This is a genomic window from Streptomyces sp. MUM 203J (assembly GCF_022414595.1).
In the GTDB taxonomy this organism is placed as follows: Bacteria; Actinomycetota; Actinomycetes; order Streptomycetales; family Streptomycetaceae; genus Streptomyces.
In genome coordinates this window covers 1-56,174 of the sequence record NZ_JADWYO010000006.1, presented here as the reverse complement: position 1 = coordinate 56,174, position 56,174 = coordinate 1, and the positions used below count along the sequence as shown (strand labels likewise).

Annotated in this window: 52 protein-coding genes, 1 other RNA gene and 1 pseudogene (1 of these 54 running past the window's edge); 28 read left to right on the top strand and 26 right to left on the bottom strand. The window is 74.3% G+C overall.

What is annotated here, in order from left to right:
• On the top strand, positions 1-383 hold the end of the coding sequence (locus I3F58_RS05735; protein ID WP_240107110.1) for a PhzF family phenazine biosynthesis protein. The gene continues 568 nt to the left of window position 1, outside the view; the window shows 383 of its 951 coding nt (coding positions 569-951); its start codon lies off the left edge, out of view; the stop codon is at positions 381-383.
• 47 nt (positions 384-430) lie between these two features.
• Here the strand turns inward: I3F58_RS05735 and I3F58_RS05730 are convergent, their stop codons facing one another.
• The 7 genes and pseudogenes from I3F58_RS05730 to I3F58_RS05700 all read right to left on the bottom strand — a co-directional run bounded on the left by I3F58_RS05730 (position 431) and on the right by I3F58_RS05700 (position 6,740).
• Positions 431-754, bottom strand: a complete 324-nt coding sequence (locus I3F58_RS05730) for a nuclear transport factor 2 family protein (RefSeq protein WP_240107210.1) — start codon at positions 752-754, stop codon at positions 431-433.
• A 222-nt stretch (positions 755-976) separates the two neighbouring features.
• The gene (locus tag I3F58_RS05725; protein WP_275678179.1) at positions 977-2,176 is read right to left on the bottom strand and encodes a cytochrome P450; all 1,200 of its coding nucleotides are present in this window, start codon (positions 2,174-2,176) and stop codon (positions 977-979) included.
• Positions 2,173-2,556, bottom strand: a complete 384-nt coding sequence (locus I3F58_RS05720) for a tRNA-dependent cyclodipeptide synthase (protein ID WP_240107109.1) — start codon at positions 2,554-2,556, stop codon at positions 2,173-2,175. Before I3F58_RS05720 ends, I3F58_RS05725 begins: the two co-directional genes overlap by 4 nt.
• A complete protein-coding gene (locus I3F58_RS05715; protein ID WP_240107107.1) occupies positions 2,531-3,169 on the bottom strand; it encodes a flavin reductase family protein in 639 nt (212 codons plus the stop codon). The genes I3F58_RS05720 and I3F58_RS05715 overlap by 26 nt, the downstream gene beginning before the upstream one ends.
• Before the next feature lie 313 nt (positions 3,170-3,482).
• Positions 3,483-3,928 (bottom strand): annotated as a pseudogene (locus I3F58_RS05710) (MBL fold metallo-hydrolase); the annotation flags it as partial.
• 453 nt (positions 3,929-4,381) lie between these two features.
• An RNA gene (gene rnpB, locus I3F58_RS05705) (RNase P RNA component class A) lies at positions 4,382-4,784 on the bottom strand.
• Between the two features lie 507 nt (positions 4,785-5,291).
• Positions 5,292-6,740 (bottom strand): RNB domain-containing ribonuclease, encoded by a 1,449-nt coding sequence (locus I3F58_RS05700; protein ID WP_240107106.1) that lies wholly within the window; start codon positions 6,738-6,740, stop codon positions 5,292-5,294.
• 167 nt (positions 6,741-6,907) lie between these two features.
• Between I3F58_RS05700 and yaaA the strand changes: the two genes are divergently transcribed.
• A complete protein-coding gene (gene yaaA, locus I3F58_RS05695) occupies positions 6,908-7,690 on the top strand; it encodes a peroxide stress protein YaaA (RefSeq protein WP_240107104.1) in 783 nt (260 codons plus the stop codon).
• Positions 7,691-7,707: 17 nt separating this feature from the next.
• Here yaaA and I3F58_RS05690 read toward each other — a convergent pair whose 3' ends face one another.
• Genes I3F58_RS05690 through I3F58_RS05675 form a run of 4 tightly spaced genes read right to left on the bottom strand, consistent with a single transcriptional unit; the run spans position 7,708 to position 11,523 of the window.
• On the bottom strand, positions 7,708-8,574 hold the full coding sequence (locus I3F58_RS05690) for a GNAT family N-acetyltransferase (protein ID WP_240107102.1): 867 nt from the start codon (positions 8,572-8,574) through the stop codon (positions 7,708-7,710).
• Positions 8,571-9,953, bottom strand: coding sequence for a bifunctional RNase H/acid phosphatase (locus I3F58_RS05685; protein ID WP_240107100.1), 1,383 nt, complete (start codon positions 9,951-9,953; stop codon positions 8,571-8,573). The genes I3F58_RS05690 and I3F58_RS05685 overlap by 4 nt, the downstream gene beginning before the upstream one ends.
• Entirely contained in the window at positions 9,953-10,696 is a 744-nt protein-coding gene (locus I3F58_RS05680; RefSeq protein ID WP_240107209.1) for a zinc ribbon domain-containing protein, read from the bottom strand. Before I3F58_RS05680 ends, I3F58_RS05685 begins: the two co-directional genes overlap by 1 nt.
• Positions 10,693-11,523, bottom strand: coding sequence for a Nif3-like dinuclear metal center hexameric protein (locus tag I3F58_RS05675; protein WP_240107099.1), 831 nt, complete (start codon positions 11,521-11,523; stop codon positions 10,693-10,695). The genes I3F58_RS05680 and I3F58_RS05675 overlap by 4 nt, the downstream gene beginning before the upstream one ends.
• Before the next feature lie 741 nt (positions 11,524-12,264).
• Between I3F58_RS05675 and I3F58_RS05670 the strand changes: the two genes are divergently transcribed.
• Complete coding sequence (locus tag I3F58_RS05670) at positions 12,265-13,437, top strand: hypothetical protein (RefSeq protein ID WP_240107097.1); 1,173 nt, start codon at positions 12,265-12,267, stop codon at positions 13,435-13,437.
• Between the two features lie 302 nt (positions 13,438-13,739).
• On the opposite strand, the gene I3F58_RS05665 is transcribed toward I3F58_RS05670, so the two are convergent.
• The gene (locus I3F58_RS05665) at positions 13,740-14,381 is read right to left on the bottom strand and encodes a MerR family transcriptional regulator (RefSeq protein WP_240107096.1); all 642 of its coding nucleotides are present in this window, start codon (positions 14,379-14,381) and stop codon (positions 13,740-13,742) included.
• Positions 14,382-14,501: 120 nt separating this feature from the next.
• On the opposite strand from I3F58_RS05665, the gene I3F58_RS05660 reads away from it, so the two are divergent.
• Positions 14,502-15,023, top strand: a complete 522-nt coding sequence (locus tag I3F58_RS05660) for a DUF4188 domain-containing protein (RefSeq protein WP_240107095.1) — start codon at positions 14,502-14,504, stop codon at positions 15,021-15,023.
• A gap of 21 nt (positions 15,024-15,044) precedes the next feature.
• Here the strand turns inward: I3F58_RS05660 and I3F58_RS05655 are convergent, their stop codons facing one another.
• Positions 15,045-16,490: an MFS transporter gene (locus tag I3F58_RS05655; RefSeq protein ID WP_374207910.1), complete on the bottom strand. Its 1,446-nt coding sequence runs from the start codon at positions 16,488-16,490 to the stop codon at positions 15,045-15,047.
• Between the two features lie 224 nt (positions 16,491-16,714).
• On the opposite strand from I3F58_RS05655, the gene I3F58_RS05650 reads away from it, so the two are divergent.
• The 7 genes from I3F58_RS05650 (at position 16,715) to I3F58_RS05620 (ending at position 25,517) form a co-directional block, all read left to right on the top strand.
• A complete protein-coding gene (locus I3F58_RS05650; RefSeq protein WP_240107092.1) occupies positions 16,715-18,034 on the top strand; it encodes an MFS transporter in 1,320 nt (439 codons plus the stop codon).
• Entirely contained in the window at positions 18,031-20,082 is a 2,052-nt protein-coding gene (locus tag I3F58_RS05645) for a S9 family peptidase (RefSeq protein WP_240107091.1), read from the top strand. The genes I3F58_RS05650 and I3F58_RS05645 overlap by 4 nt, the downstream gene beginning before the upstream one ends.
• Before the next feature lie 173 nt (positions 20,083-20,255).
• Positions 20,256-22,205, top strand: coding sequence for a RiPP maturation radical SAM C-methyltransferase (locus tag I3F58_RS05640; RefSeq protein WP_240107090.1), 1,950 nt, complete (start codon positions 20,256-20,258; stop codon positions 22,203-22,205).
• 31 nt (positions 22,206-22,236) lie between these two features.
• Entirely contained in the window at positions 22,237-22,887 is a 651-nt protein-coding gene (locus I3F58_RS05635) for a DUF5825 family protein (RefSeq protein ID WP_240107089.1), read from the top strand.
• Positions 22,888-22,968: 81 nt separating this feature from the next.
• Complete coding sequence (locus I3F58_RS05630; protein ID WP_240107088.1) at positions 22,969-23,634, top strand: class I SAM-dependent methyltransferase; 666 nt, start codon at positions 22,969-22,971, stop codon at positions 23,632-23,634.
• Positions 23,635-23,700: 66 nt separating this feature from the next.
• Positions 23,701-24,561 carry an N-acetylmuramoyl-L-alanine amidase gene (locus I3F58_RS05625; RefSeq protein WP_240107208.1) on the top strand — a complete coding sequence of 287 codons (861 nt, stop codon included), beginning with the start codon at positions 23,701-23,703 and terminating at the stop codon, positions 24,559-24,561.
• Between the two features lie 98 nt (positions 24,562-24,659).
• Positions 24,660-25,517, top strand: a complete 858-nt coding sequence (locus I3F58_RS05620; protein ID WP_240107087.1) for a hypothetical protein — start codon at positions 24,660-24,662, stop codon at positions 25,515-25,517.
• Between the two features lie 206 nt (positions 25,518-25,723).
• Here the strand turns inward: I3F58_RS05620 and I3F58_RS05615 are convergent, their stop codons facing one another.
• The 3 genes from I3F58_RS05615 to I3F58_RS05605 are packed head-to-tail and all read right to left on the bottom strand — an operon-like array spanning position 25,724 to position 28,990.
• Complete coding sequence (locus tag I3F58_RS05615; RefSeq protein ID WP_240107086.1) at positions 25,724-26,797, bottom strand: prenyltransferase; 1,074 nt, start codon at positions 26,795-26,797, stop codon at positions 25,724-25,726.
• Positions 26,794-27,540 (bottom strand): class I SAM-dependent methyltransferase, encoded by a 747-nt coding sequence (locus I3F58_RS05610; RefSeq protein WP_240107085.1) that lies wholly within the window; start codon positions 27,538-27,540, stop codon positions 26,794-26,796. The genes I3F58_RS05615 and I3F58_RS05610 overlap by 4 nt, the downstream gene beginning before the upstream one ends.
• 31 nt (positions 27,541-27,571) lie before the next feature.
• Positions 27,572-28,990, bottom strand: coding sequence for a glycosyltransferase family 4 protein (locus tag I3F58_RS05605; protein WP_240107084.1), 1,419 nt, complete (start codon positions 28,988-28,990; stop codon positions 27,572-27,574).
• A gap of 195 nt (positions 28,991-29,185) precedes the next feature.
• Between I3F58_RS05605 and I3F58_RS05600 the strand changes: the two genes are divergently transcribed.
• The 7 genes from I3F58_RS05600 to I3F58_RS05570 all read left to right on the top strand — a co-directional run bounded on the left by I3F58_RS05600 (position 29,186) and on the right by I3F58_RS05570 (position 36,553).
• Positions 29,186-29,776 carry a TetR family transcriptional regulator gene (locus tag I3F58_RS05600; RefSeq protein WP_240107082.1) on the top strand — a complete coding sequence of 197 codons (591 nt, stop codon included), beginning with the start codon at positions 29,186-29,188 and terminating at the stop codon, positions 29,774-29,776.
• A gap of 177 nt (positions 29,777-29,953) precedes the next feature.
• Positions 29,954-31,225, top strand: coding sequence for a prenyltransferase/squalene oxidase repeat-containing protein (locus tag I3F58_RS05595; RefSeq protein ID WP_240107080.1), 1,272 nt, complete (start codon positions 29,954-29,956; stop codon positions 31,223-31,225).
• A gap of 28 nt (positions 31,226-31,253) precedes the next feature.
• Positions 31,254-31,940: an SCO2322 family protein gene (locus I3F58_RS05590; RefSeq protein WP_240107078.1), complete on the top strand. Its 687-nt coding sequence runs from the start codon at positions 31,254-31,256 to the stop codon at positions 31,938-31,940.
• Complete coding sequence (locus tag I3F58_RS05585; protein WP_240107077.1) at positions 31,937-33,052, top strand: energy-coupling factor transporter transmembrane protein EcfT; 1,116 nt, start codon at positions 31,937-31,939, stop codon at positions 33,050-33,052. Before I3F58_RS05590 ends, I3F58_RS05585 begins: the two co-directional genes overlap by 4 nt.
• Positions 33,049-34,914, top strand: coding sequence for an ABC transporter ATP-binding protein (locus tag I3F58_RS05580; RefSeq protein WP_240107076.1), 1,866 nt, complete (start codon positions 33,049-33,051; stop codon positions 34,912-34,914). The genes I3F58_RS05585 and I3F58_RS05580 overlap by 4 nt, the downstream gene beginning before the upstream one ends.
• 11 nt (positions 34,915-34,925) lie before the next feature.
• Entirely contained in the window at positions 34,926-35,786 is an 861-nt protein-coding gene (locus I3F58_RS05575; protein WP_240107207.1) for an ECF transporter S component, read from the top strand.
• Between the two features lie 356 nt (positions 35,787-36,142).
• Positions 36,143-36,553, top strand: a complete 411-nt coding sequence (locus tag I3F58_RS05570; protein ID WP_240107074.1) for a transglycosylase SLT domain-containing protein — start codon at positions 36,143-36,145, stop codon at positions 36,551-36,553.
• 107 nt (positions 36,554-36,660) lie between these two features.
• Here I3F58_RS05570 and I3F58_RS05565 read toward each other — a convergent pair whose 3' ends face one another.
• The gene (locus I3F58_RS05565; protein ID WP_240107072.1) at positions 36,661-37,815 is read right to left on the bottom strand and encodes a steroid 3-ketoacyl-CoA thiolase; all 1,155 of its coding nucleotides are present in this window, start codon (positions 37,813-37,815) and stop codon (positions 36,661-36,663) included.
• A 37-nt stretch (positions 37,816-37,852) separates the two neighbouring features.
• Positions 37,853-38,809 (bottom strand): LysR family transcriptional regulator, encoded by a 957-nt coding sequence (locus tag I3F58_RS05560; protein ID WP_240107071.1) that lies wholly within the window; start codon positions 38,807-38,809, stop codon positions 37,853-37,855.
• 109 nt (positions 38,810-38,918) lie between these two features.
• Between I3F58_RS05560 and I3F58_RS05555 the strand changes: the two genes are divergently transcribed.
• Positions 38,919-40,130, top strand: coding sequence for an MFS transporter (locus I3F58_RS05555; RefSeq protein WP_240107070.1), 1,212 nt, complete (start codon positions 38,919-38,921; stop codon positions 40,128-40,130).
• A gap of 639 nt (positions 40,131-40,769) precedes the next feature.
• Here I3F58_RS05555 and I3F58_RS05550 read toward each other — a convergent pair.
• Positions 40,770-41,261: a VOC family protein gene (locus I3F58_RS05550; protein ID WP_240107069.1), complete on the bottom strand. Its 492-nt coding sequence runs from the start codon at positions 41,259-41,261 to the stop codon at positions 40,770-40,772.
• A 442-nt stretch (positions 41,262-41,703) separates the two neighbouring features.
• On the opposite strand from I3F58_RS05550, the gene I3F58_RS05545 reads away from it, so the two are divergent.
• Both I3F58_RS05545 and I3F58_RS05540 read left to right on the top strand, forming a co-directional pair.
• Positions 41,704-42,327 carry an O-methyltransferase gene (locus I3F58_RS05545; protein ID WP_374207913.1) on the top strand — a complete coding sequence of 208 codons (624 nt, stop codon included), beginning with the start codon at positions 41,704-41,706 and terminating at the stop codon, positions 42,325-42,327.
• A 4-nt stretch (positions 42,328-42,331) separates the two neighbouring features.
• The gene (locus I3F58_RS05540; RefSeq protein ID WP_240107066.1) at positions 42,332-42,832 is read left to right on the top strand and encodes a GNAT family N-acetyltransferase; all 501 of its coding nucleotides are present in this window, start codon (positions 42,332-42,334) and stop codon (positions 42,830-42,832) included.
• Between the two features lie 6 nt (positions 42,833-42,838).
• Here the strand turns inward: I3F58_RS05540 and I3F58_RS05535 are convergent, their stop codons facing one another.
• Positions 42,839-44,884, bottom strand: coding sequence for an MFS transporter (locus I3F58_RS05535; RefSeq protein ID WP_240107065.1), 2,046 nt, complete (start codon positions 44,882-44,884; stop codon positions 42,839-42,841).
• A 590-nt stretch (positions 44,885-45,474) separates the two neighbouring features.
• On the opposite strand from I3F58_RS05535, the gene I3F58_RS05530 reads away from it, so the two are divergent.
• Together I3F58_RS05530 and I3F58_RS05525 are read left to right on the top strand one after the other, a co-directional pair.
• Positions 45,475-46,359 (top strand): peptidoglycan-binding protein, encoded by an 885-nt coding sequence (locus I3F58_RS05530; RefSeq protein ID WP_240107064.1) that lies wholly within the window; start codon positions 45,475-45,477, stop codon positions 46,357-46,359.
• 173 nt (positions 46,360-46,532) lie between these two features.
• Positions 46,533-47,186: an HAD-IA family hydrolase gene (locus I3F58_RS05525; RefSeq protein WP_374207909.1), complete on the top strand. Its 654-nt coding sequence runs from the start codon at positions 46,533-46,535 to the stop codon at positions 47,184-47,186.
• Between the two features lie 30 nt (positions 47,187-47,216).
• On the opposite strand, the gene I3F58_RS05520 is transcribed toward I3F58_RS05525, so the two are convergent.
• From I3F58_RS05520 to I3F58_RS05510, 3 genes are all read right to left on the bottom strand, one after another.
• The gene (locus I3F58_RS05520; protein ID WP_240107063.1) at positions 47,217-47,804 is read right to left on the bottom strand and encodes a TMEM165/GDT1 family protein; all 588 of its coding nucleotides are present in this window, start codon (positions 47,802-47,804) and stop codon (positions 47,217-47,219) included.
• Between the two features lie 244 nt (positions 47,805-48,048).
• Complete coding sequence (locus tag I3F58_RS05515) at positions 48,049-48,804, bottom strand: ABC transporter permease (protein ID WP_240107062.1); 756 nt, start codon at positions 48,802-48,804, stop codon at positions 48,049-48,051.
• 18 nt (positions 48,805-48,822) lie between these two features.
• Complete coding sequence (locus I3F58_RS05510) at positions 48,823-49,596, bottom strand: hypothetical protein (RefSeq protein WP_240107061.1); 774 nt, start codon at positions 49,594-49,596, stop codon at positions 48,823-48,825.
• A gap of 399 nt (positions 49,597-49,995) precedes the next feature.
• Here I3F58_RS05510 and I3F58_RS05505 point away from each other — a divergent pair, with 399 nt between their 5' ends.
• The 4 genes from I3F58_RS05505 (at position 49,996) to I3F58_RS05490 (ending at position 53,844) form a co-directional block, all read left to right on the top strand.
• Entirely contained in the window at positions 49,996-50,664 is a 669-nt protein-coding gene (locus I3F58_RS05505; protein WP_240107060.1) for an HNH endonuclease family protein, read from the top strand.
• A gap of 124 nt (positions 50,665-50,788) precedes the next feature.
• Positions 50,789-52,549, top strand: coding sequence for an alkaline phosphatase D family protein (locus I3F58_RS05500; RefSeq protein ID WP_240107059.1), 1,761 nt, complete (start codon positions 50,789-50,791; stop codon positions 52,547-52,549).
• A gap of 76 nt (positions 52,550-52,625) precedes the next feature.
• A complete protein-coding gene (locus I3F58_RS05495; RefSeq protein WP_240107058.1) occupies positions 52,626-53,078 on the top strand; it encodes a DoxX family protein in 453 nt (150 codons plus the stop codon).
• Positions 53,079-53,208: 130 nt separating this feature from the next.
• Entirely contained in the window at positions 53,209-53,844 is a 636-nt protein-coding gene (locus I3F58_RS05490) for a DedA family protein (protein ID WP_240107057.1), read from the top strand.
• 24 nt (positions 53,845-53,868) lie between these two features.
• Here the strand turns inward: I3F58_RS05490 and I3F58_RS05485 are convergent, their stop codons facing one another.
• The 3 genes from I3F58_RS05485 to I3F58_RS05475 form a co-directional block, all read right to left on the bottom strand.
• The gene (locus I3F58_RS05485; RefSeq protein WP_240107055.1) at positions 53,869-54,096 is read right to left on the bottom strand and encodes a DUF2277 domain-containing protein; all 228 of its coding nucleotides are present in this window, start codon (positions 54,094-54,096) and stop codon (positions 53,869-53,871) included.
• A gap of 22 nt (positions 54,097-54,118) precedes the next feature.
• On the bottom strand, positions 54,119-54,484 hold the full coding sequence (locus I3F58_RS05480) for a hypothetical protein (protein WP_240107054.1): 366 nt from the start codon (positions 54,482-54,484) through the stop codon (positions 54,119-54,121).
• Between the two features lie 137 nt (positions 54,485-54,621).
• A complete protein-coding gene (locus I3F58_RS05475; protein ID WP_240107053.1) occupies positions 54,622-55,332 on the bottom strand; it encodes a hypothetical protein in 711 nt (236 codons plus the stop codon).
• Positions 55,333-55,561: 229 nt separating this feature from the next.
• On the opposite strand from I3F58_RS05475, the gene I3F58_RS05470 reads away from it, so the two are divergent.
• A partial coding sequence (locus I3F58_RS05470) for a helix-turn-helix transcriptional regulator (RefSeq protein ID WP_240107052.1) occupies positions 55,562-56,174 on the top strand: 613 nt, incomplete at its 3' end.

The following is a 56,174-nucleotide window of genomic DNA, read 5'->3' as shown; positions in this document are numbered from 1 at the left end:
GGGTCGCCTTCGCGGGCGCCCGCCATCTGGTGCTGGCGGCGGCCACCCGCGAGCGACTGGCGGACCTGTCGTACGACTTCGAGCGGCTCAGGGCCCTGATGCTCCGGTTGGACCTGACGACCGTCCAGCTGGTGTGGCGGGAGTCGGAGACCGTCTTCCACGTCCGCGACCCCTTCCCTGTCGGCGGGGTCGTGGAGGACCCGGCGACGGGTGCCGCAGCCGCCGCCTTCGGGGCGTACGCCCGTGAACTGGGCCTGGTCGGGGACGAAGCGGTCCTCACTCTCCACCAGGGCGTGGACATGGGCCGCCCGGGCGAACTGACGGTGGAGCTGCGGGCGGGCGACCGGCGGGTGCGGGTGACAGGTACGGGCAGGCGGATATGAGCGCCCGGTGAGGGCAGGCCCCTGAGGACCCGGTACCGCAGGGTTCCCTAGGCCTGGCCCGTCTCGAAGCGCGTGACCTTGCCGTCCTCCACGACGAAGTGCCACTGCGTCCGCATCTCGCCCCACATGTCGTTGCGGTAGCGCGCGACGAGGTCCCGGCCGCCGCCCTTCTCGGTCTCCACGTCCATGTGGCCCCGGGAGGCGAAGATCTCGTTCTCGGTCCACTGGGCGAGGTCGCGGTCGGACCCGTCGTCCGCCATGGTGGCGTCGGGCGCGAGGGCCGCGTGGAACGCCGCGCGGTCATGGGAGTTGAGGGCGGCGACGAAGGCGCGTACGGCGGGGTCGCTGAGCTTGTCGACGGGAATGGGCACGGGACCTCCGGTGATGACGGCGGTGGCGTTCACCGCAGCGACGGAATCAGACGTTCCACCCCACCGGATACACCGCGCCCGGGGCGTCCGCGCGGCTGCCACGGGCGAGGCTCACCCCCATGGACGACACGACCGGGACATCGCACCCGCGGCGGGCCGGGCGCCCGAGGGGACACCCGGCCCGCGCAGGGACCGTCGCTCGGCGGCCCGGCCGCCCGCGGGCTACCAGAGCACGGGCAGCTGCTCCGGGAGCCGCTTCATGTAGCGGGTGCGCCAGACGAGCTGGTCGGCGGGGACCGCGAGCCGCAGCCCGGGGAGCCGCTCCACGAGGACCCGCAGGGCGATCTCGGCGTGCCTGCGGCCGAGGGCGGTCGCCGGGCAGTAGTGCCGGCCGCCGCCGAACGACAGGTGGGCCGCGGCGTTGGGCCGCCCGACGACGAACCGGTCGGGTTCGGGGAAGGCCGCCGGGTCGGTGTTGGCCCCCTCCACGAGGACGAGCACCAGCTCGCCCTTCCTGACCAGGGTGTCCCCCAGGGTCACGTCCTCCAGCGCCAGCCGGGGCAGCCCGTCGCCGATGGACAGGTCGACCCGCAGCAGCGCCTCCACGGCCCCGGGGATCCGCTCCGGGGCTCGCGCAGCCCGGCCCACACCTCGGGCCGCTGGAAGAGCGAGAAGACCGCCATGGTCAGGGAACCCGGCTGTGGAGACGACGCCGGCGCCGAACAGGGTGACCCCGACCGTGGCGTGCATCTCGTCGGTGAGGTGGGCGTAGTCGGGATCGTCGCGCAGCGCGGCTAGTTCGGCCATGAGCCCGGTGGTGGCCGGGTCGTCGAGCCGCCGGGTCATATGGGCGATGTCGCGGTCCCAGTTGACCCGGGCGCCGTCGATGGGGCACGCGGAGTTCATGAACGCGATGTCCAGGCTCCGCGCGAGGAAGGGGGCGTCCCGCTGAGGGATGCCGAGGATGCGGCAGTGCATGCCCTCGGAGTACGGGTTCGTGAACTCGGCCCGCAGGTCGGCGGTGGGGCCGGGCTCGACGAGCCGGTCCACGAGCCGTGCGGCGTGCCCGCGCATCCAGTCCACCAGGCCGGGCGCCATCGGATTGAGGGCCTTGAGCACGGCCTTGCGCAGCCCGGCGCCGGTGATGTTGCCCATGTCGTTGACGACTTCGGGCGGGATGGTGAGGGCGTACTGGCGGGGTACGCCGGGCACGGAGGTGTCCTTCAGCGAGAACCTGTCGTCCTCCAGGACGAGTCTGGCCAGCTCGTACGAGGACACCAGCCAGGCCTCGTCCCCGGCGATGGTCCGTACGCGGGTGACGGGCCGTTCCCGCCGCAGGTCCTCCACCTGGGGCGGGAGCCGGTCGCCGCGCGCGTCGAAGGGGAAGTCGAGCAGGGTGCGTTCAGGGGTGGTGGTGCTCATCGCTGGGTGTCTCCTTCGGCGGCGCGGGGCGTGACGACGGCGTGCCCCTGGTTGCGGGAGGCGCGCAGGCCCGCGCCGCGGGAGTAGAGCAGCTCGGCCATCGGGAGCAACTGGTGGTAGCCGTTCAGCGAGGACGGGACGCCGAGGATGGCGGGGGTGTCCAGGAACAGCGGGATCTCGGCGCACACGTAGTCGAGGCAGACCCGTTTGCGCTCCTCGGTGACCGGGCCCTTCGTGGCGAGGAAACCGGCCGTGAGCGCGTCGCACGCGGCCCGGGAGTCGGCGTCCGCAGCGAGGCGTCGGCGGATTGAATGTTCCCGAACCACGCGCGGGTTGCCGGCGCACAGTGCCGGCTCAGCCGACCGCCGGCTGGAGGTCATGCGGCATGTTCCAGCCTTCGGCGAGCCTCGACGGATGGATGTTGCCTCCGCCGCCGAAGAACTCGCAGAACTTCATGATGAGCGGGTCCCATCCGAGCGGGTCGACATAGCGCGTCCCCGGGATCACCAGGTCCTCCTCGACGTGGGCACGAAGGACCTCGACCTGGAAGGCGGTGGCAGCAGGAGTGGGACTGCCGAAGGGGTGTGCCGAGACGACCCTGCACTCCAGCTGGACCGGACATTCCGCGACCCGCGGCGCCCGGACCAGCTCCGATGCCTGCTCGGACAGCTGCGCGGCCGAGAACTTGTCCGGCTCGTACCGGTAGCCCTGCTTCACCTTGTGGTCCGGCACGGCCGGCTTCCCGGTGGTCAGCGCGATCCGGTCGACGGTGTCGACCATCGCCGATGAGGGCAGGTTGAGCACGCATTCGCGTTCGCGCAACAGGTTCGCCGCCGTCTGGCTGCTGTTGCCGAGGCCGAGCATGCAGGACTGGCCCAGCCACCAGGCCGAGGACATCGGCGCGAGGTTCGCGGTGCCGTCCTCGTTGCGTGAGCTGATCAGCACCACCGGAGTCCCGAAGTACAGCACCTTGAGACCGGGGACCACGTGCATTCGTTCGCCTTTCGCAGGAGGTGAGCTGAAGAGGCTCGCCGTGCGGTGCACGAGCCGTCACCAACTGTCCGCGAACCGGGCGAAGGGTGCTGGCGGCAATCCGACGTTACGTTCTCGGCAGGTCGGATCGGCCACCCCGACCACGGACCCTCAACCGGTCGCCGATTACCGGGACACGCTCCTGGCCGGCCCACGGGCGGATGCAGGGCCCACGTCTCCACGCGCGATGCCGGCTCAGGATGCGCACCGAACGGGCACATCGGAGATCCGGTGCGCCATGGTCGCGGTCCATGACTGCCATGACTGACGCGACCTACTCCGTACCGTAGGCCGCCCACCGTCCGAGGGTGAACCCGCCGCCCTCTTGCCTGACTTCCACGCCCCCGCTCCGCCGAAGTGTGCAGGGAGGACCAACTCCTTTTCGAGGGCGGCTCGTTCGAGCATCCGGTGGCGGCTGGCCACTGCTTGTGCCGCATCCAGACAGAAGCAGCTGTTGCAGGAGGGCGCGAGGATCTGCACCGGGCTGTGCAGAAGATCGCCGACAAAGACCGCCCGGTCGCTCCCGGATGCGAGCCGCAGTACGGATGAGCCGGGCGTGTGGCCCGGCGCGGACTCCAGGGTGAGGTGTTCATCGATGCGGTGGGTGCCGTTCCACAGGACGGTCTGTCCGGCCCGGTGGACGGGCGCGATGCTGTCCTCGTAGATCAGCCGGTCATCCTCTCGGCGGCCGTTTCCGTACGCGTTGTCCGGGCCGAAGTGGACTCGGCGCCTCCGGGCGGCGCGGTTCGGGCGTCGAGGCGCGGTACTCCCGGATGTGCCCGCAAGCCGGGTGGATCACGGTCATCCCGTACGACAGAGCCTCGTCGGCCCGCCTCCTCGCCGGGCGATCCTTGTGCCCGCGCCCCCAACGCAGGCGGTTCCCGCACCACATCCTTCAGCCCAAGGAGTTCTCATGACCGCCTCCGTCATGCCGCCACAGCAGCACCGGCCTGACCGAGCAGAGAGTGCGCCAGACGAGGTGGGGCCCTTCATGCAGCCCGCTCACGATCGGCTCATCGGGGCGTCGTCACCGCCACAGGATCGCCACACAGCACCGAGAAACACCCGGAAACAGTTACAAAGAGTGAGCAACGGTCACTCGGCTGCGGAGGTATGAAAGCGACCCCTGACCAGGCAAAACACCTGATCAGGGGCCTGCCCCCGAAGGGGCGGCAGACGAGTCGGGCTGTACGCCGGGTTCTGTTCCGTGGGGTCCTCGCGGGCACCCACGGCGACGGCCATCCATCTAGGACCGGCGTTGCCGCCGGTCTCGTGCGGTCTACCCGCGGACTCGGGCGGGCAGCCCTCGAACGTCCGCGCAGGACCGTCTTGCGACGGTCCCTCTTGACCTTGCTCCGGGTGGGGTTTACCGAGCCGCCTGAGTCACCTCAGGCGCTGGTGGTCTCTTACACCACCGTTTCACCCTTACCGAGGGCCGAGGCCCCCGGCGGTCTGCTTTCTGTGGCACTGTCCCGCGGGTCACCCCGGGTGGCCGTTAGCCACCACCCTGCCCTGTGGAGCCCGGACGTTCCTCGGGAAGCCCCTGGGGGCTCCACGCGGCCGTCCGCCCGGCTCGTCTGCCGTGCGGACCATGGTACCCGGCCGCGCGGGGACACCGGGCCTGAGAGGAGGTCGGCGGTCTCCAGGTCGAAGCCGAAGGGGGCCTGCCCTCCAGCGGTGCGAAGGTGCCGTCGGGGATCACACGGTTCGGGGTGCGACCTCCCGCACTCGGGATCTTGGGACTCTGGCGGCCGCAGAAATCCGCCTCAGTCCGCGAACGCTTCAGAACCTTCCTGAGGATCTGGCTGACGTCGTCCGCATGGTCCCGTCCGGCGGTGGTGTCACGACGATCTCCGCCTCGACGAGCTCCGCTCGGAAGCCCTCCGGCGTGTCCAGTGCCAGGAAGCCCTCAGCAGGACGTCGTCCGCCTGCGCGAGCGAAGAATGTGCCGTGGCAGCCATGTCCCGCTCCTTCCTTGGTCGCTGCTCGGACTGGGACATCGCCGCACCCACCGTCCGTGAGAACGGAGCCTTTCCCATCTCCCGCCCGCTCTCCCCCTGCCCCCGAACCCGGCGGGCCGCGGTCACGCCGGGACGAAGCGGGCCTTCTCGCGGCCCGGGAAGGCCGCGGTGAGGCGGACCTCCAGGCGTTCGGCCAGGGGCAGGGGTTCGGAGGCGGACCGGCTGTCGACGCGGGCGATGACCGCCGGGTCCGATAGGTGGACCGTGCCGGTCGTCGGGTCGTCGTCGCGGACGTCCACGACGACGCCCGCGAAGACCTCGCCCACCCGGTCCATCAGGAGGGCCGCCTCCACGAGGTCGAGGCATTCACGCTCCACGCGGTTGGCGCGGCGGGTGCCCTCGGCCATCCGGCGGGGCAGGCCGGGGAGCGCGGTCCGCACCCACTCGGGCGGTTCGGCGCCCGCGGCGGCCGCGACGCACAGTTCGCCCGCGTAGCGGTCGACGAGGCGGCGCAGCGGGGCCGTGCAGTGGGTGTACTCGTCGGCGACGGCGGCGTGCAGGGCGGGGACGGGCAGGTTGCCGTCCGTGAAGACCGTGTAGCCGGCGCCGCGCAGCAGGGCCGTGCAGTCCTGGAGGAACGCGGCGTTCCGGGGCTCGTCCGGGTCCAGGGAGCGCAGCAGGGCCGCGTACGAGACGTGATGCGGCCAGTCGACGCCCAGTGCCTGCGCGGAGCGCCGCAGCCGGGCCACGGCGCCGGACGGGGCCGTGGGGAGGGTGCGGAGGATGCCGGTGCCCGCGGCCGTCATGAGGTCCGCCGCGGCCATGCCGGTGAGCAGGCTGATCTGTGCGTTCCAGGCGTCCGCGGGGCGGGGTGGGCGGAATGCCAGGTGGTAGCCGCCGTCGCGCTCGGTGATCTCCTGCTCGGGCACGCGCAGGGAGATGCCGCCACGCTCGGCCTCCAGCCCCTCCCGCAGCCTGCCGATGTCGCGGAGCAGCGCCACCGGTTCCTCGGCCGTACCCGTGTCGGTCTGCTGCTGCACCGTCGCGTAGTCGAGGCGGGCGCGCGAGCGGACCAGTGCGCGGTGCACCTCGGTCGCGACCCGGCGCCCGTACGCGTCCAGGTCGATGCGCCACAGCAGCGCGGGCACGCTCTGCGACGGCAGCAGGCTGGCCGCGCCCTCGGACAGGACCGGCGGGTGCAGCGGGACGCGGCCGTCGGGGAAGTACAGGGTCGTGACCCTGCGGTGCGCCTCCGCGTCGACCGCGCCGCCGGGCGTGACGAACGCGGCGACATCCGCGATCGCGTAGTGCACCCGGTAACCGCCGTCCGCGCGGCGGGCCAGGTGCATGGCCTGGTCGAGGTCCCGGGAGCCGGGCGGGTCGACGGTGAACAGCGGCAGGTCCGTGGCGTCCCGCGCGGGCAGCCGCGGGGCCTTCGCGGCTGCCTCCGCCTCGGCCAGGACGGTCTCGGGGAAACCGCGCGGCACGTCGAGCTCGGCGCGCAGGCCGCGCAGGGCGACCCCCAGGGGTGCCTCGGCGGCGCCGGTCACATGGAGGTGGCGACGGGGCATAACGCGAGCGTAGGCCCGGGGTGGGGGTACGGCATGTCGGGCTGCCCTCCGTGTGGTGCGTGGTCGTCGTGCGGGGTTTGTACGCTGGCGGGCGGCGCCCCTGCCGGGAGGCTCGGGGCGCCGTGGGGGCCGCACCCCCGCCCGCGTACGTACGAAGGAGACACACCGTGCTTGTCCTGTTGCCGCCCTCGGAAGGCAAGGCCGCCTCCGGGCGGGGTGCGCCGCTCGCACCGGAGGGACTGTCGCTGCCGGGGCTCGCGGAGGCGCGGGCGGCCGTGCTGGCCGAGCTGGTCGAGCTGTGCGCGGGCGACGAGGAGAAGGCACGCGAGGTGCTGGGCCTGAGCGAGGGGCTGCGCGGGGAGGTCGCCAAGAACGCCAGGCTGCTCGGCGCCGGGGCGCGGCCCGCCGGGGAGATCTACACCGGGGTGCTGTACGACGCGCTGGGCCTCGCCACGCTCGACGCGGCGGCCCGGAAGCGCGCCCGGGAGTCGCTGCTGGTGTTCTCGGGGCTGTGGGGCGCGGTGCGGGTCGACGACCGGATCCCGTCGTACCGCTGTTCCATGGGCGTGAGGCTGCCCGGGCTGGGGGCGCTCGGCGCGTACTGGCGCGGGCCCATGGCGGCGGCCATGCCGGAGGCCGCCGGGGACGGTCTGGTGCTGGACCTGCGCTCGTCGGCGTACGCGGCGGCGTGGCGGCCGAAGGGCGAGGTGGCCGGGCGGACGGCGACCGTCCGCGTGCTGCACGCGCCGACGCGGAAGGTGGTCAGCCACTTCAACAAGGCCACCAAGGGGCGGATCGTGCGGAGTCTGCTGGAGGCCGGGGCCGCGCCGTCCGAGCCCGGCGAGCTGGTCGAGGTGCTGCGCGGGCTGGGGTACGTCGTCGAGGCCGAGGCGCCCGCCCGGGGCGGGAAGCCCTGGTCGCTGGACGTGCTGGTGGAACAGGTGCACTGACTGCCGGACGGTGTGCCTCAGGCGAAGTCGATGTCCACGTGGTGGCCCAGCAGGCGGTAGCCGAGGCGTTCGTACAGGGCGTTGCTCGTGGGGTTCGCCGCGTCCGCGAACAGCAGTACCTGCCGGGCGCCCGCGGTGAGGGCCGACCTGGTGGCCGCGGCGGTGGCGGCGGCGCCGTAGCCGCGCCCGCGGCACTCACGCGGGGTGTAGACGGGGCCGACACGGGACTGGCCGGCCACCACGAGTGAGTGTGCCGCCATCGACACGGGACGACCGTCCGCCTCCCACAGGTACAGGCCCCCGTTCGCGATGCGGCGGGTTACGTGGGCCGTGAAGTCCGTGTCCGGGCCGGTCTCCTGGCCCGTGTCGGCGATGAAGGCGCGCATCCATGCGGCCGCCATCGGCACGTCCCCGGGCGTGGCGCGGCGCCCGGTGCCGGGCGGCGCGGGCCGGGGCGGGGCGAGCTCGGCCAGTCTCAGGAGCCGGAGGCGGAAGGCCACGGCCCAGGTGCGGGGCGCGTCGTCCGTCCAGGTCTCCGCGAACGCCTGGGCCGAGCCGTCGACACCCTTGACGCCCGTCAGGTCCGCGCCAGTGAGCCGCAGCGCGACCGCGAGTTCCCGCGCGGCGCGGTCCGGCATGGGGCCGAGCAGCGGCGGGGACGGCGGCGTGTACACGAACGCGGCCTCGACCGGGCCGCCATCCGTCGCCCGCCACCATCCGAAGCGCGGGTCCCCGCCCCCGTACGACCGCGGGCCGTGGACGCGCAGGTTCTCGGCGGTGGTGAGCAGGGCGGTGCAGCGGGCCGGGTGGCTCTCCAGGTAGGCGGCGGCCTGCCGCTGGAACGCCGTGACGTCGTAGGAGAGTTCCCAGCCGGCTGTCGTCATGTGCGCCGCTCCCCCGCTCGCAGGTGGGACGTGTCGTTCAGGAGCCGTACGGAGGTGTTGCCGTCCCGGTAGTACGCGATGACCGAGATCGACGCGGCCGACAGCTCCATGCGGAACAGTGCCTCCGGCGGGGCACCGAGGGCCAGCCGCACCAGGGTCTTGATCGGCGTGACATGGGTGACCAGCAGGACCGTGCGGCCCGCGTAGCGCTCCGTCAGGCGGTCGCGGGCGGCGGCGACCCGGCGGGACACGGCCGCGAACGACTCGCCGCCGGGGGGTGCGGCCTTCGGGGACGCCAGCCAGGCGTCCAGTTCCTCGGGGTGGCGTTCGCGGGCCTCGGCGAAGGTCAGGCCCTCCCAGGCGCCGAAATCGGCCTCGCGCAGACCCTCCTCGATCCGTACGTCCAGGCCGAGGCGGGCGGCGACGGTCTGGGCGGTCTGGCGGCAGCGGAGGAGGGGCGAGGCGACGATGTCCTGGACGGTGCCGCGCGCGGCGAGCATCTCGGCGGCGGCCTCGGCCTGGTGGCGGCCGGCCTCGGACAGCTCCGGGTCCGTGCCGCCGCTGCCGGAGAACCGCTTCTGCGGGGTGAGGAGGGTCTCGCCGTGGCGGAGCAGGACGAAGGTGGCGGGTTCGCCGAGGTCGGGGGCGGCGGCCCATCCGACGGTGGGCCGCCGCCGGGGCTCGTCGCGGCTGAGGGGCGGGCCGGGTTCGGCCCCCTCGGGGGTGCCGCCGTGCCCGCCCTCTCCCGCGTTCTCGGCCTCGACCGGCCAGGGGGAACCCCCGTCGCGCACGGCGGCGGGAGTACCCGTGGCGGCGGCAGCGGCGGACCCGGCCGCGCCTGCGGCCGTGGCCAGGGCCGCACGGGCCTTCGCCGCGCCTGCCGTGGCGTCGCCGACCACCCGGGCCGCCGCCGCGTCCAGGGCCGCGCGGGAGGTGGACGGGGTCCACTGGGCGCCCCGGCGGCCCGCGTCCATGGCCTCGTTCGCGAGGCGGTCGGCGTGCTTGTTCCGGGCGCGGGGGATCCACTCGTACGAGACCCGGTCCGCCGGGAAGACCCGCGCCGCCTCCGCCGCCAGCGGCTTCATGTCCGGGTGCTTGATCTTCCAGCGGCCGGACATCTGCTCGACGACCAGCTTGGAGTCCATGCGGACCCGGACCGTCGCCTCCGGCGCCAGTTCGCGGGCAGCGCGCAGGCCGGCGAGGAGGCCCTTGTACTCGGCCACGTTGTTGGTGGCGACGCCGATGTACTCGGCCGTCTCCACCAGGGCCTCCCCCGAGACCGGGTCCAGGACCACCGCGCCGTAACCGGCGGGGCCCGGGTTGCCCCGGGAGCCGCCGTCGGCCTCGACGATCAGCTCACGCGGCGCGAGCCCGTCCATCAGAGGCCAGAGTCCGGGGTGCGGACCAGGATGCGGCGGCAGTTCTCACACCGGACGACGGTGTCGGCCGCGGCCGCGCGGACCTCGTTCAGCTCCGTGATGTTGAGCTCGATGTGGCAGCCCTCGCAGCGGCGCTGGTACAGGCGGGCCGCACCCACCCCACCCTGCTGCTCGCGGATCTTCTCGTACAGCTTCATCAGGTCCGCCGGGACCGAATCCGCCACGAGCGCGCGCTCCTTGGCGACCGAGGCCGCCTCGCCGTCCAGCTCCTCCTGCGCCTTGTCGCGGCGGCCCGTCGCGTCGTCGGCCTTCGCCTGCACGGAGGCGACGCGCTCGGTCAGCTCGTTCACCCGCTCCTGCGCGGACTCCCGGCGCTCCATGACCTCCAGGACGACGTCCTCAAGGTCCGCCTGGCGCTTGGAAAGCGACACGATCTCCTTCTGGAGGCTCTCCAGGTCCTTCGGGGAGGTGATCGCGCCCGAGTCCAGCCGCTGCTGGTCGCGGGCGGCGCGCTGACGGACCTGGTCGACGTCCTGCTCGGCCTTGGTCTGCTCGCGGGCGCAGTCGCTCTCCTCCGTCTGCGCGGCGACCAGCAGGTCGCGGAGCTGGGTGAGGTCCTTGGTCAGCGACTCGATCTCGGCGTGCTCCGGCAGCGTGCGGCGCTTGTGGGCCAGCTGGGACAGACGGGTGTCCAGGGCCTGGACGTCGAGGAGGCGGATCTGGTCGGCGGGCGCGGCGTTCAGTTGGGGGCTCCAGAGGTGGTTGAAGGTGACGTGTGGTGGGCGGCCCACGGGTCGGTGACCGTCGTGGAGACGTGCACCCGCAGGTTCCAGCCGTTGCGGTCGGAGATCGCGTCGAGCTGCGCGGCGGCGAGTTCGCACCAGGGCCACTCGGTGGCCCAGTGGGCGGCGTCGACGAGGCCGAGCGGGGAGTGCTGGGTGGCCTCGGAGGCCGGGTGGTGGCGCAGGTCGGCGGTGAGGAACGCGTCGACACCCGCCGCGCGGACCGCGTCGAAGAGGCTGTCGCCGGAGCCGCCGCTGACGGCGACGCGGTGCACGGTCGCGTCCAGGTCGCCGGCGACGCGGATGCCCTGTGCGGTCGCGGGGAGCCGGCTCGCCGCCCGGGCGGCGAACTCGCGGAGGGTCACCGGGTGGTCCAGCTCGCAGACGCGGCCGAGGCCGTTCTCCGGCACGAGCGGGCCCGTCACGCGCAGGTCCAGTGCGCCCGCGAGGGCGTCGGAGACTCCGGGGTCGGCGGTGTCGGCGTTGGTGTGCGCGACGTGGAGCGCGATGTCGTGCTTGATGAGGGTGTGCACGACGCGGCCCTTGAACGTGGCCGCCGAGACCGTGGTCGTGCCGCGCAGGTAGAGGGGGTGGTGGGTGACGATCAGCTCGGCGCCGAGCCTGACCGCCTCCTCCGCGATCTCCTGGACCGGGTCCACGGCGAACAGGACGCGGGTCACTTCGGCGTCGGGCTCGCCGCAGACGGTGCCCACGGCGTCCCACTGTTCGGCCCGCTCGGGGGGCCAGAGGGCGTCGAGCTCGGCAAGGACTTCAGACAGACGTGGCACGCGACAAGGCTACCTGGGGGGAACGCCGCGCTGTTCTGGCGGGCGCACACCCTGCGCCCGGCCCCGCGCCCCCGGGCAGGGCCGCGTCCACGGGGCGCGGGCGGGGTCCGCGAGGAGGTGCGCGGCGCGCACGGGGCCGTGGGTCAGGCCACGGTGCCCGGGCGCCCTGACCCGCGCCCAGGTTGTCGGCCTCGTTCGGGCGGGGCACCCGTCGCCCCGTCGGAACGGCTGCCCGCAGCGAGGCGCCGTCACGGCGCCGGGCGCGGGCTGTCACGCTGCCGCGCGGGACGGCCACGGCCCGAACCGCCCCGGCTCGGCGTCCGTGCCCTTGGTCGCGGTCTTCTCGCGGGCCTGACCGGAGTCCGCACCGGCCCCGGGCCGTGGACTGCTCGCCGCCCGAGGCGGCGCAGGCGGGCGTCGACGGCCCCTTTCCTCCGCGCACGCGCCGCGGGCGGGGAGAGGCAGCACGGACGGCGGGGGCGGCGACGCCACCGCGGCACCGGGAAGGTGGCCGCACGGACACGGGCGGGCCTCTGGCAGGGCACGGAAGCGGGCAGCACCCGGACGGTCGAGTTCCACCGAGGCGTGCCTTGCCTCACTCACCGCTGTCCACCCCAGCACACACGCCCCTTCCCTCACAGCCGAACCCGAACACCGCCACCCTTACGTGTGAAGCGGGTGGGCTCGCGTTGTTCGGGTGGAAGTGCGAAAACTAGCTTCAGTGGCCGGAGGTGACGAGCGATGACCGCCTGTGCCATCGAGGCCGCCGCGCAGGAAGACGACGGCGCGGCCGGCCGACCGGAGTTGACGATCGCCGCGGACGGCTCCTACGCCGCCCGGCTGGCCGGGGAGGGCGAGGCCCTGTTCCCGGAGCGCTGGACGCTGGACGGACCGGAGCCCTACGCGGTGCCGCTGCCCCTGGAACAGCCGGAGGAGCGGGACACGCAGGTGCTGCCGCTCATCGACGGGCGCGTGCTGATCGGGCGGCGGGTGGCGGGGCGGTTCGCGTTCTCGCTGCTCTACCCGACCGGGCCCGGCACGGGTGAGCTGCCGCTGGGGGCGATCGAGGCGGAGCATGTACGGCTGCTGCCGCCGTCGCCGGACGGGCTCGGCGCCTTCGCGCTGGCGGCAGGTGAACGGTCGACCGCCGTGTGGCAGGTGGCGGGTGGCGCGTTCGGGCCCGAGCATGTCGCGGAGGTGCGGGGGCGGTGCACGGGCGGGGTGTGGCTGGACCGGTCGGGGCGGCTGCTGGCGCTGGACCGGGAGCCGGACGGCGGAGGGCCCGTCAAGGCCGTGGCGGTCGATCTGGAGCGGGGCGGGGAGGTCACGCCGCTGCTCCAGATCACCGACGAAAGCCATGACCGGCTGGTGCTGGCCGACCCCGACAGCGGACTGCTGCTGATCCGGTCCGATGCCCCGTCGCCGGGTCAGGAGCGGCTGGGGTGGGGTGTGCTGGGCAGCATGCGTCCGGTGCGGTTCCCGGAGAGCCTGCGGGCGGGGGACGCGCTGATGACGCCGTTCGCGGTGCAGCCCGGTCAGATGCTGACGCCGGAGGGGTGCGCGGTGGCGCTGCGGATGGACACGGCGGCGGGCAGCTGGATCGGTGTGTGGCGTCCGGCGGCCCGTCGGCTGGTACAGCTCCCGGCGCCCGAGGGGTGGCTGGCCGGTACGGGGACGTGGACCCCGGAGGGGGTGCTGCGACTGCCGTACGCGACGGCCTCGGTGCCGTGCGGGCTGGCCCTCGTCGAGGGCGTCGCGGAGGCTCTCGTACCGGACGTACCGGCTTCCCCTCCGCCTCTCGAACCGGAGGAAGTCGCAGGTGGGAACCGTTCCGACAGGCCCGCGGCGCCCACCGCGTGCAGGCCGGTGCCCTTGCAGCAGGCGCCCCTCACCGGCCGCACGGCCCCCGGTTAGACTCACGGGCCGCACATCAACAGCGATCACGACGGGGTGACTTCACCACATGTCTGAAGCCAGCACCGACACGACCCAGGCGACTCGTCCGCAGGGGGACGCCGGCGGCTCCGGAAAACACCGCGGAGGCCCGGCGTCGTCCGAGGACACGTCGAACCGGCCGCACGGCCGTCACCGCCGGCAGCCCGAACAGGGCAGCACCGCGGCCTGACAGCCCACGGTCCACGGAAGGGGCCGCCCGGGAGACCCCCGGGCGGCCCCTTCCGCCGCCTCGGCCGCCCCCACGTGCCGCGCGCGGCACCTCAGAGGCCGTGGCGGCGGTACGTCTCCTCCTCCTGCGCGAGGCGGTGCAGGGCGGTCAGCACCGGCTCGAAGAGGACCGCCCCCACGACCGCGGTCTCCACCCTCTCCGTCTCCGTCGGACACCGCTCCAGCCCGTCGTGGTCCCGGACCGCCACCTGATGCATCAGCCGGGCGTACGGCTCCAGCATGTCCGCGTCGCACGGATAGCCGAGCCGGTCGAGTGCGGCCAGCAGCGCAACCAGCGAGCGGTACACCGGCGACAGTTCGCCCATCTCCCGGGCGGACGCCCAGCCGAGAGCCGCCAGCAGCCGGTCCACCTGGACCCGCGCCTCCGTCACCCCCTGCGCGCCCTCCTCCGGCTCGGGCCCCTGTGGCAGGGCCCACATCGCGGCGCCCAGCCGGACGGCGCCGCCCAGCGACTCGTCGTCGGCATGGCCCAGCACCTCGCGCACCTTCGCCACCGGCAGGCCGCCGACCTGGATCAGCGCGCGCACCAGGCGCAGCCGCCGCAGGTGCTCCTCCTCGTACTCCGCGGTCGTCGCCGAGACCCGGCGGCCGGGCGGCAGCAGGCCCTCCCGCAGGTAGTACTTGATCGTCGCGGTCGACACACCGCTCCGCCCGCTCAGTTCGGCCAGCCGCATCCCTTGCACCTTCTGTCGGAGAGTGCCACTATCCAAGCATCCCGCCATTGGAGAGTTCCGCTATCCAATAGCGACGTACCGCGCGTTTCCGCTGTCCGTCACCACGATCGGAGGCCGCACGTGCTCCGCCGCCGACCTGTCCCGGGCCACACCACGGCCGCCGCCGAAGGCGACGCCGTGGTCCTGCTGATCGGGATGCGCATCAACCACTTCTGGGCGCCGCACGCCTGGCTGCCCGTCATGCTCGGCATGCCGCGCATGCTGCGCGAGCTGAGCAAGGACCCCTCCCGGGGGCTCCTCTGGCATGTCCTGCTGACCGCGTCCCCGCGCACGTACTACGTGGTCCAGTACTGGGAGTCCAAGGAGAAGCTCTACGCCTACGCCACGGACCCGGCACTGAAGCACCACAAGGCCTGGGCCGCCTTCAACCGCAGACTGCGCGGCGACAGCACGAAGTCCGGGCGGCATGTGGGGCTGTGGCACGAGACGTATGTCGCCGCCCAGGGGGCGTACGAGTCGATCTACTTCGACATGCCTCCGTTCGGGCTCGCCGGCGCCACCGGTGTCCTGCCGCTCGAACGCCGTGGCCGACGGGCCGCCGACCGCTTCGCGTACCGGTCCCGGACCGAGAAGGCCGGGTGACACCCGGGCGGCCCCCGGGGGTCAGGCGCCCCGGGGGGCGTCCGCCGCCGGGCGCGGCAGCCACACCAGCATCATCAGCGCCGCCGCCAGCAGGACGAACGTGCCGGTGCGGAACGCCAGGGCGTAGCCCGCCGTCAGCGCCTCCGCGCCGGTGCCGCCCGCCGTGCGGGACGCGGCGACCGTCGCCAGCACCGCCAGGCCGACCGCGCCGCCCATGGTGCGGGAGGTGTTGGTCAGGCCCGACACCAGGCCCGCGTCGCCCGGGGCGGCGCCCGCTGTGGCGAGGGAGGCGAGCGGGGTGAGGGCCAGCCCGACACCCGTCATCATGAGGACGCCCGGGACCAGGATGGAGGTGACGTACGGGCCGTTGACGGCCATCGTCGACTGCCACGCGAAGCCGGCCGCCGCCAGCAGGGCGCCGCACACCGCGAGCCGCCGCGCCCCGAGCCGCGGGATGAGATGGGGTGCCAGCTTGGAGCCGACGATGATGCTGACCGAGCTGGGAACGAGCGCAAGACCCGCTCTCAGGGGGCCGTAGCCGAGCACGTTCTGGGCGTACAGGGTCATGAAGAACCACGAGCTGAAGGTCGACGAACTGATGACGAGAAGCGAGGCGTTGGCCGCCGAGACCGCCCGTGAGCGGAACACCTTCAGCGGCATCAGCGGCTCGCGCGTGCGGGACTCCACGGCGGTGAACGCCGCGAGGAGGGCCAGTCCGGCGAGGAGCGGCAGGGCGGCGCGGGGGTCCGTCCAGCCGGTCCGCTCGGTCTGCACGATGCCGTACGCGAACGAGGCGAGACCGCCGGTGACGAGCACCGCGCCGGGCAGGTCCAGCCGCCGGCCGCCGCCCGTGCGCACCTCACGGACCCATACGGCGGCGGCGACCAGCACGAGCACGCCGACCGGGACATTGATCAGCAGCACCCAGCGCCAGTTCAGGAAGTCCGTGAGGATCCCGCCGACCAGTCCGCCCGCCGCGCCGCCGCCCGCGCCGACCGCCGCCCAGGTGCCGATGGCCCTCGTCCTGGCGGGGCCCTCCGGCACGGCGCTGGCGACCAGGGTGAGCGTCGCCGGGGACAGCACGGCCCCGCCCAGGCCCTGAGCCGCCCGCGCGGCGAGCAACTGCCAGCCCTCCTGAGCGAGTCCGCCCGCGACGGAGGCCGCTGTGAAGAGGCCGAGGCCGAGCAGGAACATCCGCTTCTGGCCGTAGAGGTCGGCCGCCCTGCCACCGAGCAGCATGAAGCCGGAGAAGGCGATCGCATAGGCGTTCACCACCCACTGGAGCGCCGCTGCCGACATGGCGAACTCGGCCCGCACGGACGGCAGGGCCACGTTCACCACGGACACGTCCAGCACGACCAGGAACGTCCCGGCGCAGGCGACGAGCACCACCGCCCAGGGGCGGGCGGGGCGCCGGGCGGATCTCGGGTCGGTCGACGGCGGGGCGTCCGTGTGGGGTTGCGGCATAGCCGTCATGGTCGCAGAGGCCGTGTACCCCGTACACGCGCGGCCCGGGCCGGTTCGCTTCGCGATTCCTTCACTCCATGGGGTTGTGAGCACAGAATCCGACCGTTAGCGTTCCAACTCGCTCACATACGCTCATTCACGAGTCATAGAACGCATGCACTTGCTCGAACTCTGAACCATCCGACCAGGGGACAGCTTGTGACGACGCGCACGCGGACGTTCCTGTGAGAACCGCGGCTCCCCCGCCGCCCGCAACGGGCCGGAGAGGATCCGGGGACTTCAGGCTTTTCTGGTGCGCGAACACGACGGACACCCTCGGTACCCAGACCTCCGGGCTCGCCCTGCCGCTGCTGCTGCTGGCGCTGGGCGAATCCCCCGCCGTGGTCGGCACCGTGGCCGGGGTGGCCATGGGCCTGGGCATCCTTGTGGGACCGTTCGCGGCCGTCCTGGCCGACCGCGGCGCGCGCAAGCGGGTCATGGTCCTGTGCGCGCTCGCCTCGGCCGGGGCCATGGGATCCGTGGCCGCCGCGGCGGCACTGGACCGGCTGACGCTCGGGCATCTGCTGGCCGCGCTGCTGGCCGAGCGGACCGCGACGGCCTGCCAGGAGGCCGCCGCGGCGGGCACGGTGGCGGCGGTCGTCCCCCCGGACCGCTACCCGCACGCCGTCTCGCGCCTCCAGGCCGGGGAGCAGCTCGCGCTCGTCGCCGGGCCGGTGCTGGGCGGGGTGCTGTTCCAGCTCTCCCGCTGGCTGCCGTTCCTGGCGGACGCGGTGTCGTACGCGGTGTCGGCGCTGTGCGTGTCCGCGATGCGGTCGGATCTGCGGCCCGCGGACGGCCGGGGTGGTGCAGGGGACCCGAAGCGCCCGGCGGACGGGCCGTCGACGGGCCGGCCGGAGGGTTCGGAGGGCGCCGCGCCCGGGACTGCGCCGCGCGGGCGGGCGCTGCTCGTCGAGCTGGGCGCGGGGCTGTCGTTGGCGCGGCGGACGCCGCTGCTGCGACTGGTCCTGCTCTGGTCGGTCGTGATGAGCGGGGTGCTCTCCGCGCTCGGGTTCGGGACGATCTTCACGCTGCGGGGCGCGGGGGCGGGGGGCGTCACCGTCGGCGCGGTCCTCGCCGTCGCCGGGGCCGCGGGACTCGCCGGGGCGCTGGCCGCTCCCCGGCTGGCGCGGGCCCTGCCCGGGGCCCGGCTGGTGGTGACCGTCACCTGTCTGCTCGTGCCGCTGGCGGCACTGCTCGCCGCCACCGGCCGGGTCTGGGTGTACGGCCTGCTGTTCGGGGCGATCGCGCTGCTGCTGCCGGGAGCCACGGTCGTCCTGCAGGCCCGGGCCGTACGGGTGATCCCGCCCCGGCTCCAGGCCCGTACCGGGACGGTGCTGACCACCGCGACCGGGCTGTCGGCGGCCCTCGCGCCCGTCGCGGCGGGTGCGCTCGCCTCGCTGGGCGGCGCGGTGTGGGTGCCGCTGGGCTGCGCCGCCGTGCTCGCCGCGCTGGCGGTCCGGACGGCTGCCGTGGCGCCGCGGCTGCTGAGGAGGGGGACGCCGTGACGGTACGGCCGCCTGCGGAGGAGTCCGGATACCGCGTGTACCGGGCCGTTCTGCCCGAGGTCTGCCCGGCGGACCCCACACGGATGGTGCTCACCGCCGACGCCGGGGGCCGCTGCGAGGTCTTCGCGTACGACTCCGTGCGCGGCGTGAGCCGTCAGGTCACCGACCGGCCGCACGGCACCGCGTACTGCACGGTCGACGCGGACGGGGCGGTGTGGTGGTTCGACGAGGACCTGGCGGGGCGCGGCACATGGCGGGTGCAGGCCTTCCACGGCGGCCCGGACCTGCCCGCGCTGCCGCCCGTGCCCGCGGGCACGTCCCGGGGGCTCGCCATCAACGGATCGGGCCTGGTGGCGGCGGGGGTGGGCGGCCCCGAGGGCCTCACCGTCTGGCTCGGCCACCGGGGCGGCCCGGCGCGCCCGGTGTTCCGGGGACCCGGCCCGTTACGTCTGTCCGGCCTCTCCCCTGACGGCGCCCTGCTGGCCGTGAGCGGCCCGGCGGCCGGGCGGGACGCGGTGACGGTGATGACGTCGGGCGGCGAGGTGACGGCCCGGCTCGGGGGCGGCGGGGACGGCCATGGCCCTCGTGGCGGCGGGATCGGCGAACGCGACGGCCGTGCGGGCCCGGACGGCCGCCGCGGGGGACGCGCCGAGGGCGGCGGGAAGCACGTCGGCAGCGGGCTTCCGGGCGGCGACGGCCGTGACCGAGGCGGTTCCGGGGGCCGTGGCCACGGGGCTGGGAGGCGTGTGTGGGCGGCGGGGTTCGCGCCGCACCCGGGGAACGCGAACGAGCTGCTGCTGGTCGTCGAGGACGGCGCCTCCTACCGGCTGGCCTCGTGGACACCGCTCGACGGACTCCGGCGGCACGACTGGTGCGGAGGGTTCGACACCGAGGTCGGCGTCCGGTGGTACCCGGACGCGCGGCGGGTCCTTGTGCGGCAGGAGCGGTTCGGGCGCAGCCGGCTCCTGGCCGTCGACCTGGAGGGCCGCACCGTCACGACGCTGGCCACCCCGCCCGGCTCCGTCCCGGACGCCGCGCCCCGCCCCGGCGGCGTCGTCCACTACCTGTGGACCGACAGCGCCACCCCGCCCCGCCCCCGCGTGCTCGCCCCGGACTCCACTGCGGCGACCGCGCCCGCGCCGCCGCCGGTGCTCGGCACCTTCCCGGAGTCCGTCCCCGGCCGTCACCGCGAGCTGTGGACACCCGGCCCCGACGGGGACGTCCACACGCTGCTCAGCCTCCCCGAACGCCGCCCCGGCGCGCGCCCCGCGCCCCTGGTGTTCCTGGTGCACGGCGGGCCCGCCGACCACGACCGGGACGCCTACGACGGCATCGTCCACTCCCTCGTCGCCTCCGGCCTCGGTGTCGCCCGCGTCAACTACCGGGGCTCCACCGGCTACGGGCCCCGCTGGCGTTCCGCGTTCCGCGAGGGCGTCGGCCTGACCCAGGTGAACGACCTGGCAGCCGTCCGCGCCGACCTGCTGCGCCGCGGCCTCGCCCCCGCCGACGCCATCGGGCTGTGGGGCACCTCGTGGGGCGGCTACCTGACGCTCCTCGCGCTCGGGACGCGGCCGGGCCTCTGGCAGGCGGGCGTCGCCGTCAAGCCGATCGCGGACCTCGTCGCGGCCCACCGCCATGGTCTCCCCGCGCTGCGGGCGCTCGACGAGCGGCTGTTCGGGGGCACTCCCGACCAGCTCCCGGACCTCTACGCGCGCAGCTCGCCCGCACGGTACGCCGCCGAGGTCACCGCGCCCGTGCTGGTGGTGGCCGCCAGCCAGGACGCCAAGTGCCCGCCGCAGCAGGTCCGGAGCTATCTCGGCGCACTGCGCGACGCGGGCGTGCCGCACGAATCCCTGTGGCTGGAGTCCGGCCACGACGGCTTCCGGGGCGCGGACCACGTGGCCGTGCTGCGCCGCGCCCTGGAGTTCCTGCACGCCCACCTGGGCGCCCGACAGGCTCCCCGTCCCGGCCGGGACGGGGCCGGACCGACCGTACCGAGAGGAGGCAGTGCCCATGCAGAAGGACGTCATCCACAACAACCCGCTTGAGGACGACGAGGAGAACCGCAAGCCCGGCATCAGCATCACCATCACGGTTCCGTTCCGCAACGCGGAGGAGGAGCAGGAGAGCTGATCCGCCCGCCGGGCCCGGCGCGTGTACCGCACCGGGCCCGGCCCCGCCTGCCGTCCGCCCCCCGCCCACGATGCCCGAGGAGCCGCCCATGCGGGTGCTGCTGGTCAACATGCCCTGGTCCCCCATCGACGTGCCGTCACTCGCGCTGGGCATCCTCCGGCGCTGCGCCACCGAACACCGCCCGGACATCACGGCCGAGGTGTTCCACGCGAACCTCGCCTACACGGACTGGATCACCGAGCGCGGCGCGTTCGGAAAGGAGGACTACGAGTACTACTCGCTCTCCTCCTACTTCCTCGGCTGCGGCGACTGGGTGTTCTCCTCCGCGCTGTACGACGACCCGGGCTGGCGGACCGCGGAGTTCACGGAGGCGATGCGGGACACGCTCAGCGAGGAACGGATGCGCATGAGCCACGAACTGCACCGCTCCGCACCGGAGTTCGTGGAGCTGGTGGCCCGGGAGATCGTCGGCCGCGCCCCGGACGTGGTCGGCTTCTCCTCCACGTTCCAGCAGAACACCGCCGCGCTGGCCGCCGCCAAGTACGTCAAGCGGCTCGCCCCGCACATCGTCACCGTCATGGGCGGGGCGAACTGCGACGCCGAGCAGGGCGCGGCCGTGCACCGCAACTTCCCGTTCGTCGACTACGTCGTACGGGGTGAGGGCGAGGTCGCGTTCCCGCGGCTGCTGTCCGCGCTGGACCGGACAGAAGAGGCGGAACGGGCGGTCGCCGACAGCCTCCGGGCCGTCCCGGGCCTGTGCTGGCGCGCCGCCGACGGGACCTCGCACGCGAACGCGATGGCCACCGCCCCGCTGCCGCCCGCCGCTATCAGATCCCCCGACTACAGCGGCTACTTCGAGCGCCTGGCCACCTCCGCCGCGCGCCACTGGGTGGAGCCGAAACTGGTGGTGGAGGGCGCCAGGGGCTGCTGGTGGGGCGAGAAGCACCACTGCACGTTCTGCGGACTGAACGGCTCGTTCATGGAGTTCCGCAGCAAGAGCCCGGACCGGTTCTACGAGGAGATCACCGAACTGGCCCGCGAGCACCGGGTCCTGGACATGTACGTCGTCGACAACATCCTCGACATGGGATACGTGCGGACCGTGCTGCCGCGGATCGTGGAGAGCGGCTACGACCTGCGGCTGCACATCGAGATCAAGGCCAACATGCGCCGCGACCAGCTCCAGGCCCTGGCCGACGCCGGGATGATCTACGTCCAGCCGGGCATCGAGAGCCTCAACAGCCGGGTCCTCGACCTGATGGACAAGGGCGTGAGCGGCTGCCAGAACGTCCGGATGCTGCGGGACGGCGCCGAGACGGGGCTGTCCGTCTCCTGGAACTACCTGCACGGCTTCCCGGACGAGCGCGACGAGGACTACGACCCGGTCATCGCCCAGATCCCGGCGCTGGAGCACCTCAACCCGCCGGTGGACCTGTCGGCCCGGATCGCCATCGAGCGGTTCAGCCCCTACTTCAAGCGACCCGAACTGGGCTACGGGGAAGGCGAACTGCGCCCCGACACGCACTACCGCTTCACCTACGACCTGCCCGAGCGGGAGCTGTACGACCTCGCGTACGTCTTCGAGGCACCGGACCGGGGCATCGGCGCCGCCACGACGAAGCGGCTCAACCACGCGCTCAAGGCCTGGCGCGAGGCGTATCCGGGCAGCCGCCTCACGCACGCCGATCTGGGCGACCGGATCGTGCTGGTCAGCCGCCGCCGGGCGTTCGGCTGGCGGACGCGGGAGCTGACCGACCCGGTCGAGCTGGCGGTGTTCCGGCTGCTGGACCAGCCGCACAGCCCGGGCGCGCTGGCCCGCAAGGCCGGGGAGCGGCTGGCGGGGACGGGCCCGGACGAGGCGGCCGTGCGGGCGCTGCTGGAGCGGTGGCTGGGGTGGGGCCTGGTGTTCACGGACGGCGGCCAGTACGTGCAGGTCGCCCCGGCGGCGGTCAACGAGGACCTGCTGCGGCTGGAGTTCATGCGGCGGGCGCACGCGGAGGAGGAGGGCCGGGACCCCGCCGCTCTGCCGGTCTCCTGACGTACCCGTATCCCGACGAGAAGGGGAAGCGATGAGCGCCACCGTCACCGCATGGCGGGACTACGAGCGGGAGGCCGCGGACCTGCCCGGCATGTTCCTGGGCGAGCTGGACGCGGCGGGACCGGCGGCCGAGGCGGCCGACCGGCTGTGGCGGGCCGGGGCGCGCCGGGTGCGGCTGCCCGGCCCGGTGGACCTGCGCGGTCCGCACGAAGAGGCGGCGGCCTGGCAGGCCGTGCGCGCGCTGTGCCTGGTGCGCGACCTGACGGCCGCCGCCGTGTATGTCGAGTGGGACCTGCGGCTCCCGCGTGACGGGGACGGTGAGGCCTGGCGGACGCTCTGCCACCTCCAGCCGCCGATGTCGCTGACCGGGCCGCCCGACCCCGAAGGAGCGCTGGCCACCTGGCGGGACCAGCACTACCTGTGCAAGTGCCTCTGGCGGCAGGGGCCCGGTTTCGTGCAGATCCGGGACCGCCGCTGGGACGCGCTGCACCGCTTCACCGTGCCCGAGCCGGAGTACCGGGAGGCCATCGGACTGCTCGTGGACGGCGCGCGGGCGGACGCGGTACCGAAGGCGGTCCTGGACGACTTCCGCGCGGAGCGGCTGGTCGGCGAGGTGGGGCCGCTGGTGTGGTGGCTGCCGTACCGGGTGCGGCGCTGGATCCAGGAGGCGATGGCCATCTGAGACCGCCGGGACGGGGTGAGGCAGGATGACTCCCACACGCATGTGAGAAGGCCACATGCGTACGATCCGGAGGACCCGCCCATGGCCGCCACGCCGACCGCCCCCACCCCCGCGCCGGAGACGCTCGCCGCGTTCGAGGGCGCGAAGGGCTTCATGCCCGTACGCGAGGGGCTCGCGCTGTACGCGGCGGCGGTGGAGGCCGGGCGGCTCGGGCTGCCGCTGCTGGAGATCGGGACCTACTGCGGCCGTTCCGCGATCCTGCTGGCGGACGCGGCGCGGGCGTCCGGCACGGTGGCCGTGACCGTGGACCACCACCGGGGCAGCGAGGAGCAGCAGCCGGGCTGGGAGTACCACGACCCGGCCGTGGTCGACCCGCAGGTCGGGCTGATGGACACGCTGCCGACGTTCCGGCGCACCCTGCACGCGGCCGGGCTGGAGCCGTACGTCATCGCGGTCGTGGGGCGCTCGCCGCAGGTGGCGAAGGTGTGGGCGGGCGAGGTGGGGCTGGTCTTCATCGACGGCGGGCACACCGACGAGCACGCGAACGGCGACTACGAGGGCTGGGCGCCACGCGTGGCGGACGGCGGGCTGCTGGTGATCCACGACGTGTTCCCGGACCCGGCGGACGAGTTCACCGGCCAGGCACCGTACCGGGTCTACCGGCGGGCGCTGGAGTCCGGGGCGTTCACGGAGGTCTCCGCGACGGACTCGCTGCGTGTCCTGCGCCGCACCGGCCCGGGACTGTGATCCGGAACCCTTAGGCTCGGGCAGGTGTCCGACCACGATCACGTTCAGGTGAAGAAGCCCGCTCTGGTGGCCGCCGCGGTCACCGTGCCGCTGGCAGGCGCCGTGCTCGCCGGCTGGCTGGTGTGGACGCCGTCCGACGGTACCGAGGCGCCTTCCGCCGCGGCCTCATCCGGTGCGGTCCCATCCGCCTCATCCGTTTCTCCTCTCCCGCTCTCGCCTTCCGCCTCTCCCGAAAAGGCGCCGCCCCTCACCGGGAAGGTCGTCGTCATCGACCCAGGTCACAATCCGGGGAACTTTCAGCACTCCCGGGAGATCAACAAGACGGTGGATATCGGCACCAACCGCAAGGAGTGCGATACGACGGGAACGGCCGCCCGGGACGGCTACACCGAGGCCGCCTTCACGCTCGACGTCTCCCATCGGCTCCGTGACCTCCTGGAGGAGCGGGGCGCCACCGTCGTCCTCACCCACGACGCCGACCGCCCCTTCGGCCCGTGCATCGACGAGCGGGCCCGGATCGGCAACGAGGCGGGCGGCGGCCGGGGGGCCGACGCTGTGGTGTCCGTCCACGCCGACGGCTCGGCGGCCGGCCACCGTGGCTTCCATGTGATTCTTCCCGCCCAGGTCAAGGCGGGTTCCGCGGATACCGCACCGATCGTCGGCCCGTCCCGTACGCTCGGGGAGCGCATCGCCGCCGAGTTCGCCCGCGTGACCGGTTCCCGGCCCGCCAACTACCTTGGCGGCGGAACCGGGTTGGACGTGCGGAAGGACCTCGGCGGGCTCAACCTGTCCACCGTTCCCAAGGTGTTCGTCGAGTGCGGCAACATGCGGGACCCGGACGACGCCGCGTCGCTGGAGGACCCGGGGTGGCGGGGGAAGGCGGCGCGGGGTATCGCGGACGGCATCACCACCTACCTGCGCGGGTAGGTCCGACGGACGATACATTCGTCCGTACGATGGGGCCGCCCCCGTGACTTCGCGCCACCCCTCATGACGACGAGACGAACCGACAAAGGACTTTTCACGTGAACATCCGCTCTCTCACACGAGGCGACGGCGTGGTGATCGGAGCAGCGGTGGTGCTGTTCATCGCCTCGTTCCTCAGCCAGATCAGCGTCGACTGCGGCGGGGCCAACTGCCAGACCTTCAACGCCTGGGACAGCCTCGGCCGTCTGATGAGCATCTACATCGCCGGCATCATCGGCGCGGTCCTCATCGTCGTCGCGCGGGCCATGCCGGGCCGCAAGGTGGTGAACCTGGACCTGGGCCAGTTCGGAGTGGCGTTCTCCGTCTTCTCGCTGTGGACCGCCTTCTGGACCATCATCGACACGCCGTCCGCCGGTGCCGGCATGATCCTGGGCCTGCTCGCCACGATCGCGCTGGCCGCGGGGGCCGTGGCCTCCCCGATGGTGGCCGCCCTGAAGGCGCCGCTGGTCAGCGGGGCGCCGAAGCCGGGTGCGGGCGCCGCGCCGCAGCCCTACGGTGCCCAGCCGGGCGCCCAGCCGGGCGGGTACGGGTACCCGGGTGCCGCGGGTGCGCCGACGGCGGCGTACGGCGCGGGTGACGGTACGTCCGGTGGCGGGTACGGGTACCCGGGTGGTGCCGGTGCCCCCGCGGACCCGAACGCGTCCCAGGGCGGGGCGCCGCAGGCCGCGGCGCAGCCGCAGGCGGCGGCACCCGCCGGGGACTTCCAGCCCTTCTGGTTCGCGGTGCCGGTGCAGCGTCCGCTGTACGCGGAGGACGGGTCCTCCACTCCGGTCGCGGACCTGACGCCGGGCAACTGGTACCTCGCGGTGGAGCAGCGGGGTGCGGCGCTGGTGGCGCAGACGCAGGACGGCCGCCGGGGCGTCCTCCAGGACACCACGGGCATCCAGCGCGGCTGAACGCCTCGACGCGGGCCCGCCTCCCTGTGGGGGGCGGGCCTTTCCCGTCCCCGCCCGGACCGCGTCGTCGTGCCGGAACGGTGCTCGCCCTCACGCGCCGGGCGGGCTTGAGGCCGGCCTCTCCGGCTTCTGCCGGGCGGGGGTCCGGGGGCAGCACCCCGGTCCCGGGAAGGAGCGGGTCAGGGGAAGGGCCGCCCCGGCCCCGGTCACCCGCAGCAGTCCGGGCGGAGCCCCGGGGGAAGGCGGTCGCCGCCGAAGACCGCGGTCGTGGCCTCGTGGCCGCCCAGCGCGGCGACGGCCAGCAGCAGCGAGCCCGCCGTCCACGTCGTCAGCTCCTGCGGCCACACCGCCCGGTCGCCCTCGAAGACGTAACCGGTCCAGTAGAGCCCGTCCTCCGCGCGCAGATGCGCGATGTCCCGCAGGATGTCGACCGCCCGGTCGGACTCGCCCATCGCCCACAGCGTCAGCGCCAGTTCGCAGCTCTCGCCGCCCGTCACCCACGGGTTGGGGACCACGCACCGGGCCCCCAGGCCGGGCACCACGAACTCGTCCCACCGGGACTCGATGCGCTTCTTCGCCGCCGCGCCGGTCACCGCGCCGCCGAGGACCGGGTAGTACCAGTCCATCGAGTAGCGGCTCTTGTCGAGGAACCGGTCCTCGTGGTGGGCGATCGCGTGTGCCAGGGCGCCCGTCGCCAGCTCCCAGTCCGGCTGCGGGTCCTCGCGGGTCTCCGCGAGGGCGAGCGCGCAGCGCAGGGCCTGGTGGATGGAGGACGACCCGGTCAGCAGCGCGTCCGTCACGGGCGTGCCGTCCGCCTCCCGCTTCCAGCCGATCTGACCGCCGGGCTGCTGGAGCCGCAGCACGAACTCGACCGCCGCGTACACGACGGGCCACATCCGGTCCAGGAACGTGTCGTCGCCGGTGGACAGGTAGTGGTGCCAGACGCCGACGGCTATGTACGCGCAGAAGTTGGTCTCGCGCGTCAGGTCCGTCGGCCGGTCGGCCTCGCCGTCGTGGTAGGCCGCGTACCAGGAGCCGTCGCCGTTCTGGTGGCGGGCCAGCCAGTCGTAGGCGCGAGCGGCGGCCTCGTGGTGCCCGGCCGCGTCCAGGGCCATCGCGGCCTCGGTGTGGTCCCACGGGTCCAGGTGGTGACCCCGGAACCAGGGGATGGCTCCGCTGTCCCGCTGTACGGCGAGGATCGCCGCGACGGTCTCGGCGGCCTGCCCGGCGGTCAGCACGCCGGGCAGGGTGAGGTGTTCGGTGCGCTCCTGCGAGGTCACTGCGCGGCGCCCGCCGTGGCGTCCGCCGGGAGGTGCGGCTTCGTCGCGTACACCACGAAGCTCTTGCCCATGACGGGGTTCAGTGCCCGTTCCGCGACGCGCGTGGCCAGGGGCTTCTTCATGATGTCCCAGACCAGCAGCTTGTGGTACGCCCGCACGGGCAGCGCCTTGTCGTTGTCCACGCCGAACGCGCACTTCAGCCACCAGTAGGGGGAGTGCAGCGCGTGCGCGTGGTGGGTGCCGTACGGCTTGAGGCCGGCCTCGCGGATCCTGCCGAGCAGTTCGTCCGCCCTGTAGATGCGGATGTGGCCGCCCTCGACCTCGTGGTACGCGTCGGACAGCGTCCAGCAGACCTTCTCGGGGCCGTAGCGCGGGACGGTCACGGCGATCCGGCCGCCGGGCTTCAGGACGCGGACCATCTCCGCGAGGACACCCTTGTCGTCGGGGATGTGCTCCATCACCTCGGAGATGATGACGACGTCGAACGAGGCGTCGGGGAACGGCAGGTTGAGGGCGTCACCCTCCATCGCCGTGGCGGTGGCGCCCGCCGGGGCCTCGCCCGCCTCCTTCATCGCCGCGAACCACTTGGCGACCTCGCGGATCTCCTCCCCGTTCTGGTCGAGCGCGACGACCTGCGCGCCGCGCCGGTAGCACTCGAAGGCGTGCCGGCCGGCTCCGCAGCCCAGGTCGAGCACACGGTCGCCGGGGGCGAGCGGGAAGCGGGTGAAGTCGACGGTCAGCACGGGGACGGCCTGCTTTCGGGGTGGGTCGGGGTTACCGGGGTGACAGGGTGCGGGCGCCGGGGGCCGGGGAGGGTGCCCCGGGGCGTGCACCCGCGTGCGCCGCGGCGACGGCCGCGCGGTAGTGCTCGGCGGTGCCCTCCGCGGCGCGGGCCCAGGTGAACCTGTCCAGCACGCGGGCGCGCCCCGCCGCGCCGAGCCGGGCGCGCAGTTCGTCGCCCCCGGGGCCGAGGAGCCGCCCGAGCGCGGCGGCCAGGGCGCCGGCGTCGCCGGGCGGTACGGCCAGGCAGGTCTCGCCGTCCGGACCCGCGACCTCCGGGATGGCACCGCCCGTGGTGGCGACCAGCGGGGTGCCGGTGGCCATGGCCTCGGCGGCGGGCAGCGAGAAGCCCTCGTACAGGGAGGGGACGCAGGCGACCTGCGCGCCGCGCACGAGGTCGACCAGCTCGCGGTCGCTGACGCCCTTCACGAACCGCACGGCGCCGTCGAGCCCGTACCGCTCGATGGCCTGCGCGACGGGCCCGTCCTCGGCCCGTCGGCCGACGACGACGAGGTGCGCGTCGGGGACCTCGGTGCGCAGCTTGGCGAGCGCCTCGACGAGGAAGACCAGGCCCTTGAGGGGGACGTCGGCGCTGGAGGTGGTGACGATCCGGCCGGGGACCTCGGGTATGGAACGGTCGGGGGACCACAGGTCCGTGTCGGCGCCGATGTGGACGACGTGGACGCGGTCGGCCCGTACGCCGAGGTCGTCGACGATCTCCTGGCGGGAGGAGCCGGAGACGGTGAGCACGGACGGCAGGCGTCGGGCGACCCGCTTCTGCATGCGGGTGAAGGCGTACCAGCGGCGCACGGAGGCGCGGCGTTTCCAGTCCTCGGCGGCCTCCAGTTCCAGTCGCCGGTCGACGGTGATGGGGTGATGGACCGTGGTGACCAGCGGCGCACCGATCGCCCTGGGGCCTCCGAGGAGCCCGTAGCCGAGCGTCTGGTTGTCGTGCACGACGTCGAAGTCGCCCCGGCGGGCGGCCAGCAGGCGGCGGGCGCGGAGGCTGAAGGTCAGCGGCTCGGGGAAGCCGCCGGTCCACATGGTGGCGACCTCGAGCGCGTCGACCCAGTCGCGGTACTCGTCGCGCCCGGGCGTGCGGAAGGGGTCGGGCTGCCGGTAGAGGTCGAGGCTGGGCAGCTCGGTGAGGGTCACGCGGTCGTCGACCGGGTCCAGCACCGGGTACGGCTGGGAGCCGATCACCTCGACGTGGTGGCCGAGCCGGGCCAGTTCCCTGGACAGGTGCCGTACGTAGACGCCCTGGCCGCCGCAGAACGGGTTGCCCTTGTAGGTGAGGAGGGCGATGCGCAGAGGGCGCTCTCCCGCGGACTCGCGGCCGTGATCGAGCGGGGAGGGACCCCCACCGGTGGCCGAGCCCGCACGGGGGCCGGTTTCCATGGCCTCAGCGGTCACTCGCGGCCCCCTTCGGCGTTCGTTTCGGCGGAGCGTAACCGGTGGCGCTAATCTGGAACAAGTTACAGAGTCGAGCGCTCTTGATCTCTCGCGGAGCACTGAATCTACCGGCAGGTAGCGCCGCTGTAAGGGCTGGATCAGGTGATTCGCGCCACGGCGGGAACGGGCCGGTGCGGCACGATCTACGGGGGCCCCATGACAGCGGACGGCAGCCGGGTGATGCCACCCGCCCTCACCGAGCGGCAGGCCGCGCGCCGCCGCCGGATCCTCCAGGCCAGCGCGCGGCTCGCGGCCCGCGGGGGCTTCGACGCGGTCCAGATGAGAGAGGTCGCGGAGGAGGCGGAGGTGGCGCTGGGCACGCTGTACCGCTACTTCCCGTCCAAGATCCACCTGCTGGTCGCGACCATGCAGGACCAGCTCGACGGGCTCCACGCGACGCTCCGCAAGCGCCCGCCGCCCGGGGAGAGCCCGGCGGAACGGGTGGCCGAGACGCTGATGCGCGCGTTCCACGCGTTGCAGCGGGAGCCTCAGCTGGCCGACGCGATGGTCCGGGCGATGATCTTCGCGGACCGCAGTGTCAGCAGCGAGGTCGACTCGGTGTCGCGGCGGACGACGGCGATCATCCTGGACGCGATGGGGGTGGCGGAGCCGTCCGCCGAGCAGCTCGCGGCGGTCCGGGTGATCGAGCACACGTGGCATGCGGCGCTCATCACCTGGCTCTCGGGCCGCGCGTCGATCGCGCAGGTCCGCGTGGACGTGGAGACCGCGTGCCGCCTGATCTCCTGACGGCTCCCTCCCTCGCCCTTCCCGGCCGTGTCGGGTCCGCCGGCTCGGCCGCGTGGAGGCTCCGCCGCGGCCCCCGGCCGAAACCCGGCCCCTCCGGCCGGGTGGGGGAAGCGTCCTCGAACTGACCCGCGGGTAAAGTGACCGCGTCGTCTCACGCCCACGCAAGGGAAAGCCTCCATGAACACCGCCCGCCGCCGCGTCGCCGCGGCCCTCGTCGTCGGCGCCTCGCTCGTCGCGGGCACTCCCGTCGTCGCCCACGCCGACGCCTCCCCCAAGCCCGCGCAGCCCGCCCCGGCCCTGTACGGCACGAAGGACCCGGCGTTCGACGGTGTCTACCGCCAGTCGATGGCCTTCCTGGCCCAGCAGGCCGCGGGTGTCGAGCCCGCCGAGGAGGCCGTCGGCTGGCTGCTCGCCCAGCAGTGCGACAACGGCGCCTTCCCCTCCTACCGCGCCGACACCTCCGCCCCCTGCGCCGCCGACCTGCCCCTCGACAGCAACGCCACCGCCCTCGCCCTCCAGGCCCTGCGCGGTGTCGACAGCCACGAGGACAGGACCGCCAAGGCCATGGAGTCCGCGAAGGGCTGGCTGCGCGGCAGCCAGAACAAGGACGGCGGCTGGGGCTACAACCCCGGCTTCCCCAGCGACGCCAACTCCACCGCCCTCGCCGTCGGCGCCCTCGCCGCGACCGGTGAACAGCCCGGCGAGGTGAAGTCGGCCGACGGCAAGACCCCGTACGACGCGCTGCTCACCTTCGCGATCCCCTGCTCCGCCAAGGACGGCCCCGGCGCCTTCGTCTCCCAGCCCGGAGAGAAGGGCGAACTGAAGCCCAACGAATACGCCACGGCCGGTGCCGTGCTCGGCGGCCTCGGCAAGCACCTGCTCAGCAAGGGCGTCAAGCCCTACCAGGAGCCGAGCTGCGAGGACGCGGACAAGCCCGCCGTCGAGCGGGCCGCCCGCAACGGCGCCGCCCACCTGGTCTCCGCCCTCGGCACCCGGGGTCACCTCCTGCTGCCGCCCATGGCGGGCTCCGAAGCCCCTGCCGACCAGCCGGACATCGGCGGCACCGCCGACGCCGTCGTCGCGCTGAGCGCCGCCGGGCACGGCGACAAGGCGGCCGGCGCTGTCGCCTTCCTGGAGAAGCAGGGCCCGGCCTGGGCCGAGGACGGGGGGCCCGCCGCCTACGCGAAGCTCGTGCTCGCCGCCCGCGCCTCCGGTGCGGACCCCCGGGACTTCGGCGGCACCGACCTCGTACAGGCGCTGAACGCCACCGGGCCGAAGCCCGCGTCCACGCCGGAGCAGCGGGCCGCCGCGAAGGCGGAGTCCGGGAAGAAGGCCCAGGAGGACGAGAACGCCGGGGTCGGCTTCTGGCTGACCATCGGTTCGTTCCTGCTCGCCGGCATCGGGATCGGCTTCCTGCTGAGCGGACGCGGACGCGGCAAGAAGAAGTAAGAAGAAGCAAGAAGAAGACGCAGCTGTCGTGAGCGCCGGAACCCATCTTCCCGCGCGGGGGCTCGCCGCCGTGTGCGCCGTCCTGCTCGGTCTCCTCGCCGCCGGTCCCGCACACGGGGGCGAGACCTCCGGGTACCGCTACTGGTCCTTCTGGGAGAGCGGCGACGGGGCCTGGACGTATGCCACCCAGGGCCCGGCCACGGCACGGCCCGCCGACGGGGACGTACACGGCTACCGCTTCGCGGTGAGCGCCGACAGCTCGGACGCCCACCAGCCGCGCCGGGCGCCCGACTTCGCCGCGATCTGCGACGGTACGCCCGCGAAGGACGGCACCAAGCGGGTCGGGCTGGTCCTCGACTTCGGCGTCCCGGCCGACGCACCCGCCGGGGAGACCCCGCCCGCGCCACGCACCGCCTGCGCCCGGGTACGGCCGGACGCGAGCGGCGCGGACGCGCTGGCCGCGGTCGCCGCGCCGCTGCGCTACAACAGCCAGGCCCTGCTGTGCGCCATCGCGGGGTATCCGGAGGAGGGCTGCGGGGAACAGGTGGCGGCGGCCGCTCCCCCACCGAGCGCTCCCGCGTCCGCACCCGCCCCCGCCGCCGAGGAACCCGGGCCGGGCAGCGGGCCCTCCGTCGGTGTGCTCGCCGGACTGGGCGCCGTCCTGGCGCTGGGTGTGGCCGCGGTCGTACGGGCCCGGCGGCGCGGGCACCGGTGAGCACCTGGTGGCGGGCGCCTGAGGCGCACCGGTCCAATGCCGTGCCCGCGGGCGCCTGGTGGCTGTGGGCGCTGGGACTCGCCGTCGCTGCGTCCCGCACCACCAACCCGCTGCTGCTGGGCCTGCTGGTGGGCGTGGCCGGGTACGTGGTGGCGGCCCGCAGGTCGGCGGACGCGCCGTGGGCCCGCTCGTACGGGATGTTCGTGAAGCTGGGCCTGGCCGTGATCGCGGTGCGGCTGGTGTTCTCGGTGGCGCTCGGCTCCCCGATCCCGGGCACGCATGTGCTGTTCACGCTGCCCGAGCTGCCGCTGCCGGCGTGGATGCAGGGACTGCGGATCGGCGGCCGGGTGACAGCGGAACAGGTGGTGTTCGCGCTCTACGACGGGGCGAAGCTGGCGACGCTGCTGATCTGCGTCGGCGCCGCCAACGCGCTCGCCGACCCCGCGCGGCTGCTCAAGTCGCTGCCGGGCGCGCTGTACGAGGCGGGGGTCGCCGTGGTCGTCGCGATGACGTTCGCGCCGGCCATGGTGGCCGACGTGGCCCGGCTGCGCACCGCGCGAAGGCTGCGCGGGCGGCCGACGGGCGGCGTGCGGGCGGTCCTCCAGATCGGGCTGCCGGTGCTGGAGGGCGCGCTGGAGCGGTCGGTGGCGGTGGCCGCCTCGATGGACGCGCGCGGGTACGGCCGCACGGCCGCGGTGCCGGCGGCCGTGCGGCGGCTGACGAACGTCCTGACGCTGGGCGGGCTGCTGGGGATCTGCGCCGGTGCGTACGGCCTGGTGGCGGCGGAGGGCGCCGGGTACGGGCTGCCGCTGGTGGGCGTCGGGCTCGTGGCGGCCCTCGCGGGACTGTGGCTGGGCGGTCGCCGATCGGTGCGGACCCGGTACCGGCCCGACCGGTGGGGTGTGCGGGCGTGGCTGGTCGCCGGGTCGGGGATCGCGGTCGGCGCGCTGATGATCTGGGCGGTCTCGTACGACTCCGGGGCGCTGCGTCCGGGGGTCGCGCCGCTGGTGGCCCCGGAGCTGCCGGTGTGGCCGGCGCTGTCCGTACTGGTGGGGCTGGTTCCCGCGTTCGTGGCGCCGGTACCGCCGCCCGTTCCCGAGGAGGGTGTGTGATCAGGTTCGAGAACGTGTCGGTGACGTACGCCGACGCAGGCGCGCCGGCCCTGGAGCACGTGGACCTGACGGTCCCCGAGGGCGAACTGGTGCTGCTGGTGGGTCCGTCCGGGGTCGGCAAGTCGACGCTGCTGGGCGCGGTGTCGGGACTGGTGCCGCACTTCACGGGCGGCACGCTGCGGGGACGGGTCACGGTCGACGGGCGCGACACCCGGACGCACCGGCCGCGTGAACTGGCCGACGTGGTCGGCACGGTGGGGCAGGACCCGCTGGCGCACTTCGTCACGGACGTGGTGGAGGACGAGCTGGCGTACGGGATGGAGTCGCTGGGCCTGCCGCCGGACGTCATGCGGCGGCGGGTGGAGGAGACGCTGGACCTGCTGGGCCTGGCGGAGCTGCGGGACCGGCCGATCGCGACGCTGTCGGGGGGCCAGCGGCAGCGGGTGGCGATCGGGTCCGTGCTGGCCGCGCACCCGAAGGTGCTGGTGCTGGACGAGCCGACCTCGGCGCTCGATCCGGGTGCGGCGGAAGAGGTGCTGGCCGTGCTGCAGCGGCTCGTGCACGACCTGGGCACGACGGTGCTGATGGCCGAGCACCGGCTGGAACGGGTGGTCCAGTACGCGGACCGGGTCGCGCTGCTGGGCGCGCGCGGGGCGCCCTTGGCCGTGGGCCCGCCCGCCGAGGTCATGGCGGTGTCCCCCGTGTACCCCCCGGTGGTCGGGCTCTCCCGGGTGGCGGGGTGGGCCCCGCCGGCCCTCACGGTCCGGGACGCGCGGCGGCGGGCGGGGGTGCTGCGGGAACGGCTGGCCGGGACCGTGGCCGTGGTGTCCCCCGGCGGGTCGGCCGCCATGCCCGCGTTCCCCCGGACCTCCGGCTCCGCTCTCGCGGCGGAGGCGCCCGTGACCCCGGCCCAACGACCGCCCGCAGCGGAAGGCGGCGAGTCCGGGGGCCGTCGCCGCCGGTGGCCGCTCCGGTGGCGGAGCACCACCCCGCCGCAGGCGGTCGTACCGCCTGCGGCGACGGGTGTCCCCCCTGCTGAGACGAAGCGGGGAGCCTCGGAGACGGCGCGCACGGCGGAACAGCCACCCGCCCGGGGCCTGCTGCACGTCGACCACCTGGGCGTGCGCCGGGGCAGGGTGGAGGCGCTTCGGCGCGTCGGCCTGGGACTCGTCCCAGGCGAGACCGTGGCGCTCATGGGCCGGAACGGCGCAGGGAAGTCCACGCTGCTCGCCGCGCTCGCCGGCATGGTCGCGCCCACGAACGGCCGGGTCCTCGTGGCGGGGCGGGACCCGCACAGGACACCCCCGCGGGAACTGATCCGGCAGGTGGGCCTCGTGCCGCAGGAGCCCCGTGACCTGCTGTACGCGGACACCGTGGCGGCGGAGTGCGGCGCGGCCGACACCGACGCGGGCGCTGCCCCCGGGTCGTGCCGGGAGCTGGTGGCCGGGCTGCTCCCGGGCGTACCGGACGGGACACATCCGCGGGACCTGTCCGAGGGGCAGCGACTGGCGCTGGCGCTGGCGGTCGTGCTGACGGGCCGGCCCCGGCTGCTCCTGCTGGACGAGCCGACCCGCGGCCTGGACTACGCGGCGAAGGCGCGGCTGGTGGAGGTGCTGCGGGGCCTCGCCGCGGAGGGGCACGGGATCCTCATGGCGACGCACGACGTGGAGCTGGCGGCGGAGCTGGCCCACCGGGTCGTGATCCTCGCGGACGGCGAGATCGTCGCGGACGGGCCGACTCACGAGGTCGTCGTGTCGTCCCCGGCGTTCGCCCCGCAGGTCAGCAAGGTGCTGGCGCCGCAGCCGTGGCTCACCGTGGCGCAGGTGAAGGCGGCGCTGACCGAAGCGGAGGCTCCCCGGTGACCGCCCGGCCCATGGCCGCGCGGCCCATCCGGCTCGGGCCGCGTTCCGTGGCCGCCCTCCTCCTCGTCAGTCTGACCGGCGTGTTCGCGTTCGGCTGGCCGCTGCTGGTGGACGCGGAGGTGGCGCGGGCGCACGCGTCGCACGCGCAGGACGCGCCCTGGCTGCTGGCGCTGCTGCTGCCGCTGCTGATCGGGGTGGTCGTGGCCACCTTGTCGGACGGTGGCGTCGACGCCAAGGCGGTCGCGATGCTGGGCGTGCTCGCGGCGGTGGGCGCGGCGCTGCGTCCGCTGGGGGCGGGCACGGCGGGTCTGGAACCGATGTTCTTCCTGATGCTGCTGAGCGGCCGGGTCCTGGGCCCGGGCTTCGGCTTCGTGCTCGGCGCGGTCACGATCTTCGCGTCGGCGCTGCTGACCGGCGGGGTGGGGCCGTGGATGCCGTTCCAGATGCTGGCGATGGGCTGGTTCTCGATGGGGGCGGGGCTGTTGCCGGGCGCCACGGGGGGCACCCCTGCCCGGGCGGAGCGGGGAACCCGGGGGAGGCTGCGGGAGCGGGGCGAGCTGCTGATGCTCGCGGTGTACGGGGCGGTGGCGGCGTTCGCGTACGGGACGGTCATGAACCTGTACGGCTGGGTGACGCTCCAGGGCATCGGGAGCGGGATCGCCTTCCAGCCGGGTGAGCCGGTGCACGAGAACCTGGTGCGTTTCGCGGCGTACTGCCTGGCGACGTCGATGGGCTGGGACGCGGGACGGGCGGCGCTGACGGTGGTGCTGACGCTCACCATCGGATCGACGGTGCTGAAGGCGCTGAGGCGGGCCACTCGCCGGGCGGCCTTCGAGGCCCAGGTCACATTCGAAGGCCCGGAAAGACCCTGAAACACCCCTTTTCGACCCTCCTGGCGGTGAGGCACCCCACGCGACCCACGTCACATACGAGGCGGCTTAGGAGGCCACCGGGACCCCTCCGACAGCCCGTTTTGCCCTGTATACCCTAGGTCGGCACCGCGCGGGGGCGCGGGGGCGCACCCCCGTTCTCCGGTCCCGCCTCGTACTGGGGGTCGTTGCACCGGGCCGCCCGGCCTGGTTGTCTGGTGGACGTCGCCGGGCAACGACGGCACCGCGAAGGTCCGCCGCAGCGCCCCTGGCACGCCACTCCCCCGAGATCCCGGGTCACCCCGGCCTTGGTTCCGGCATGCCTGCGACAGCCCTGTCCCCGACGTGAGGTCTCTTACGTGTTCCGCTCCATCTCCAGCCGTCTGACCACCCGCCGCAACAAGTCCGCCGTCGCCGCCGCAGCCGTGCTGCTGGGCGCCTCGGGTGCGGTGATGGCCGTGACGACCCCGGCTTCGGCCGCGCCGAACCCGGCGCAGGCCATCGCCAAGAAGATGGTCCCGGCGAACCAGTACCAGTGCTTCAGCAAGATCGTCGAGCATGAGTCCGGCTGGGACCACACCGCCCGGAACGCCTCGTCCGGCGCTTACGGCCTGGTCCAGGCCCTGCCGGCCTCGAAGATGGCCTCGGCGGGCAAGGACTGGAAGACCAACCCGGCCACCCAGATCAAGTGGGGCCTGGACTACATGAACGACCGCTACGGCAGCCCGTGCGGCGCCTGGGACTTCTGGCAGGCCAACAAGTGGTACTGAGCCACTGAGTCTCCGAGCCGCCCAGGCATGACGAGGGCCCCGGCCGCGTGCGACCCGCACGCGGCCGGGGCTCTTTCCGTGCTCCCGTGATGCTGGAGGCGCCGCGGTCAGAGCCGCTGGAGGATCGTCGCCGTGGCGAGGGCGCCGCCCGCGCTCATGGTGACGAGCGCCGTCGCCGCGTCGCGGCGCTCCAGCTCGTGCAGCACGGTGGTGAGCAGCCGGGCCCCCGCCGCGCCGCCCGGATGGCCGAGGGCGAGAGCGCCGCCGTTGACGTTCACCCGCTCCAGGAGGCCGTCCCGCTCGTCCCGGCCGAAGACGTCGGTCCAGCTCAGGACGACCCCCGCGAAGCACTCGTCGACCTCGAAGAGGTCGAGGTCCCGTACGGACATCCCCGCCCTGCCGAGGACGGCGCGGGTCGCGTCCACGGCCCCGTCCAGGTGGTGGCGCGGGTCCGCGCCCACCGCGGCCTGGGCGAGGACGCGGGCGCGCGGTCGCAGTCCCAGGGCGCGGGCCATGCGCTTGGACGCCCAGAGGAGCGCGGCGGCACCGTCGGCGGCGGGAGCGCGGGTGCCGGTGGTGTGGACGGCGTCCGGGGTGAGCGGGGTGAGCCCGGCGAGTGTCTGCCCGTCGCCGTCCCGCGGCCCCTCGTCCCGGTCCACGAGCCGCCACAGGTCGTCGGGGGCGGGGACCTGTACGGGGAAGGTCTCCCGCTTGAACCGTTCCTCGGCCCACGCGGCGGCCGCACGGCGCTGGGACAGCAGGGCGTATGCGTCGGCACGGTCGCGGCCGATGCCGCGGTGACGGGCGATGCGCTCCGCGGCGCGGACGGGGTGGGGGAGGTCGATGTGCCAGTCGTCGGGCAGGGCCCGGCCGTGGCCGTCGCCGCCGGGCGGGACGCGGGACGCCGACTCGGCGCCGCAGCTCACCCCGACGTCGATGATCCCGGCGGCGATCAGCCCGGCCACCAGATGGGCGGCCTGCTGGGAGGAGCCGCCCTGGAAGTCGACGGTCGTGGCGGCCGTCTCGTAGGGCAGTCCGGCGGCGAGCCAGGCGGTACGGGCGGGGTTCGCGGCCTGCTCGCCTGTCTGGACTGCCGTGCCGCCGACGACCTGTTCGACGCAGTCGGCGGGGATGCCTCCGCGGCCGAGCAGTTCCCGGCAGGTCTCGCCCAGCAGGTGAGCCGGGTGCAGGGGGGCGAGCGCGCCGCCGCGCAGGCCGAGGGGGGTGCGTACGGCTTCGACGATCACGGGTTCCGCGGGCATGCCGGGTCCTCTCCTCGCGGAGTGGTACGCGTTCTAGTTACTGCCCAGTCTGGGAGGTGCTACCACCGGTACGCAAGGGCCGGGAGGCCGGTGGCTCGGCTCCCGCGCAGGCGGAGGTGAACGTCTCCGCGAAGGCCCGGGCGCGCGCGAACGCGTGGACCCGGTGCCACACCAGGCCCAGGAACGAGTCCGGCAGACCCTCGACCGGAACGAAGGCGATCGAGCGGCGGCGGTCGTGGTACTCCGCCGTCGAGCGGCACAGCAGCATCGCTCCCCGGTCGGCAGCCGTCAGACTGAGCCCCTCCTGGAGGGTCCTGACGACCGGGCCCGCCGGGATCGGCACCCCTCCCGGGGTGTGGCTCGGCGCCTGGGCGCGGCGCCAGTAGGCGGGGGCCGCGTCGCTGACACCGATCAGGGGAGTGCCGGCCAGTTCCTCCGCCGACACGGACGCGCGGGACGCGAGCGGATGGCGGGCCGGTACCGCCAGGGTCTGCGGCTGCCGCGAGAACACCGGGCCGAGCACCAGGTCCGGTTCCTCCACCGGCAGCAGCACCACGGCCGCGTCGACCTCCTGACGGCGGACCGGACCGAAGGGGTCCGCCAGCGGGATCTCGACGATCTCGACGGAGCAGCCCGGGTGCCGCTTCTCGAACAGCGTGATGGCGCCGGTGAGACAGTCGTCGGCGGTGCCCTGGAAGCCGACCCGCAGGACGCCGCCGATGCCGCGCGCCGCTTCCCGGGCGGCCTCGACCGCGGTGCTCAGCCGGCCGTAAGCGGGCCGGAGTTCGGCCAGGAACCGCTCCCCCAGGGGGGTGAGCGCCACCCGGCGGCTGGTGCGGGCGACGAGGGGCGCGCCGATCCGGTGCTCCAGGGAACGCAGCAGCTGGCTGACCCTGCTCTGGGACACGTACAGCCGCCGGCCCGCACGGCCGAAGTGCAGCTCCTCCGCGAGCACGAGGAAGGCCTCCAGTTCCCGTATCTCCAAGCCGCGCACACCTCTCCCCTCCGGTCCCGGGATCGCATCGGGATCAAGTAGCCCAGCTCATGGAAGGATGAGCGATTCGCCGTTGTTCCCCCAGGTCAGGGCGGGTTGGCTGAAAGGCATGGCACAGACTGAGGAAATCGCGGGGGCGGGGGCCGTGCGGCAGCCGGGACGCCCGCCCGTGAAGGGCCGGCTGGGGGTGGCCGCGGTCGCGGGGGCGACCTTCACCGTGGTCACGTCCGAGATGCTGCCGGTGGGGCTGCTGACCCCGATGGGCGGCGCGCTGCGGGTGACGGAGGGGACGGCGGGGCTGACCCTGACCGTCACCGGTCTGGTCGCCGCGGTGTCGGCGCCGCTGCTGACGTCCGCGCTGGGCAGGTTCGACCGGCGGACGGTGCTGTGCGCGCTGATGGCGCTGCTGGCGTTCGGGAACCTGCTCGCCGCGTGGTCGCCCGGGTTCGGCGTGATGGTGGCGGCGCGGGTGCTGGTCGGTGTCGGCATGGGCGGCGTGTGGGCGATCGCGGCGGGCCTCGCGGTCCGGCTGGTGCCGCCCGGGTCGGTGGCTCGGGCCACGTCGTTGATCTTCAGCGGGATCGCGGTGGCCTCGGTGCTGGGCGTTCCGGCCGGTACGTACATCGGTGAACTGACCGACTGGCGTACGGCCTTCGCCGCCGCGGGCGGCCTGGCCCTGCTGGTCCTGCTGGCGCTGGCCGTGCTGCTGCCCCGGCTCCCCGCCGAGCAGGAGGTACGGCTGGGTGGCGTGCTGGGACTGCTGCGGGAGCCGCGGGTGGCGACCGGGCTCGCGGTGGTGGCGCTGCTGGTGACCGGGCACTTCGCGGCGTACACGTACATCCGGCCGGTGCTGGAGGAGGTGTCGGGCGCGAGCGCCCCGCAGATCGGCACGCTGCTGCTGGTGTACGGGGTGGCCGGGGTCGTCGGCACCTTCGTGTCGGGCTCCGGGGCGAGCCGCTCGCCGCGGGCGACGCTGCTGGTGATCTGCGCGGTGCTGGCGGCGACGGTGGCGCTGACGCCCGCGCTGGGAGGTTCGGTGCGGGCCGCCGCGGTGCTGCTCGTGGTGTGGGGTCTGTCGTACGGCGGGGTGTCGGTGGCCACGCAGACCTGGCTGCTGGCCTCGGCGCCGCAGTCGCGCGAGGGGGCGGCCGCCCTGTTCGTCGGCGTCTTCAACAGCGCGATCGCCCTGGGCGCCCTGGCCGGCGGACTCGCGGCGGACGGCGGCGGGGTGACGGCCGTGATGTGGCTGGGCGGCGCCCTTGCCTTCGGTGCGCTGCTGGCGGCCGGTCTCGGCCGGGCTCCGGCGACGGGGCGGCTCTGAACCGCCGCCCTCTCCCACCCGTCCTGCGGAACTCGCGGCCCGGGGCCTGGACCGGCCTCCCGTACCCCGCCCCGGGCCGGTTCCGTCACCGCACCGGGCCGCCCGGGAACTCGGTGATCAACCGCGCTCCTTCCGTGGGCGCTCCCTCACGATGGCGTGGCCGCGGTCCGGGGCCGTGCGCTTCGTGTGCGGCAGGCCGCCGGCCGGTCGGCGCGAGCGAAGAGGCGTATCGAGGAGGTCTCCGGTGGCCGGGACGGGCACCTCGGTCCGGCCGGGTCGGCGGTCACGTCGACGGGCTCGATGCGAGCCGGCGCAGGTGCCGGGGGACGCGGGCAGACTGCGCCGCGAACCGGCGGCCCTGCTGCCCGAGTTCATGAACCCGGCGCGTTCGTACGGACCGGCCGGGTGCCGCCCGCCCCGCACGGCAGGGCGGACCGGCGGGCCGGTCCGAGCCGGCGGTGTGAGCCCCCGGGAGTCCGGCAGCCGGGGAACGGCACGGCGCCCCGCACGCGCACGGAGAAGGTCCTCGCCGGGATCCGGGCGGAGGTCCTGCAGGCCGGTCCGGTGCGGCGGCCGGTGCCGGTGGACCCGTCGGTGTCCGGCCCGTGGCGCGGCGCTCCGTGAGACGGCACCGCCCCCTCACGGAGCGGCGCGTGGCGGCAGCCGCAGGCGTGGGCGGTCGTAGGTGCCGGTGATTCCCTCCGCTCCGTAGGACACCCCCTGGAACGTCTCCGCCGCGTCGGCCGCCACGTGCCGGAACCGTACGAAGATCCCGTCCGGGTCCGCCACCTCCACGATGGTCCCGTCCGGGTCGCTGACCGGTCCGCGCGGGCTCAGCCCCATGCGGCGCAGCCGGTCGGCCATGCCGTCGACGAACGCTCGCGAGGGCGCGGCCAGGACCACCGGAAAGGTGCCGTGCAGATCTTCCACCCCGGGGACGGTCGCCCTGTCCTGCAGGACGAACACGAACCTGGCATCGGTGTCGAGCAGCACCACGCCCCAGAGAGACCCGTCCACGGTGAACTCCCTGATGAAGGTGAGGTCGAGCACGTCGCAGTACCAGCGGGTGCTGCGGGCGAGATCGCTGACCAGGACGGTCACCGCGGCCACGCCGGAGACGCCGACTCCCATTCACTCCTCCTCCGCGGTGGCCGCCGCCCCCGGCCGGGTGACGGCGGACCTCTTCTGGCGGCCTGCCCGGGGGCCTGCCGAAGACATGCGCGATCCTCGGCGAGCATCCGCCCTGCCCGGCCCCCGGCGCGACCGCGCCGACCCGCACAGCCTGGCCCGGCCGCACGGACCGCACCCCGCCATTGCGCCATCGGCAGCGTGTCGCCGGCCGACGTGCGGCTCGGACCACCTCCCCGTCGCCGTGGACGCGTGCGGACCGGCCCGCGGACGTGTGCCGCGGCACCCCGCGCCGACCAGCCCCCGTGCGTGTGGCGGTCTGCCCCTCCGGCCGGAACTCCCTTGGTGATTCGCAAGGCCGGGTCATAGGTTGCTGAGCATGACTCAGAACGCGCAGAAGAACGCCCAGGACCTGTGGGCCTCCGTCGACACGTATGTCTCCGGGATGCTGGCGCCCGAGGACGAGGCGCTGGCCGGGGCGCTGGCCGCCAGCGACGAGGCCGGGCTGCCGCAGATCGCTGTCGCGGCCAGTCAGGGGAAGCTGCTGCAGCTGCTGGCGCGGATCCACGGGGCGCGCTCGATCCTGGAGATCGGCACCCTCGGCGGTTACAGCACGATCTGGCTGGCCCGGGCGCTGCCCGAGGGCGGCAGGCTGATCTCCCTGGAGTACAACCCGGAGAACGCGGACGTGGCCCGGGGCAGCCTGGCCCGGGCCGGGCTCGACAAGGTCGCGGAGGTGCGGACCGGCGCCGCGCTCGACACGCTGCCCGTCCTGGAGGCGGAGGGCGCCGGCCCGTTCGACCTGTTCTTCTTCGACGCGGACAAGGTCAACAACCCCCGCTATGTGGAGTGGGCGCTGAAGCTGGGCCGTCCGGGCAGCGTCGTCGTCGTGGACAACGTCGTGCGGGGCGGAGCCGTGCTGGACGCGGACAGCGACGACCCGGCGGTGCGTGGCACACGTGAGCTGTTCGAGCTGGTGGCGCGGGAGCCCCGGCTGGACGCGACCGTGCTCCAAACCGTCGGGGTGAAGGGCTACGACGGGCTGCTGGTGGCCCGGGTGGTGTCCTGAGGCCATGCCGCCGAAGGCTGTCTTGGACATCCGCGCCGAGCCGTACGACAGCCGTGACGCCACTGCCCTGCGCCGCGACTACTACGGCGAGGTGGCCGGACGGTACTGGGGGCGTGCCGCGACCGAGACGGAGATCGACGAGGGGCTCACGGACGACGGTGTCGAGGAACTGGCCCCGCCGACCGGGCGGTTCCTGGTGGGCCGGTGCGACGGATCTCCGGCCGCGTGCGGGGGTGTCCGGCTGCTGGACTCCGAACGGGCCGAGCTGACCCGGGTGTTCGTCCGGCCGGCGCTCCGCGGCACCGGCGGCGCGGGGCGGCTGCTGGACGCCCTGGAGGCGGCCGCCGCGGAGCTGGGGGCCCGGCGGCTGGTCCTCAACACCCGGCTGGACCTGGTGGAGGCGCGGGCGCTGTACGCACGGCACGGTTACCGGGAGATCCCGCGGTACACGGACGAGGACCCGTACGCGGAGGTCTGGTACGGCAAGGAGCCGGCGGGCCGGTAGGTCGCCCTACAGCCGGTGGTCCGGGGGCGGTTCGGGCATGGGGCGCTCCCGGACCGAACCGCTCAGCTCGGCCGTCAGCTCCTCCACCAGCTTGATCAGGTCCGTCGGCCGGTCCGGCCCCCACCAGTCGCCGAGCAGTTCGGCGAGCGAATCCTCCCGGGCGTGCGCCAGCCTGGTCGCGGCCTCCACGCCCTGGTCGGTCAGCATCAGGTCCAGCCCCTCGCGCCGGGCCAGCCCGCGCCCCTCCACCTGCCGCGACGCCTCCGTGATCGTCTTCAGCGGTACGGGGGTGGTCTCCGCGAGCCGCCCGGGCTCGACGGTCCCGTGGCGGCGGATCCGCAGCAGCAGCCAGCTGGACGCGGGCAGCAGGTCGAGACCCGCGCGGGCGGTGATCTTCTCGTACACCTCCTTGCGGCCCTCACGGGAGCCGAGCACGGACAGGGCGCGCACGCACTCGTCGTACGAGGACCGCTCGACGGGGTTGGAGGCGATCGTCTCGCTGGGGTCCGGCGCGGTGACCGAGCCGCGCAGCCTGTCCTCCCGGAGGAACCAGGAGACGGCGAAGGCCAGGATCAGCACGGGCGAGGCGTAGAGGAAGACGTCCGTGATGGAGGTCGAGTAGGCGGAGAGCGCGGCCGGCTGGAGCGGCGAGGGCAGTTCCGCGATGGCGCGCGGGTCGGCGGCGATGGCGTCGGCGTCCGCACCCGGCGGGACGTCCTGCCCGGCGAGGGCCGAGGTGAGCAGCCCGGTGAGCCGGTTGGTGAAGACCGTGCCGAAGACGGCGACACCGAAGGACGCGCCGATGGAGCGGAAGAAGGTGACGCCGGAGGTGGCGACGCCCAGGTCCGCGTAGCTGACGGCGTTCTGCGCGGCGAGGATGAGGACCTGCATGACGAGGCCGAGTCCGGCGCCGAAGACGAAGAAGTAGGCGCTGACCTCCCACACCCCGCTGTCCTGCTCCATCTGGTGGAGCAGGACCAGCCCGACGGTCGTCAGGGCGGTGCCGGCGACGGGGAAGACCTTCCAGCGGCCCGTGCGGCTGACGAGCTGCCCGGAGGCGGTGGAGGTCAGCAGCAGGCCGATCACCATAGGCAGCATGTGGACGCCGGACATGGTGGGGCTCACTCCCTGCACGACCTGGAGGAACGTCGGCAGGTACGTCATGGCGCCGAACATCGCGAAGCCGATGACGAAGCTGATGACGGAGACGAGCGTGAAGGTGCGGTTCCGGAACAGTCCGAGCGGCAGGACGGGCTCGGCGGCCCGGCGCTCGGCGTACACGAACGCGACGAGCAGGACGGCGCCGAGAGCGGTGAGACCGATGATCTGGGCCGAGGCCCACGGCCAGGTGGTGCCGCCCAGGGAGGCCACGAGGACCAGGCAGGTGGCGACGGCGGCGATGAGGAAGGTGCCCAGATAGTCGATGGTGTGGCGGGTGCCGTGCTTCGGGAGGTGCAGGACGGCGGCGATGACGAACAGGGCGACGATCCCGACCGGCAGGTTGATGTAGAAGACCCAGCGCCAGGACAGGTGGTCGGTGAACAGCCCGCCGAGCAACGGGCCGAGGACGCTGGTCGCGCCGAAGACCGCGCCGAACAGGCCCTGGTACCTGCCCCGGTCGCGGGGCGGGACGAGGTCCCCGACGATCGCCATGGACAGCACCATCAGCCCGCCGCCGCCGAGCCCCTGCAGAGCGCGGAAGATGATGAGCTGCGGCATGTCCTGCGCGATGCCGCACAGCGCAGAGCCGATGAGGAAGATGACGATCGCGGACTGGTACAGCGTCTTGCGCCCGTACTGGTCGCCCAGCTTGCCCCAGAGCGGGGTGGCGGCCGTGGAGGCGAGCAGGTAGGCCGTGACGACCCAGGACAGATGCTCCATGCCGCCGAGTTCGCTGACGATGGTCGGCAGGGCGGTCGACACGATGGTCTGGTCGAGTGCGGCGAGCAGCATCCCGAGCAGCAGGGCCCCGATGGCCAGCCACAGGGTGCGGGTGCTGTGTCCCGCATCGGGTGTGGGCGTGGTGGCCGAAACGCTCGCTGGCCGCGACATGGGCGCCTCCCTCGCTGATTCCCCACCCATCGTGGTGGGTCTGTCCCGTTATGGCCTGTCGAGCAGGGCGGTAGGTGTTGGGCAGGTCACGTCGGGGCTGCATAATCGCTGCCAGTCTCCGGGGGCGGGACATCGGCGGAACATCAGCAGGACCTCAAGGGGAGGACCCACACGTGGCCGGAAAGGTCTGTCCTGAGTGCGGCACGCCCGCGCCACCGCGAGGGCCGGGGTGCGCGTGCGCGGCGGGGCCTGCCCAGGGCAGGTTCGAGCCCCTGCGGATCCGGCCTTACGTGAACCTGCCGGACACGGGCGGGGCGCCGGGGACGGCACCCGGGGCCGAGGCCGGGACCTCGGCCCACCCGGGCCCCGGTGCCGGGGCGGCGACGTGGACGAACGCCCCGGGACACCCCGCCGGCGGCGCCGCCCGTCCGGACGGGGCACCCGAGGCGTCGGCTTCCGGAGCGGCGGACGTGTCCGGTGCGGCCCACCCGGGCACCGCACCTGAGGCAGGCGCCCCGGGGCCGCCCGGCGCGGGGTATGCCGGTGCCGTACCCCGGGGCACGGCACCGGCGGCCGAGGGGGACGGCGAGGTGACGGCGCCTCTGCCGCCCGTACCGGCCCTGCCCGCACCGCCGGAGCCGCCCGTACCGCCCGACCCGGCCGGACCGGCCGGGTCCGCCCCGGCCACGGGGCCGGGGGCTCCGGCGTACTCCGCCTCCTCGTACGACGAGGACGGCGCCACCATGCAGCTGTACGTCCCGGACGGGGCCGAGCATCTCGGCGGCGGGGCGCCGGACGTCACTCCGGGACCCCGGCGGTCGCGGCGGCGCGACGACGTACGGCGCCCGCCGGACGGACGTCGTCGGCCGGTCGCCGTCGCGGGCGTGGCGGCGGCGGTCGTCGCGGTGATCGGCACGGTGGCGTTCGCGGGCGGCCTGTTCGACGCGGACGGCGACGACTCGGCGGACCGGGTGGCTCCGGTACCGAGCCTGAGCGCGGACCAGTGGCCGGTCGACGGGTCCGGGAGCCCGTCCCCGGAGGACGGCTCCGCGACACCCTCGCCCTCCGCGTCGGCCCGGGAGGACGCCGACACCTCCCCGTCCGCCTCGGCCTCCGCCTCCGGCGCGGCCGGGGAGTCCGCGTCCGCCGAGCCCTCGGCCGCGCCGGAGGCTCCCGCGCCCGCGCGCCCCGATCCCGTGCAGGAGACCTCCGCCACGCCCCGCACCGAAGCGCCGCCCACGGCCGACGGCCCCAGCCTGAGCCGGGGCGACCGGGGCCAGGCCGTCTCGGAGCTCAAGCACCGGCTGCGGGAGGCCGGGGTGTACGACGGCCCCATGCACGACCGGTACGACGCCTCCGTAGAGGCCGCGGTCGCGCGGTACCAGACGGCCAGGGCCATCACCGGAGACCCGCGCGGGGTGTACGGGCCCACCACACGGGCGGCGCTGGAGGCGGAGACGGCGGGCCGCCAGTAGACCGCACGGCACTGCGCCGACCGGGTGGCGAGGGGTCCCGAACGCTCCCTCGCCACCCGGTTGGCGTTGCACGCCCCACGTTTTGTATGGTGCAGGAACAAAGTGGTCCCGCCCGTACTCCCTGACCGGCGGGCGGGCCGCTTCGTTCTTCCGGAGACGGCTGGAGACCTGCCTTGACGACCCTGACCGCCGGCGCCCTCCTGCTCGACATGGACGGCACACTCGTCAACTCGGACGCCGTGGTCGAGCGCGTCTGGCGCCGCTGGGCGCTGGGGCACGGACTGGACCCGGCCGAGGCCCTGAAGGTGGTCCACGGGCGCCAGGGCTACGCCTCCATGGCCGTGCTGCTGCCCGACCGCCCCATGGAGCAGAACCTCGCGGAGAACCGTCAGCTGCTGGCCGAGGAGACCGCCGACGTCGACGGCGTCGTCGCCGTTCCCGGCGCGCCCGCCTTCATGACGGCCCTCGCCCGGCTCCCGCACGCCCTGGTGACCTCGGCCGACGCCGCGCTGGCGCGGGCCCGGATGGGCGCGGCGGGGCTGCCGCTGCCGGACGTGCGCGTGACGGCCGAGTGCGTGGACGCCAGCAAACCGGACCCGGAGGGCTTCCTGAAGGGCGCGGCGGAGCTGGGCTTCGCCCCCGAGGCCTGCGTCGTGTTCGAGGACTCCGAGGCGGGCATCGCGGCCGGGCGGGCCGCGGGGATGCGGGTCGTGGGTGTCGGGGCGCGGGCGGCGGCGTTCGGGCCGGACGTCCATGTCGCGGACCTGACCGCGGTACGGGTGGAGGCGGGGGCGGACGGCGCGGTCCGGCTGCACGTGGCGCCGTGACGGAGGCCGCACGCCCGACGGGCCCGCCCCTCAGCCCGTCACCGCCTCGTACAGGCTGAATCCCGCCAGCGCAAGCATCAGTCCCGCCGCCACCTTCGTGATCAGCCGTAGCGGGACGTACCGCATAAGCGTCCGTCCGCCGAGGATGCCGATCCCCGCGACCGCCCACAGCGCCAGCACCGCGCCGAGTCCCACCGACAGCGGGCTGTCGTAGCGGGCGGCGAGGTTCGCGGTCATGATCTGCGTCAGGTCACCGAACTCGGCCACCAGGATCAGCATGAAACCGGCTCCCGAGACCTTCCAGAAGGACTGGTCGGACGGGTCCTTCGGCTGATCGCCGTCCCCGTCACCGCCCTTCTTCAGCAGCAGCATCGCCGCGCCCGCGAGGAAGAGCACGCCGACGACCGCCTGCACCAGCCGGTGCGGCAGCAGCGTCAGGACGCTGCCCGCGGCGACGGCGAGCGCGACATGCACGGCGAAGGCGGCGGCGACTCCCGCGAAGACGTAGGACGCGCGGTAGCGGGTACCGAGCATCAGGCCCGCGAGGGCGGTCTTGTCGGGGAGTTCCGCGAGGAAGACGACACCGAAGGTGATCGTCACGACGGTCAGACTGAGCACGGGCTGGGTTCCTCGATCGGTTCGGGCGGCTCCGCCGTACCGAGAGACACACCGACCGGGATCAGGGGTCGCTTCGGCACAACAGGGCCGCAGGACGCGTACGCGTCCACGGACACTGCGGGTGCCGAAGGTCTCGCTGGCGGATCCCGGTCAAGGGTCCCGCCTCCGGGCGCCGGCCGGGCGCGAGACCCAGCAGTATGTCGACGTTCCGGCGAAGAGCTACTCCCCTTCTGCGCTGCCCAGCCTACGGGACCCGGTCACCGCCCCCGTCCCGGTGCAGCCGCCCCCGGGCGACCAGCTCCAGCACCACGGCCACCGCGACGGCCTGCACCGCCATCAGCCCGACCAGCACGAAAAGCTGCGCCGCCCCGGCCAGCAGGGGTGACGCCCCGCCCAGCAGCATCCCCACGAACGCGCCCGGCAGTGTGACGAGCCCCACGGTCCGGGTCTGGTCCAGTCCGGGCAGCAGCGCGTCGGCCGCCGCCGGCCTCGCCACCTCCATCCGCGCGTCCCGCACGAGCAGCCCGAGCGCCAGGCCCGCCTCCACTTCGCCGTGCCGCGTGGCCAGATCGTCCAGGGCCCGGCGCCCGCCGAGGACCGTCGCCGTGAGGGCCCCGCCGATGAGGATCCCGGTGACCGGGACGAGCGCGATGCCCCTCACCGGCACCAGCCCGGTGAGCAGCAGCGCGGCCACCACGGGCCCGACCCCGGCGGCGATGGGTACGGCGGCCCACCACCAGGTCCCGTTGCGGGTGACCCGCCGCCCGGCGGTCCGTACGGCCACGGCATACATCACGAGCAGGAAGAGCAGCAGCAGCGGTACGGCTTCGACCACCCACCCGATCACCAGCGACACGGCCGCGAGCTGCGCCGCCGCCCGCACCCCGGCGACGGCCACCTCCCGGGGCGGCCGGAGCCGGGCGACGGCGGACACGGTGACGGCGACGGCGAGCAGCACGGCGAGAACGGCCCCGAAGGTGAAGCCGACGGGCAGCAGCACGTGGCCAGCCTAGGCGGGTCAGTACTGCCAGTGCGGCTGCCGCGCGTCCGTGGCGATGTACCGGCAGTGGACGGTGCGGCCGCTGGCGGCACGGGTGGAGCGCCCGACGTCCGCCTTGCGGCAGTACTGGCCGGCGTTGTAGCAGTTGCCCGCGTTGGACAGGATCGGGCCACAGGCGCTGCCGGCGGCGACGCCGCTGCCTGCTTTCCCCGTGCTCCCCGAGCTTCCTGCGCTCCCCGTGCTTCCCGCGCTTCCCGTGCTTCCCGTGCTTCCCGAGGAGGACGGCGGGTCCTGGGCGGCGGTCCGCCGGGGCCGCGGAAGCGGGTCACCGGAACAGTCGTGCCCGTCCCGGGCCACGAGAAAGGCGACGTCGAAGTCGTCGGTCACCCGCTCGGTGTCCAGGAGCTGGCGGCAGACCCTCTCCCCCGGCGAGTAGGCGGAGGCCTCCTTGCCGGGCGCATGGACGGTGGCCGAGGACGTGGCCAGATGGACGGCGTAGTCCAGGTCACGGGCCTCGGCCGCCCGGACGGCCGCACGGACGCTCTTCCCCGCCTGGGAGGGGAGGGAGATCTCGACGACGGGCGTGGGAGTCGGCACCGGCGCCGGGAGGCCGGCGGGGGTGGGCTCCTCGCCGGGCTTCGCCTCGGCCGGATCGGGCGCGGGAACCTCGGCGGACGCGGCGACGGGCGGCGCGGCCGACCGGCCGTCGGTGGCCGTGGTCTCGGGACCGCAGCCGGTCAGGGCGAGCGCCGCCGCAGCGAACGCAGCGGGTATCAGGGTACGGACGCGCACAGACGGCCCTTCAGGGTGGCGGGTGACAGCGGGCGGGGGCCAGCCCACCACAACCCGCCACCCTCAGAGGCGTGTTCGGCGCATCTCACATGCTCCGCGAGGCGTGACCGGCATGCGGGGCGCGCACGTCGTCACCGAGCGCCCATCCGCACGCCGGTGGAACCGGCCCCGGGACTACGCCTCCGGCTGAACCGGCGCTCCCGTCGCGGCCCGCCGACTCCGAAGGTCCTCCGGACATGCGCGCGAACGCAGGGCGGCACCACTCTTGAGAATGACGTGTTCATGTCGTCATTCTGTTACCCGGCACCCATCCCCAGGCAATTTCGCGCCACCACCATGACCGGGCCGCCCTCGCCGGGGCGGTGCGGTCAGCACCCCCACCATCACCGGGAGTCACTCATGCCCCGCGTCTACGCGCGTCGCGCACGGTCTCGCGCCCTGCGCCGCGCAGCCGTCCTCGCCTCGGCCGCCGCCCTCACCGGCACCGGCCTGCTCGTCACCGCGCCCACCGCCCTGGCCGCCCCGCCCACCCCGGTCAGCGCCGCCACCGCCAGGTCGTATCTGAGCCTGCTCACGGTGAAGCCGGAAGGTTCCTCCACCGGTTACAGCCGCGACAAGTTCCCGCACTGGATCACCCAGTACGGCCGGTGCAACACCCGCGAGGTCGTGCTGAAGCGCGACGGCTCCGGCGTCGTCCAGGACGACTACTGCCGCGCCGTCAGCGGCAGCTGGTACTCGCCGTTCGACGGCGCCACCTGGTACGCCGCATCCGACGTGGACATCGACCACGTCGTCCCGCTCGCCGAGGCCTGGCGCTCCGGTGCCGCCTCATGGACCACCGGCCAGCGCCGCTCCTTCGCCAACGACCTGACACGCCCCCAGCTCATCGCCGTCACCGACAACGTCAACCAGGCCAAGGGCGACAGGGACCCGGCCCAGTGGATGCCGCCGCGCACCGCGTACCACTGCCACTACGCCCGCATGTGGGTGCACGTGAAGTACTCCTGGAAGCTCTCCGTCGACCCCGCCGAGAAGAGCAGGCTGCAGTCGGTCCTGAACGGCTGCTGAGCACCGCCCGGCCTCCGTCATCCACGCGCGCCGGTTTCCCGCCCGTACGGCCGGGGCGAGAACCGGCCCGCGCCCGCGCGGTGTTCCGTACCGTACGGATCCCGGCGACGAAGGGGGACGAGGCATGGGTGCCGGACTGAGACTGGGGCCGCTGCTGCGCTACACCGAGTGGCCGCACGGCACCCGCGCGACCGTCTGGGTCGAGACCGGGCGCCCCTGCACCGCCGAGGTGCGCTGCGCCGACGGGGCAGGCGGCCGGACCCGCACCTTCCATATCGCGGGCCACCACTACGCGCTCATCCCGGTCACCGGGCTGACTCCCGGCACAGCCACCGCGTACGAGGTGCTGCTGGACGGCCGCCGGGTGTGGCCGCTCCCCGGTTCACCCTTCCCCCCGAGCAGCATCACCGCACCGGGCCCCGGCACCGGCGGCCCGCGGCTCACCTTCGGGTCCTGCCGCTGGGCCGCGGACGGCGCCCGGGGCCGGAGGCCCGCGGGGCCCGACGCCCTCGGGGCGCTCGCCGCCCGGCTGGCCGCCGACCCCGGAGCCGCACGGCCGGACGCGCTGCTCCTCCTGGGCGACCAGGTGTACGCCGACCGGCTGTCCGCCGCGACCCGGCGCTCGCTGGCCGCGCGGCGGGACCTGCGGGACGCTTCCCCGGGCTCTCGGCTTCGCGCGAGCAGGGCATACCCCAAGGGGGCGCAGGTCGCGGACTTCGAGGAGTACACCCGGCTCTACGGCGAGTCGTGGGGCGAGCCGCGGGTGCGCTGGCTGCTCTCCACCGTCCCGTCACTGATGATCTTCGACGACCACGACGTGATCGACGACTGGAACACCAGCGCCGCCTGGGCCGCCGACCTGCGGGCCACCCCCTGGTGGCGGGAGCGGCTGGTCAGCGGACTGATGGCGTACTGGGTGTACCAGCACCTCGGCAACCTCTCTCCCGGCGAGCTGGCGACGGATCCGCTCTACGGGGAGGTGCGCGCCGCCCCGGACGGGACGGAGGCGCTGCGGCGGTTCGCGGCCGGGGCGGGCGAGGACCCGTCCCGTGCCCGCTGGAGCTACCGGCGTGACTTCGGGCGGACCCGGCTCGTGATGGTCGACGGCAGGGCTGGCCGGGTCCTGGACGAGGAGAAGCGTTCCGTACTGGACGGGGGCCACGCCCGGTGGGTGCGGGAGCAGGTGCTGGCTGACCGGGGCGGAGTGGATCACCTGCTGGTGGGGAGCGCCCTGCCGTGGCTGCTGCCGCCGCTGGTGCACGATGCCGAGCAGTGGAACGCCGCGCTGTGCCGGGGCGGGCGGGGGGAACGCTGGGCGCGGGCGGGCGAGGTGCTGCGGCGGGCCTCGGACCTGGAGCACTGGGCGGCGTTCCCGGCGTCGTTCGAGTGGCTGACGGGGCTGCTGGCGGAGGCGGCGGCGGAGCCGGGCGGGCCGGCGACAGTCGCGGTGCTCTCCGGCGACGTACACCACTCCTATGTGGCGGAGCCCGAACGTCCGGGCACCGGCGGCGGGCGAGTGATGCAGCTGACCTGTTCGCCCGTGCACCAGTGGATCCCGTACGCGCTGCAGCTCGGGTTCCGGTTCGGCTGGAGCCGCGCGGGGCGCGCCCTGGGGCGGGCCCTGACCCGGCACGGCCGCACCGGGCCGTCGGGCGTCGCCTGGCGGCGCACCGGCGGGCCGTGGTTCGGCAACCAGCTGATGACGCTCGCGCTGCACGGCCGCCGGGCCCGGCTGCTGCTCGAACAGGCGGGGAGGAGAGGGGAGCTGACCCCGGTTCACGAGCAGTCGTGGGGCACCCCGGCAGCCCCCTCCGGCCCGGGCCGTGTCCCCGGCCCCTCGCCCGAGGCGGCACCCGACCCCGACCCGGACCCGTCCGAATGTTGAACTTGCAAGTATTAGTGAGGTCTGCCTAACGTGGAGGCTGTCATCGGTCCTGTCCCCAGCCGAAGGAGCCCCCCCCATGTCCGCAGTCAGCGAGCGCCTGAAACAGTTCCAGCCGTACGCGCTGGGCGCCTTCCGGATCGTCGTCGGCCTGCTGTTCCTGTCGCACGGCGCCGCGAAGCTCTTCGGCGTCCTCGGGGGCGCCGACGGCAGCGGCGGCACGGTCCCCTCCGGCACCTGGCCCTTCTGGTACGCGGGGACCATCGAGCTGGTCGCGGGGGCTCTGGTCCTCGTGGGCCTCGGCACCCGAAGCGCCGCGTTCCTCGCGTCGGGCTCGATGGCGTACGCGTACTTCGACGTGCACCAGGCGCAGGGCCTGTTCCCGATGCAGAACGGCGGCGAGTCCGCGGCCCTGTTCTGCTGGGCGCTGCTGCTGCTGGTCTTCACCGGGCCGGGCGCGCTGGCCCTGGAGGGCCTCCTCCCGTCGCGTGCCTCCGCGGACGCGCGCGGCGGGGTCACCACCGCCGCCTGACGGGCGGTTCCTCCACGGCACCAGGGCGCGAGGGTGAACACCTCGCGCCCTGTGTGCTCCCCTTACGCCCCGCGAGGCGTACGCTGTTCGGCGTTCTCAGGGGCGGTTCAGGGGTGAGGCGGGAGACAAGGTGCTGGAGAGCATGGGGTGGCTGGCGGCGAGCCCCTGGGTGTACGCCGCCGTGATCGTCTCCGTGCTGCTGGACGTGTTCCTGCCGGTCCTGCCGAGCGGCGTGCTGGTGATCACGGCCGCGACCGCGGCGACCGCCGCGACGGCCACCGCCACGGCGGCGACGGCTCCGGAAAGCGTGTCGCTGGTGACGCTGGCGCTGTGCGCGGCCGCCGCGTCGGTCGCCGGGGACCTGGCCGCCTACCGCCTGGCCTGGCGCGGCGGCCCCCGGCTCGACCGCGCCCTCGCCCGCTCCCGGCGCCTGGCCACGGCGCAGGAACGTCTCGGCAAGGCCCTGGGGCGGGGCGGCGGGGCGCTCGTCGTGATCGCCCGGTTCGCTCCCGCCGGGCGCTCCGTGGTGTCGCTCGGCGCGGGCGCGGCCCGCCGCAGGGCCCGGGAGTTCGTGCCGTGGTCGGCCCTGGCGGGGCTCGCGTGGGCGACGTACAGCGTGGGCCTCGGCTACTTCGGCGGCCAGTGGCTGGGCGCGACCTGGGTCGGCGCGGGCGTGTCGCTCCTGGCGCTGTTCCTGGCGGGCAGCCTGGCGGCGTATGTGCTGCGCCGCGAGGGCCCCGCCGGGGCGAGCCCCTCCGGCGCCTGACAGGTCGGCGGGCAGCGCGTCCGGTCAGCTCGCCCGGGCGCCCGCTCCCCGCACCTCGAGGTCGTCCAGCAGGCGCCGCGTCGCGTCGGCCACCTCCGCGACGGCCCGCTCGAAGACCTCCCGGTTGTGCGCGGCGGGCACCCGGAAGCCGGAGACCTTCCGTACGTACTGGAGGGCGGCGGCTTGGACGTCCTCTTCCGTGGCCTTCTCAGGGAGGGCCGGCGGGCGGAGCGTCTTGATGCTGCGGCACATGCCTCCAGTGTGCCGCGCACGGTCAGGACAGCCAGAGGGCGTGATGCCGGTGCCGTGCGGGCGGGACGTCGACAGCGTCGGCTGCCTCCGCGTCGAGGGGCCCCGCGGGCCGGTTCACCAGGGCCCGCAGGAGGCGGCCCGGCTGCGCAGCAGCTGCCGCGCCCTGCGCTCCTCCCCGACGGCCCATCGGGCGACGGACGGGTCCTGGACACCGCGCGCCCAGGTGCGGACGGTGACCCGGCGGCGGACGGCCCGCGGGCGGGCGACGGCCGTCGCGTGCGGCGTCGGTGAGCACGGCGGCGCTGTACCGGAGGCCGTGCATCTCGGTGGCCAGGTGGGTGTCGTACCGGTACCGGGTGCGCGCACGGTGGTGTGCGGTGCGTGCCATGGCCCGCTCCTTCGGCAGGAACCGCCGGGAATCTCCCGGCGGACTACCGGAAGCCGTACGGACCTCTCCCCCGTGCGCCACGCATGCGCACGAGCCTACGGCTCACGCGAACGCGGGCGCACGGGGGCATTCCGGCCTCAGCGGAGGTCGTTCACCGCCTTGGCCATCGTCTTCTTGAAGGCCTCCACCGGCAGGTCCTTCAGGTAGCCCATCTGGCCCCAGTCCACGAAGGTGACGGTCCGGCCGTCGCGGCCGATGCCGATGAGGGCGACGTCGAGGGCCCCGTACGGCTGCTCGGTGTGCACCCCGTACACGTGGGCGCCGTCCTCGGCGGCGATCTTGCCGTAGTCGTCCCAGGCGGCGGCCCCGCCGGGCGTCTTGCGCAGGCTGTCGGCGGCGCAGTCGGCCGCGGCCTTCTCCGCGGCGGCGACGAGCCTGCGGGCGGAGGCGACCGTCGGCGTGGTGACGGAGATCTGGGTGGCGCTGGTCTCCAGGTCGGTCCAGTAGGCGCGGTGCCAGGTGGCTCCCTTGGCCGGGAGGACGTCCCTCATGCAGCCGGGCGGGAACTCCGGGTTGCCCTTGGTGACGGGGCCGGCCTGCCACTCGGTGCCCCAGCCGTCGGGCATGTCGGCGGCGGCCAGGAAGCCGGGCGCGGAGACGGTCCTGGGAGCCTTGGCCTTCGCCTCGGCCTTGACCTCTGCCTTCGCCTCTGCCTTCGCCTCGGTCTTGACCCCGGTCCTGGCCTCGGCCTGGGCCGTGGCGGCGGCGGTCGGCATCAGGAGCGCGGTGGCCGCGACGGCGGCGGTGATCACGGCGCTCTTGCGGACGCTGATCCGGCGTACGTTCATATGCGGTATCCCCGTTTCGTGAGGGCCGGGCGGCCGGCGTTGTGCAGGTCGCCCGGTGTGTCGGTGAACCCAGGTTCGGAACCCCCGGGGCCGACCCGCAAGCGGCACGGCCCGGGACGGGACGGCGGGACGGCGACGCGTACGCTGGCCTGGGGAAACGTCGACTTCCCGGGACGCGGTCCGGGACGGGGGACACCATGGGACAAGGCGGCGGAACGGGGCCGGGGGCATGACGGGACAGCCGGACGAGATCGAACGCTTCGCGGAACTCCTGCGCGATCTGAAGGACCGCACGGGCCACAGCTACGGCGCACTCGCCGGGAGGCTGCACATCGGCCGGTCGACACTGCACCGCTACTGCCTGGGCGAGACGGTCCCGTCCGAGTACGCGGTGGTGGACCGGCTGGCCCGCCTCGCGGGGGCGTCCCGCGAGGAGCTGCTGGAGCTGCACCGCCGGTGGATCCTGGCGGACGACGCCCGTACCCGGGGCACCCCGCGCCAGGCGGAGGGCACCGGACCCGGCGCGGGGGCGGCACCCGGGCCCGCGATGCCCGCACCGGAGGCGACGGCACCTGTCGCCGGGGCAGCGGCGGCCGCCGCGGCGGAAACGGCGCCCCCGCCCGGGACGCATGCTCCCGCGGGCCGGGCAGCGGCACCCGTGACCGTGGACCCGACATCCGTCGCGTCCGACGCGACGCCGCAGACCGGGTCGACGGCGCCCGAGGGAGCAGATGCCGCTCCCCCAGGCGCCGCGGCCCCGGAGGCAGCGGCGCGGGCGGCCGGGACAGCTCCGCGCACAGCCGGGGCGGCCGGGCCGCAGACGCCCTCGCCCGGAACAGCGG

Excerpts from the sequence above, each read along its gene's own strand:
- I3F58_RS05495 (WP_240107058.1), top strand. The coding sequence starts at position 52,626 with ATGTCCGCAGTCAGCGAGCGCCTGAAACAGTTCCAGCCGTACGCGCTG.
- I3F58_RS05480 (WP_240107054.1), bottom strand. The coding sequence starts at position 54,484 with ATGGCACGCACCGCACACCACCGTGCGCGCACCCGGTACCGGTACGAC.
- I3F58_RS05655 (WP_374207910.1), bottom strand. The coding sequence starts at position 16,490 with ATGCCGCAACCCCACACGGACGCCCCGCCGTCGACCGACCCGAGATCC.
- I3F58_RS05685 (WP_240107100.1), bottom strand. The coding sequence starts at position 9,953 with ATGGACGGGCTCGCGCCGCGTGAGCTGATCGTCGAGGCCGACGGCGGC.
- I3F58_RS05715 (WP_240107107.1), bottom strand. The coding sequence starts at position 3,169 with ATGCACGTGGTCCCCGGTCTCAAGGTGCTGTACTTCGGGACTCCGGTG.
- I3F58_RS05505 (WP_240107060.1), top strand. The coding sequence starts at position 49,996 with ATGCCCCGCGTCTACGCGCGTCGCGCACGGTCTCGCGCCCTGCGCCGC.
- I3F58_RS05540 (WP_240107066.1), top strand. The coding sequence starts at position 42,332 with ATGCCGCCGAAGGCTGTCTTGGACATCCGCGCCGAGCCGTACGACAGC.
- I3F58_RS05595 (WP_240107080.1), top strand. The coding sequence starts at position 29,954 with ATGAACACCGCCCGCCGCCGCGTCGCCGCGGCCCTCGTCGTCGGCGCC.
- I3F58_RS05725 (WP_275678179.1), bottom strand. The coding sequence starts at position 2,176 with ATGAGCACCACCACCCCTGAACGCACCCTGCTCGACTTCCCCTTCGAC.
- I3F58_RS05630 (WP_240107088.1), top strand. The coding sequence starts at position 22,969 with ATGGCCGCCACGCCGACCGCCCCCACCCCCGCGCCGGAGACGCTCGCC.
- I3F58_RS05670 (WP_240107097.1), top strand. The coding sequence starts at position 12,265 with ATGACCGCCTGTGCCATCGAGGCCGCCGCGCAGGAAGACGACGGCGCG.
- I3F58_RS05545 (WP_374207913.1), top strand. The coding sequence starts at position 41,704 with ATGCTGGCGCCCGAGGACGAGGCGCTGGCCGGGGCGCTGGCCGCCAGC.
- I3F58_RS05635 (WP_240107089.1), top strand. The coding sequence starts at position 22,237 with ATGAGCGCCACCGTCACCGCATGGCGGGACTACGAGCGGGAGGCCGCG.
- I3F58_RS05535 (WP_240107065.1), bottom strand. The coding sequence starts at position 44,884 with ATGTCGCGGCCAGCGAGCGTTTCGGCCACCACGCCCACACCCGATGCG.
- I3F58_RS05720 (WP_240107109.1), bottom strand. The coding sequence starts at position 2,556 with ATGACCTCCAGCCGGCGGTCGGCTGAGCCGGCACTGTGCGCCGGCAAC.
- I3F58_RS05690 (WP_240107102.1), bottom strand. The coding sequence starts at position 8,574 with ATGACGACAGCCGGCTGGGAACTCTCCTACGACGTCACGGCGTTCCAG.
- I3F58_RS05500 (WP_240107059.1), top strand. The coding sequence starts at position 50,789 with ATGGGTGCCGGACTGAGACTGGGGCCGCTGCTGCGCTACACCGAGTGG.
- I3F58_RS05475 (WP_240107053.1), bottom strand. The coding sequence starts at position 55,332 with ATGAACGTACGCCGGATCAGCGTCCGCAAGAGCGCCGTGATCACCGCC.
- I3F58_RS05575 (WP_240107207.1), top strand. The coding sequence starts at position 34,926 with ATGGCCGCGCGGCCCATCCGGCTCGGGCCGCGTTCCGTGGCCGCCCTC.
- I3F58_RS05600 (WP_240107082.1), top strand. The coding sequence starts at position 29,186 with ATGACAGCGGACGGCAGCCGGGTGATGCCACCCGCCCTCACCGAGCGG.
- I3F58_RS05665 (WP_240107096.1), bottom strand. The coding sequence starts at position 14,381 with ATGCGGCTGGCCGAACTGAGCGGGCGGAGCGGTGTGTCGACCGCGACG.
- I3F58_RS05550 (WP_240107069.1), bottom strand. The coding sequence starts at position 41,261 with ATGGGAGTCGGCGTCTCCGGCGTGGCCGCGGTGACCGTCCTGGTCAGC.
- I3F58_RS05555 (WP_240107070.1), top strand. The coding sequence starts at position 38,919 with ATGGCACAGACTGAGGAAATCGCGGGGGCGGGGGCCGTGCGGCAGCCG.
- I3F58_RS05485 (WP_240107055.1), bottom strand. The coding sequence starts at position 54,096 with ATGTGCCGCAGCATCAAGACGCTCCGCCCGCCGGCCCTCCCTGAGAAG.
- I3F58_RS05565 (WP_240107072.1), bottom strand. The coding sequence starts at position 37,815 with ATGCCCGCGGAACCCGTGATCGTCGAAGCCGTACGCACCCCCCTCGGC.
- I3F58_RS05700 (WP_240107106.1), bottom strand. The coding sequence starts at position 6,740 with ATGCCCCGTCGCCACCTCCATGTGACCGGCGCCGCCGAGGCACCCCTG.
- I3F58_RS05640 (WP_240107090.1), top strand. The coding sequence starts at position 20,256 with ATGCGGGTGCTGCTGGTCAACATGCCCTGGTCCCCCATCGACGTGCCG.